Annotated in this window: 51 protein-coding genes, 4 pseudogenes and 1 riboswitch (1 of these 56 running past the window's edge); of the genes and pseudogenes, 18 read left to right on the forward strand and 37 right to left on the reverse strand. The window is 70.9% G+C overall.

Features of this window, described 5'->3' with window-relative positions; all coding sequences use genetic code 11:
• Positions 1–270: 270 nt before the first annotated feature.
• The 3 genes from J7I97_RS20640 to J7I97_RS20650 all read right to left on the reverse strand — a co-directional run bounded on the left by J7I97_RS20640 (position 271) and on the right by J7I97_RS20650 (position 6,014).
• On the reverse strand, positions 271–1,716 hold the full coding sequence (locus J7I97_RS20640; protein WP_214937022.1) for an aldehyde dehydrogenase family protein: 1,446 nt from the start codon (positions 1,714–1,716) through the stop codon (positions 271–273).
• Positions 1,717–1,941: 225 nt separating this feature from the next.
• Positions 1,942–3,522 carry a PucR family transcriptional regulator gene (locus tag J7I97_RS20645; protein WP_214937024.1) on the reverse strand — a complete coding sequence of 527 codons (1,581 nt, stop codon included), beginning with the start codon at positions 3,520–3,522 and terminating at the stop codon, positions 1,942–1,944.
• A gap of 119 nt (positions 3,523–3,641) precedes the next feature.
• The gene (locus J7I97_RS20650; RefSeq protein ID WP_214937026.1) at positions 3,642–6,014 is read right to left on the reverse strand and encodes an ATP/GTP-binding protein; all 2,373 of its coding nucleotides are present in this window, start codon (positions 6,012–6,014) and stop codon (positions 3,642–3,644) included.
• Positions 6,015–6,251: 237 nt separating this feature from the next.
• Here J7I97_RS20650 and gabT point away from each other — a divergent pair, with 237 nt between their 5' ends.
• A complete protein-coding gene (gene gabT, locus J7I97_RS20655) occupies positions 6,252–7,586 on the forward strand; it encodes a 4-aminobutyrate--2-oxoglutarate transaminase (protein WP_214937028.1) in 1,335 nt (444 codons plus the stop codon).
• 460 nt (positions 7,587–8,046) lie between these two features.
• Entirely contained in the window at positions 8,047–8,541 is a 495-nt protein-coding gene (locus tag J7I97_RS39945) for a phosphatase PAP2 family protein (RefSeq protein ID WP_308363103.1), read from the forward strand.
• 35 nt (positions 8,542–8,576) lie between these two features.
• Here the strand turns inward: J7I97_RS39945 and J7I97_RS20665 are convergent.
• From J7I97_RS20665 to J7I97_RS20695, 7 genes and pseudogenes are all read right to left on the reverse strand, one after another.
• Positions 8,577–9,152: pseudogene (locus tag J7I97_RS20665) on the reverse strand (chitinase); the annotation flags it as partial.
• Between the two features lie 291 nt (positions 9,153–9,443).
• Positions 9,444–10,862 (reverse strand): FAD-binding oxidoreductase, encoded by a 1,419-nt coding sequence (locus J7I97_RS20670; protein WP_214937032.1) that lies wholly within the window; start codon positions 10,860–10,862, stop codon positions 9,444–9,446.
• Between the two features lie 33 nt (positions 10,863–10,895).
• Positions 10,896–11,702 (reverse strand): ABC transporter permease, encoded by an 807-nt coding sequence (locus J7I97_RS20675; RefSeq protein ID WP_214937034.1) that lies wholly within the window; start codon positions 11,700–11,702, stop codon positions 10,896–10,898.
• Positions 11,702–12,631, reverse strand: a complete 930-nt coding sequence (locus J7I97_RS20680) for an ABC transporter permease (RefSeq protein WP_214937036.1) — start codon at positions 12,629–12,631, stop codon at positions 11,702–11,704. The genes J7I97_RS20675 and J7I97_RS20680 overlap by 1 nt, the downstream gene beginning before the upstream one ends.
• On the reverse strand, positions 12,628–13,797 hold the full coding sequence (locus J7I97_RS20685) for an ABC transporter ATP-binding protein (protein ID WP_214937038.1): 1,170 nt from the start codon (positions 13,795–13,797) through the stop codon (positions 12,628–12,630). The genes J7I97_RS20680 and J7I97_RS20685 overlap by 4 nt, the downstream gene beginning before the upstream one ends.
• An 83-nt stretch (positions 13,798–13,880) precedes the next feature.
• Positions 13,881–15,128, reverse strand: coding sequence for a spermidine/putrescine ABC transporter substrate-binding protein (locus J7I97_RS20690; protein ID WP_214937040.1), 1,248 nt, complete (start codon positions 15,126–15,128; stop codon positions 13,881–13,883).
• Between the two features lie 49 nt (positions 15,129–15,177).
• On the reverse strand, positions 15,178–16,707 hold the full coding sequence (locus J7I97_RS20695; RefSeq protein WP_214937116.1) for a gamma-aminobutyraldehyde dehydrogenase: 1,530 nt from the start codon (positions 16,705–16,707) through the stop codon (positions 15,178–15,180).
• A 182-nt stretch (positions 16,708–16,889) separates the two neighbouring features.
• Between J7I97_RS20695 and J7I97_RS20700 the strand changes: the two genes are divergently transcribed.
• The 3 genes from J7I97_RS20700 to J7I97_RS20710 all read left to right on the forward strand — a co-directional run bounded on the left by J7I97_RS20700 (position 16,890) and on the right by J7I97_RS20710 (position 20,115).
• Positions 16,890–17,453 carry an NADAR family protein gene (locus J7I97_RS20700; RefSeq protein ID WP_214937042.1) on the forward strand — a complete coding sequence of 188 codons (564 nt, stop codon included), beginning with the start codon at positions 16,890–16,892 and terminating at the stop codon, positions 17,451–17,453.
• 191 nt (positions 17,454–17,644) lie between these two features.
• Positions 17,645–18,058: an NUDIX domain-containing protein gene (locus J7I97_RS20705; protein WP_251049255.1), complete on the forward strand. Its 414-nt coding sequence runs from the start codon at positions 17,645–17,647 to the stop codon at positions 18,056–18,058.
• Between the two features lie 461 nt (positions 18,059–18,519).
• Entirely contained in the window at positions 18,520–20,115 is a 1,596-nt protein-coding gene (locus J7I97_RS20710) for a TROVE domain-containing protein (protein ID WP_214937044.1), read from the forward strand.
• A 7-nt stretch (positions 20,116–20,122) separates the two neighbouring features.
• Here J7I97_RS20710 and J7I97_RS20715 read toward each other — a convergent pair whose 3' ends face one another.
• Complete coding sequence (locus J7I97_RS20715; protein ID WP_214937047.1) at positions 20,123–20,833, reverse strand: DUF4190 domain-containing protein; 711 nt, start codon at positions 20,831–20,833, stop codon at positions 20,123–20,125.
• A 110-nt stretch (positions 20,834–20,943) separates the two neighbouring features.
• On the opposite strand from J7I97_RS20715, the gene J7I97_RS20720 reads away from it, so the two are divergent.
• The 4 genes and pseudogenes from J7I97_RS20720 (at position 20,944) to J7I97_RS20735 (ending at position 24,439) form a co-directional block, all read left to right on the forward strand.
• Entirely contained in the window at positions 20,944–21,969 is a 1,026-nt protein-coding gene (locus J7I97_RS20720) for an adenosine deaminase (protein WP_214937049.1), read from the forward strand.
• Positions 21,970–21,990: 21 nt separating this feature from the next.
• Positions 21,991–22,680, forward strand: a complete 690-nt coding sequence (locus J7I97_RS20725; RefSeq protein WP_214937051.1) for a glycerophosphodiester phosphodiesterase — start codon at positions 21,991–21,993, stop codon at positions 22,678–22,680.
• A gap of 98 nt (positions 22,681–22,778) precedes the next feature.
• Positions 22,779–23,609: pseudogene (locus J7I97_RS20730) on the forward strand (histidine kinase); the annotation flags it as partial.
• A gap of 20 nt (positions 23,610–23,629) precedes the next feature.
• Complete coding sequence (locus tag J7I97_RS20735) at positions 23,630–24,439, forward strand: serine hydrolase domain-containing protein (protein ID WP_308363094.1); 810 nt, start codon at positions 23,630–23,632, stop codon at positions 24,437–24,439.
• Between the two features lie 18 nt (positions 24,440–24,457).
• Here J7I97_RS20735 and J7I97_RS20740 read toward each other — a convergent pair whose 3' ends face one another.
• A complete protein-coding gene (locus J7I97_RS20740) occupies positions 24,458–24,814 on the reverse strand; it encodes a hypothetical protein (RefSeq protein ID WP_214937053.1) in 357 nt (118 codons plus the stop codon).
• Between J7I97_RS20740 and J7I97_RS20745 the strand changes: the two genes are divergently transcribed.
• Entirely contained in the window at positions 24,813–25,199 is a 387-nt protein-coding gene (locus J7I97_RS20745) for a nuclear transport factor 2 family protein (protein ID WP_214937055.1), read from the forward strand. The two genes, J7I97_RS20740 and J7I97_RS20745, sit on opposite strands and share 2 nt — an antisense overlap.
• Here the strand turns inward: J7I97_RS20745 and J7I97_RS20750 are convergent.
• From J7I97_RS20750 to J7I97_RS20760, 3 genes and pseudogenes are all read right to left on the reverse strand, one after another.
• Positions 25,132–25,635, reverse strand: a complete 504-nt coding sequence (locus J7I97_RS20750; RefSeq protein WP_214937058.1) for a hypothetical protein — start codon at positions 25,633–25,635, stop codon at positions 25,132–25,134. The genes J7I97_RS20745 and J7I97_RS20750 overlap by 68 nt on opposite strands.
• Positions 25,636–25,732: 97 nt before the next feature.
• Positions 25,733–26,326: pseudogene (locus J7I97_RS20755) on the reverse strand (extracellular solute-binding protein); the annotation flags it as partial.
• Between the two features lie 38 nt (positions 26,327–26,364).
• Positions 26,365–27,804 (reverse strand): gamma-aminobutyraldehyde dehydrogenase, encoded by a 1,440-nt coding sequence (locus J7I97_RS20760; protein ID WP_214937059.1) that lies wholly within the window; start codon positions 27,802–27,804, stop codon positions 26,365–26,367.
• A 169-nt stretch (positions 27,805–27,973) separates the two neighbouring features.
• Here J7I97_RS20760 and J7I97_RS20765 point away from each other — a divergent pair, with 169 nt between their 5' ends.
• The 7 genes from J7I97_RS20765 (at position 27,974) to J7I97_RS20795 (ending at position 35,264) form a co-directional block, all read left to right on the forward strand.
• Positions 27,974–28,477: an Lrp/AsnC family transcriptional regulator gene (locus J7I97_RS20765; protein ID WP_214937061.1), complete on the forward strand. Its 504-nt coding sequence runs from the start codon at positions 27,974–27,976 to the stop codon at positions 28,475–28,477.
• 3 nt (positions 28,478–28,480) lie between these two features.
• Positions 28,481–29,842 (forward strand): aspartate aminotransferase family protein, encoded by a 1,362-nt coding sequence (locus tag J7I97_RS20770; protein ID WP_214937064.1) that lies wholly within the window; start codon positions 28,481–28,483, stop codon positions 29,840–29,842.
• Positions 29,843–30,066: 224 nt separating this feature from the next.
• Complete coding sequence (locus J7I97_RS20775) at positions 30,067–30,903, forward strand: ABC transporter ATP-binding protein (protein WP_214937066.1); 837 nt, start codon at positions 30,067–30,069, stop codon at positions 30,901–30,903.
• Entirely contained in the window at positions 30,885–31,958 is a 1,074-nt protein-coding gene (locus J7I97_RS20780) for a hypothetical protein (protein ID WP_214937068.1), read from the forward strand. The genes J7I97_RS20775 and J7I97_RS20780 overlap by 19 nt, the downstream gene beginning before the upstream one ends.
• 26 nt (positions 31,959–31,984) lie before the next feature.
• Positions 31,985–33,076, forward strand: a complete 1,092-nt coding sequence (locus J7I97_RS20785) for an LOG family protein (RefSeq protein WP_214937070.1) — start codon at positions 31,985–31,987, stop codon at positions 33,074–33,076.
• Between the two features lie 100 nt (positions 33,077–33,176).
• Entirely contained in the window at positions 33,177–34,082 is a 906-nt protein-coding gene (locus J7I97_RS20790) for a hypothetical protein (RefSeq protein WP_214937072.1), read from the forward strand.
• 255 nt (positions 34,083–34,337) lie between these two features.
• Complete coding sequence (locus J7I97_RS20795) at positions 34,338–35,264, forward strand: DMT family transporter (protein ID WP_214937074.1); 927 nt, start codon at positions 34,338–34,340, stop codon at positions 35,262–35,264.
• On the opposite strand, the gene J7I97_RS20800 is transcribed toward J7I97_RS20795, so the two are convergent.
• From J7I97_RS20800 to rpsB, 9 genes are all read right to left on the reverse strand, one after another.
• A complete protein-coding gene (locus tag J7I97_RS20800) occupies positions 35,227–36,246 on the reverse strand; it encodes an ABC transporter ATP-binding protein (RefSeq protein ID WP_214937075.1) in 1,020 nt (339 codons plus the stop codon). The genes J7I97_RS20795 and J7I97_RS20800 overlap by 38 nt on opposite strands.
• Positions 36,246–37,856 (reverse strand): iron ABC transporter permease, encoded by a 1,611-nt coding sequence (locus tag J7I97_RS20805; protein WP_214937077.1) that lies wholly within the window; start codon positions 37,854–37,856, stop codon positions 36,246–36,248. Before J7I97_RS20805 ends, J7I97_RS20800 begins: the two co-directional genes overlap by 1 nt.
• Before the next feature lie 59 nt (positions 37,857–37,915).
• Positions 37,916–39,013, reverse strand: coding sequence for a thiamine ABC transporter substrate binding subunit (locus J7I97_RS20810; protein WP_214937079.1), 1,098 nt, complete (start codon positions 39,011–39,013; stop codon positions 37,916–37,918).
• 85 nt (positions 39,014–39,098) lie between these two features.
• Positions 39,099–39,208, reverse strand: a riboswitch (TPP riboswitch).
• Positions 39,209–39,276: 68 nt separating this feature from the next.
• Positions 39,277–40,389: a 23S rRNA (adenine(2503)-C(2))-methyltransferase RlmN gene (gene rlmN / locus J7I97_RS20815; protein WP_214937081.1), complete on the reverse strand. Its 1,113-nt coding sequence runs from the start codon at positions 40,387–40,389 to the stop codon at positions 39,277–39,279.
• Positions 40,390–40,582: 193 nt separating this feature from the next.
• Positions 40,583–41,659 (reverse strand): phosphatidate cytidylyltransferase, encoded by a 1,077-nt coding sequence (locus tag J7I97_RS20820; RefSeq protein WP_214937083.1) that lies wholly within the window; start codon positions 41,657–41,659, stop codon positions 40,583–40,585.
• On the reverse strand, positions 41,659–42,216 hold the full coding sequence (frr, locus tag J7I97_RS20825) for a ribosome recycling factor (protein WP_008737589.1): 558 nt from the start codon (positions 42,214–42,216) through the stop codon (positions 41,659–41,661). The genes J7I97_RS20820 and frr overlap by 1 nt, the downstream gene beginning before the upstream one ends.
• Before the next feature lie 85 nt (positions 42,217–42,301).
• A complete protein-coding gene (pyrH, locus tag J7I97_RS20830) occupies positions 42,302–43,081 on the reverse strand; it encodes a UMP kinase (RefSeq protein ID WP_214937085.1) in 780 nt (259 codons plus the stop codon).
• 162 nt (positions 43,082–43,243) lie between these two features.
• Positions 43,244–44,080: a translation elongation factor Ts gene (gene tsf, locus J7I97_RS20835; protein WP_214937087.1), complete on the reverse strand. Its 837-nt coding sequence runs from the start codon at positions 44,078–44,080 to the stop codon at positions 43,244–43,246.
• A gap of 135 nt (positions 44,081–44,215) precedes the next feature.
• Positions 44,216–45,151 carry a 30S ribosomal protein S2 gene (gene rpsB, locus J7I97_RS20840; protein ID WP_214937089.1) on the reverse strand — a complete coding sequence of 312 codons (936 nt, stop codon included), beginning with the start codon at positions 45,149–45,151 and terminating at the stop codon, positions 44,216–44,218.
• Positions 45,152–45,403: 252 nt separating this feature from the next.
• On the opposite strand from rpsB, the gene J7I97_RS20845 reads away from it, so the two are divergent.
• Positions 45,404–45,856, forward strand: coding sequence for a M23 family metallopeptidase (locus J7I97_RS20845; RefSeq protein ID WP_214937091.1), 453 nt, complete (start codon positions 45,404–45,406; stop codon positions 45,854–45,856).
• Here J7I97_RS20845 and J7I97_RS20850 read toward each other — a convergent pair.
• The 13 genes and pseudogenes from J7I97_RS20850 to trmD form a co-directional block, all read right to left on the reverse strand.
• A complete protein-coding gene (locus J7I97_RS20850) occupies positions 45,853–46,410 on the reverse strand; it encodes a TetR/AcrR family transcriptional regulator (RefSeq protein ID WP_214937124.1) in 558 nt (185 codons plus the stop codon). The genes J7I97_RS20845 and J7I97_RS20850 overlap by 4 nt on opposite strands.
• Positions 46,411–46,472: 62 nt before the next feature.
• A complete protein-coding gene (gene whiG, locus J7I97_RS20855; RefSeq protein WP_214937093.1) occupies positions 46,473–47,309 on the reverse strand; it encodes an RNA polymerase sigma factor WhiG in 837 nt (278 codons plus the stop codon).
• A 209-nt stretch (positions 47,310–47,518) separates the two neighbouring features.
• The gene (gene dprA / locus J7I97_RS20860) at positions 47,519–48,748 is read right to left on the reverse strand and encodes a DNA-processing protein DprA (RefSeq protein WP_214937095.1); all 1,230 of its coding nucleotides are present in this window, start codon (positions 48,746–48,748) and stop codon (positions 47,519–47,521) included.
• The gene (locus J7I97_RS20865; RefSeq protein WP_214937097.1) at positions 48,745–50,379 is read right to left on the reverse strand and encodes a YifB family Mg chelatase-like AAA ATPase; all 1,635 of its coding nucleotides are present in this window, start codon (positions 50,377–50,379) and stop codon (positions 48,745–48,747) included. The genes dprA and J7I97_RS20865 overlap by 4 nt, the downstream gene beginning before the upstream one ends.
• Positions 50,379–50,750: a YraN family protein gene (locus J7I97_RS20870; RefSeq protein ID WP_214937099.1), complete on the reverse strand. Its 372-nt coding sequence runs from the start codon at positions 50,748–50,750 to the stop codon at positions 50,379–50,381. The genes J7I97_RS20865 and J7I97_RS20870 overlap by 1 nt, the downstream gene beginning before the upstream one ends.
• A gap of 132 nt (positions 50,751–50,882) precedes the next feature.
• Entirely contained in the window at positions 50,883–51,191 is a 309-nt protein-coding gene (locus J7I97_RS20875) for a DUF2469 domain-containing protein (RefSeq protein ID WP_005311352.1), read from the reverse strand.
• A gap of 55 nt (positions 51,192–51,246) precedes the next feature.
• On the reverse strand, positions 51,247–51,753 hold the full coding sequence (locus tag J7I97_RS20880; protein ID WP_214937126.1) for an NUDIX hydrolase: 507 nt from the start codon (positions 51,751–51,753) through the stop codon (positions 51,247–51,249).
• Positions 51,754–51,778: 25 nt separating this feature from the next.
• Positions 51,779–52,585 carry a signal peptidase I gene (gene lepB, locus J7I97_RS20885; RefSeq protein ID WP_214937101.1) on the reverse strand — a complete coding sequence of 269 codons (807 nt, stop codon included), beginning with the start codon at positions 52,583–52,585 and terminating at the stop codon, positions 51,779–51,781.
• A 44-nt stretch (positions 52,586–52,629) separates the two neighbouring features.
• Positions 52,630–53,532: a signal peptidase I gene (gene lepB / locus J7I97_RS20890; RefSeq protein ID WP_214937128.1), complete on the reverse strand. Its 903-nt coding sequence runs from the start codon at positions 53,530–53,532 to the stop codon at positions 52,630–52,632.
• Positions 53,459–54,520, reverse strand: a pseudogene (gene lepB / locus J7I97_RS20895) (signal peptidase I); the annotation flags it as partial. The pseudogene lepB (J7I97_RS20895) and the gene lepB (J7I97_RS20890), both read right to left, overlap by 74 nt.
• A complete protein-coding gene (gene lepB / locus J7I97_RS20900; protein ID WP_214937104.1) occupies positions 54,513–55,265 on the reverse strand; it encodes a signal peptidase I in 753 nt (250 codons plus the stop codon). The gene lepB (J7I97_RS20900) and the pseudogene lepB (J7I97_RS20895), both read right to left, overlap by 8 nt.
• Before the next feature lie 44 nt (positions 55,266–55,309).
• A complete protein-coding gene (gene rplS / locus J7I97_RS20905; protein WP_214937107.1) occupies positions 55,310–55,660 on the reverse strand; it encodes a 50S ribosomal protein L19 in 351 nt (116 codons plus the stop codon).
• Between the two features lie 133 nt (positions 55,661–55,793).
• A protein-coding gene (gene trmD, locus J7I97_RS20910; protein WP_214937108.1) for a tRNA (guanosine(37)-N1)-methyltransferase TrmD crosses the window boundary here: on the reverse strand, positions 55,794–55,991 show its 3' portion. Its footprint extends 624 nt past the window's final position; only the last 198 of its 822 coding nucleotides appear in the window; the start codon falls outside the window, past its right edge; it ends in the stop codon at positions 55,794–55,796.

Below are 55,991 nucleotides of genomic sequence, written 5' to 3' on the forward strand. Positions count from 1 at the left end.
CTCTTAACTTCGTGGCATTGGTCGATCATCTGCCGGTGGCAGTACGACTCCGGCCGGCCCGCCCGCCTGTCCAGCCACGCCAGGACCGGCGCATTCCACGCGTGGCGCTTAGCCCCACGTGTTCCCACAACTCTTCAGAGACTGCCAAGATCTGGCCATTCCAGCAGGTCAACGCAGGGATAAGGAAGACGGCCGGAGCCCCCGCACAGTAGGCTCCGGCCGTCGGTCTTTGGGCCGTACGAGATCAGCTGAAACTGATCAGATTCAGATTCAGATGTCGAGGCCGGTCAGGACCAGCACTCGCTCGTACGTGTAGTCGTCCATCGCGTAGCGGACGCCCTCGCGGCCCACACCGGACTGCTTGACGCCGCCGTACGGCATCTGGTCGGCGCGGTAGGACGGCGCGTCGCCGACGATCACACCGCCGACCTCGAGCTCGCGGTGGGCGCGGAACGCGGTCTGGATGTTCCGCGTGAAGACGCCGGTCTGCAGGCCGAACTTCGAGTCGTTGACGGCGGCGAAGGCCTCGTCGGTGTTCTCGACCCGCTGGAGGGTCAGGACCGGCCCGAAGACCTCCTCGGTGGAGAGCTTGACGCCCTCGGGCACCTCGGCGACGACGGTGGGCTCGAAGGAGGCACCCTCGCGCTTGCCGCCCGTGAGCAGCTTGGCGCCAGCGGCCACGGCCTCGTCGACCCAGGCCTCGACACGCTTGGCGGCGTCCTCGGAGACGAGGGGGCCGACGTCGGTGGCGGAGTCGGAGGGGTCACCGGTGACCTGGCCCTGGACCTTCGCGACGACCTTCTCGACGAGGCGGTCGTAGACGGAGGCGTCGGCGATCACGCGCTGCACGGAGATGCAGGACTGGCCGGCCTGGTAGTTCGAGAAGGTCGCGATACGGGTCGCGGCCCAGTCGAGGTCGGCCTCGGAGGACCAGTCGTCCAGGACGACGGCCGCGGCGTTGCCGCCGAGCTCCAGGGTGCAGTGCTTGTGGGGCACCGACTGCTGGATGGCGTAGCCGACGGTGTCGGAACCGGTGAAGGAGATGACGGGCAGGCGCTCGTCCTTCACCAGGGCCGGCATCCGGTCGTTGGCGACCGGGAGGACGGACCAGGAACCGGCCGGCAGGTCGGTCTCGGCGAGCAGCTCGCCGAGAATCAGACCGGAGAGCGGGGTGGCCGGGGCCGGCTTCAGGATGATCGGCGCGCCGACGGCGATGGCGGGGGCCACCTTGTGGGCGCACAGGTTCAGCGGGAAGTTGAACGGCGCGATGCCGAGGACCGGTCCCTTGACGAAGCGGCGGACCAGGGCCAGACGGCCGACGCCACCGGCGTCGGTGTCGAGGCGCTGGGCCTCTCCGCCGTTGAAGCGGCGGGCCTCTTCGGCGGCGAAGCGGAACACGGACACCGCACGGCCGACCTCACCGCGGGCCCACTTGATGGGCTTGCCGTTCTCGGCGGAGATCAGCTGGGCGATCTCCTCGGTGCGCTCGACGAGCCGCTTGGACACGTGGTCCAGGGCGGCGGCCCGTACGTGGGCGGGGGTCGCGGAGAACTCCGCCGTCACGGCGTACGCCGCGGCCACGGCCTCTTCGACCTGCGCGTCGGTGGGCACGCTGACGGTGCCGACCGTTCGGCCGTCCCACGGGGAGTGGACGTCGAAGCTGTCCTCGCCGGTGGCCTGGCGGCCGGCGAGCCAGAAGGCGTGGGTGGAAGTCATGCGAATCCCGGCCCTTCGGATTGTGCGGTGGGTCCTTGTCCCCTCCACCGTAGGACTCCGTCGGCGATTCGGCGTTTGTCCGGGGTGGAGTACCTGCCATCCGGGCCGCGCCGGTTTGTCACTGTCGCGTTGGCCGGTCCCCGTACGTGTCCCCGTGCGTGTGCCTGTACGTATCCCTGTACGTGTCCCCGTACGCGCCTTCGGGTGCGCCTGCGGGTGCGCTCGCTACGCCGGGGCGGTCGTGGCCTTCAGGGCGAGCCACAGCTCCATGCGGACGTCCGGGTCGTCGAGGGAGCGGCCGAGGATCTCCTCGACCCGCTTCATGCGGTAGCGCAGCGTGTGCCGGTGTACGCCGAGATCGGCGGCCGCCGCGTCCCACTGGCCGTGGCGGGAGAGCCAGGCCTGGAGCGAGGCCACCAGGTCGCCGCGGCCGGTCGCGTCGTGCTCCCGCAGGGCTCGCAGCGTGCCGTCCGCGAAGGCCTTGACCGCGTCGTCCGCGAGCAGCGGCAGCACCGAGCCCGCCGCGAGGTCCTCGTGTTCCACCAGCGGCCGCCCCCGGCGCCGGGCCACGGCCAGGGCCTGGTCGGCCTGCTTGAAGGCGGCCGCCACTGTGGCCGGGCCGGCGGCCGCGGACAGGCCGATCACCAGCTCGTCCGGCTCCGGCCCGGTGGCCTCCCGCCCGCGCCGCGACTCCAGTGCCTCCGCGTGTTCCGCGCAGGCCTGTACGGCGGAACCCGCGTCGGTGGCCAGCACCACCAGCCGTCCCGCCTCCGGCACCACCAGCAACGTCTCCCCGGTACGGGCCGCCGCCGACTCCACCGCGTCGGCCAGCAGCGCCAGCCCCTCCGGCTGGGCCGTCCCCGGCAGCGCCGGCTCGGCCACGATGATCCGGAACGGCGCCTCCAGCAGGGCCCCGTACAGGTCCCCGGCCACGGCGCGGGCGTGCTCGGCCTCCCCGGCCAGCAGCATCCGGAGCACCGCCGCACCGAGCCGGGACTCCGCGTCGTGCAGGGACCGCGACCGCTCGGTGGTCAGGGTCAGCAGTGCGACGGCGGAGTGCACGGCGTACCGCTCGGCCGTGCCCAGCGGGGCGCCCGTACCCACGGCCAGCGCTCCGCGCGCCCTGCGCCCCGTCCCCAGCGACTGCAACTCGACCCGGTCCTCGGAACCACCCACCACCGCGCTCGCCGGCGCGGGCCGCTCCCGCAGCCGCTCCACGTCGGGGGTCAGCCGGGCGGCGCGCCGCGCGGCCCAGTCCGGGGCGGCCGCGACCACGGCGCCCGAGGTGTCGTAGAGGGCCGCCCAGCCGTGCACATGGGCCGCCAGCCTCGCCAGCAGCTCGGCGGGCCCGTCGGCGGACAACGCGGCGCGGGTCAGCTCCCGCTGCGCCTCGAAGCCGGCGGTGACCGCCCGGTACTGGTCCGCCGCGAGCGCCGCCGAGACGGCCTTGCTGATGGCCAGGAACGGAGTCCGCCGCGGCACCTCCAGCAGCGGCAGGTCCTCCGCCCGCGCGGCCTCGACGAGCGCCTCCGGGATCGCCTCGTAGTTGACCCCGACCGCGAACCCGAGCCCCACGACCCCGGCCGCGGCGAGGCGCCGAACGTACCGGCGCATCTCCTCGGGGTCCTCCGCGTCCAGCTTCATCGCGGTGACCAGCAGCAGCTCACCGCCCTCCATGTAGGGGACGGGGTCGGCGAGCTCACTGACGTGGGCCCAGCGCACGGGCGTGTCCAGGCGGCTCTCCCCCGCCCGGACGCTGAGTTTGAGCGCCGAGTGCTGGACGAGTGAGGCGAGGGTGAGCGGCATCGGATACCAGAGGCCTTAGCAGGAGGGGGAACGCGAGGATCCGCGCGGGGAGGGCGAGGGCAATTTCGCCGTGTCGTACGAACGACTCCCCTCGATTCTGCCACCTCGTACGGGTTCGCTCAGCCTGTTCCGGCCAACCGCACCAGAAGCGGAGCAGCCCGTTCCCCTCGTACCGACGTCAGCGACAGCACCGCGTACCCGGGCGGCACGGCGTGCGCCAGCTCGGACGCCGACCACCGCTCCCGTTCCACCTGCCGCACGGTCACCGCGTCCGTGGTCACGGCCTTGCCGGTGACCAGCTTGCGGAAGGCGTGGATGGCCCGGGTCAGCGGCTGGTCTGCGAAAACGGTACGGCTGGTGACGTCCCGCGCCTCCACCCATTCAGTGCCCCAGGCCTCGGCGAAGCGCTTGCCGTCCCAGGTGGTGACCCCGGAGAAGGCCATCCGGCAACCGACGGCGCCGAGCAGCGGGGTGCGCAGCGGCTCCGGTGCGTCGTCCAGTGTCCGCAGCGTCAGCAGTACCCCGGCGTTCGCCGAGCGCAGCCGCTGTACGCCGCGCACGGTCTCCGGGGTCAGCGTGTGCGAGGCGTCGTCGAAGGCGAGGAAGGCGAAGAGCGAACGGTCGGTGCGGGCCGCGGCGGAGGCGTTGAACTGGGCGAGCAGCAGCCTGGCCAGCATCCGGGAGGCGTCGGCGTGCCCGCGCTCGGGGAGGTCGATGCGGACGCGGAGCGGGTGTTCCAAGGCGCGCAGCGAGAACGGCCGCCCCTGCCCGGTGGTGTCGAAGAATCCAGCGAAGGCGGGCCGGTCGAGCAGCGCCAGCCGGTCGGCAAGGGCCGGGCCCGGGTCGCCGGGGGCGCCGTGCTGCCGCTCGCGGGCGTCGAGTTCGCGGATCATCGCCGATTGCCCGTCGTTCTCCAAGGCGGTACGCAGCTCACCCAGGGCCACGGGCATCTGCTCGAGCAGCTCTCGCAGCTCGGCCACGGCCGGGAAACGCCCGTACGCCGCCCGGAACGGCCCGAGCAGCTGGGCGAGAGCGGTCGCGGAGCGGCGGACGTCAATGCCGGAGATGTCCCCGATGAACGCGTCGGCGAGGAGGGTGGCCGCCTCGTCGGGGTCGGTGGTACCGCCGTAGAGGTCGAGGTCGTAGACAGACTCGGGGTCACCAACGCGCACCACGACGTCGTACGCGGCGTCGGGTCCGAGCTGGGACCCGGCCGATCCGACAGCGATGACGGCGGCCTGCCCGGCCAGTGCCTGGAGGGCCAGCGACTCGACGACGGGCCGTACGAGCCGGGCGGACTTGCCGGCGCCGGACGGGCCGACGGCGAGCAGCGATGTCCCGAGCACGTCGGGATCGAGCGCGAGGCGGGTCCCGCGCCTGGCGTACGGATTGCGCTCGCTGTCGTCCACCGTCCCGAGCAGCACCTGCCGGGCCAGCAGGTCATGCCGCGCGGCCCGCACGGGCAGGTCCCGCGCCCCGGACGGGTGCACACACGCCCCTGCGCCCTTGTCCCGCACGGCATCGGCGAAGGCCCGCATCCGCGAGGGATCCACCTGCACGGTCTCCCACGCCCGCCGGATGCGGGCATAGTCCACGTCGTTCATCCGCCCAGACCCCACCTCGCCCCCGAGCTGGTCGGCGACCTCCCCCATCCCTGCGGCCCTCACCTGCGGCCAGGCGGCGGGGTCGTCGGGAGAGCCGGGTGCGATGCGGGGCTGCCGGTGGTCCTGCTCCCTGCGTACCCCGCGGTCGGAAACAGTGGCGCGTCGGTGCAGGCCAAGCCAGAGGAAGACCAGGACGACGGCCGCATACTCGACGGTGGCCGCGCCGGTCACGAGGGACATCGCACGCTCCCTGCCTGCGCCCTCCAGCGGCAGCAGGGAGTTGACGAAGCTTCGCAGCGGCACCGCGTCTCGGGATACGAGCGCGAGGGTGACCAAGGCCCCGACCACTGCCAGAACCGCTTGGAGCAGTCGGCTCCGTGCGACGACCAGGCGCCGCCAAGCAGCTCTCCAGTTGCCGAGTCGGCCGAACCCGTAGAGCAGGCCGGCGACGACGAGCAATTCATACAGCTGCCGGGCGACATCACCGGCCGTCCCCAGCATCGGGTCCCGACCGAGCGGCGGCCACCAGTCGCTCGGGGTGACCAACCGAGGCGGGACCCGCCAGTACGGAATGTAATTGTTTCGCAGGAGCGACCAGACGAGTACGCAGGCGAGCAGCGAGATGACGGCGCCGCTGAGCAGGGCTCGCTCCGGGGTGACCGCCGGCTCTTCCTCTGCGCGGGGGAGATGTCCGGGACGCCATACTCCCGGTTCCGCAGTGGGCCTCGGCACTCGCAGCCAATCGGCGAGGGTCGGCCCACCGGTCGGGGCGTGCGCGGGCTTCGGGGGGAGTCCGTGTGGTTCCCCGACCGGCCGGGGGACGTGCCCGGTGCGCGGCGACCGCCTCTCGTGCGTGCCGTGCATACCCTGCGTGCCCTCGGTGTCCATGAACCCCTGCCCCCTGCCCGTGCCATGCCCCTGCGGCGCTCAATCTAGTGCCCGGCCAGGGCTCTGGGCCCGTACCCCGCCATGATCCACAAGACACACCCCCACCCCCTCCTATGGCCGTCACGGACAAGGACACGCGGGCACCACTCCCGAACGGAGCATGCAGTACCCCGTCCCCCGGGCCTAGCCTGCGGACAAAGACACAAGTGCGTCCGAAAACACCCCCAGGAGCCCCCTATGACCGCTGTCCCGCAGGAGCGCCGCATCGTCACCGCGATCCCCGGCCCCAAGTCGCAGGAGCTGCAGGCCCGCCGCCTCGAGACGGTGGCCGGCGGCGTGGGCTCCGTGCTCCCCGTCTTCACGGCCCGCGCGGGCGGCGGCATCATCGAGGACGTCGACGGCAACCGCCTCATCGACTTCGGTTCCGGCATCGCCGTGACCTCCGTCGGCGCCTCCGCCGAGGCCGTCGTGCGCCGCGCCTCCGCGCAGCTCGCCGACTTCACCCACACCTGTTTCATGGTCACGCCGTACGAGGGCTACGTCGAGGTCTGCGAGGCCCTCGCCGAGCTGACCCCGGGTGACCACGCCAAGAAGTCGGCCCTGTTCAACTCCGGCGCCGAGGCCGTCGAGAACGCCGTCAAGATCGCCCGTTCGTACACCAAGCGCCAGGCCGTCGTCGTCTTCGACCACGGCTACCACGGCCGTACGAACCTCACGATGGCCCTGACCTCGAAGAACATGCCCTACAAGCAGGGCTTCGGGCCGTTCGCCCCCGAGGTCTACCGCGTCCCGGTCGCCTACGGCTACCGCTGGCCCACCGGTGCCGAGAACTGCGGCCCCGAGGCCGCCGCCCAGGCGATCGACCAGATCAGCAAGCAGATCGGCGCCGACAACGTCGCCGCGATCATCATCGAGCCGGTCCTCGGCGAGGGCGGCTTCATCGAGCCGGCCAAGGGCTTCCTGCCGGCCATCGTGAAGTTCGCCAACGACAACGGCATCGTCTTCGTCGCCGACGAGATCCAGTCCGGCTTCTGCCGCACCGGCCAGTGGTTCGCGTGCGAGGACGAGGGCATCGTCCCCGACCTGATCACCACCGCCAAGGGCATCGCGGGCGGTCTGCCGCTCGCCGCCGTGACCGGCCGCGCCGAGATCATGGACTCCGCTCACGCGGGTGGCCTGGGCGGCACCTACGGCGGCAACCCGGTGGCGTGCGCCGGTGCGCTCGGCTCCATCGAGACCATGAAGGAGCTCGACCTCAACGCCGCGGCGAAGAAGATCGAGTCCCTCATGAAGGCCCGCCTGACGGCCATGCAGGAGAAGTACGAGATCATCGGCGACATCCGCGGCCGCGGCGCCATGATCGCGATCGAGCTCGTCAAGGACCCGGTCTCCAAGACCCCGTTCCCGGAGGCGGCCGGCGCGCTCGCCAAGGCCTGCCACGCCGAGGGCCTGCTCGTCCTCACCTGCGGTACGTACGGCAACGTGCTCCGCTTCCTCCCGCCGATCGTCATCGGCGAGGACCTGCTGAACGAGGGCCTGGACATCATCGAGGCCGCGTTCGCGGGCATCTGAGCCAGCGTCGGAGCGGGCGTCTCAGCGGGCGCCCGAGCGGGCGTATGCGCGAACATCCGAACATGGTGTCCAATCCCTACCGGCGGTAACGGTCGGGCACTGTGAAGAAGGTGTGGGGGGCCGATGGCGGGAGCGCGTTCCTGCTGTCGGTCCCCCTTTTGCTGGCGTACGGTTTCTGCAGATGAGTGAGACACCCCGTCTCCGGGCAACCGAGGGCGACACCAGTACCGGGCTTCCCCAGCGTCGTACTGGGCATGCGTTCGCGCACACTCCTCACCGATCGGACGGCCGTACGCCCCAAACCCCCCGGGGCGCACGGCAACCCGATCCGGGCGGCCGTCCCGGAACCATCCCCCCTGTTCCGGGACGGCCGGCCATCCTCTCCTCCGCCGCCGCTCTGGTCGGCCTGGCGCTGATCACCTGGCAGGTCCTCAGTTCGGGCCCCTTGCTGTCCCCGGACGTGCGCCTCAGCCGCGCGGTCGTCCGTACCGTTCCCGACGCGGTCACCGAACGCCTCGCCGACCTCGGCAACATCCCGGTCGCCGTCCCGGTCCTGGCCCTCGCGATGGCGTACTCCGCCTGGCGCTCCCGGCGTTGGGCTCCCGCCCTGACGGCCGGCCTCGCGATGGCGCTGGTTCCCGCGCTGATCGTCCCGCTGAAGGAATGGACCGCCCGCCCGGGCCCGCTGGAGCCCTGGGCCGCCGGGTACTACCCATCGGGCCACACAGCCACCTCGGCCGTCGCGTACATCGGCGCGGCCCTGCTCATCGGCCCGTACACCCGCCGCCCGTGGCCGATGGCCGCCGCCCTCGCTCTCACCGGGGCGACAGCGGTCGGCCTGATCCTGCGCGGCTTCCACTGGCCCCTGGACGTGCTGGCCAGCTGCTTCCTGTGCGTGCCGCTACTGCTGACCGTACGTCGGGCCTCGCCACGCGTTGTCAGACCCCCCGCCTAGAGTGACGCCGATCTCGAACCGGGACACGACACCCCCTAGCAGAAGTAGGCGTCGAAGTTCCTGGAGAACTCCCAGCCGCCGAAGCGGTCCCAGTTGACCGACCACGTCATCAGGCCGCGCAGGGCGGGCCAGGCGCCGTGGGGCTGGTAGGGGCCGCAGCCGGTGTTCTTCGTCAGGCAGTCCAGGGCCTTGTTCACCTCGGCGGGCGGGGTGTGGCCGTTGCCCGCGTTGACCGTGGCCGGGAGGCCGATCGCCACCTGGTCCGGGCGCAGCGGCGGGAAGACCCGTGCGGTGTTGCCCGCGACCGGGAATCCGGTGAGCAGCATGTCGGTCATGACGATGTGGAAGTCGGCGCCGCCCATGGAGTGGTACTGGTTGTCGAGGCCCATGATCGAGCCCGAGTTGTAGTCCTGGACGTGGAGCAGGGTGAGGTCGTCGCGCAGGGCGTGGATGACCGGGAGGTACGCGCCGGCGCGCGGGTCCTGGCCGCCCCAGGGGCCGGAGCCGTAGTACTGGTAGCCCAGTTGGACGAAGAAGGTCTCCGGGGCCATGGTCAGGAGGAAGTCCGGGCCGTACTTGGCCTTGAGGGTTTTCACGGCGGAGATCAGGTGCCGGCCGGCGGACAGCAGGGAGACCCCCAGGGGGTTGCGCTCCCACTCCCACCGGCAGGCGTCGGGATCCGGCGCCACCGACACCAGCCAGTCCACCGCCGTCTTGAACTCCGAGCCCCGCATCGCCCGGCCTCCGTTCCCTGTACCTAGGTGAAGGGTTCTCACCTGGGGAGGGCGGGGCCGGGCACGGGTGTGACGCGGGTTTCGTGGCTCCGTGGTGGTGAACCGGCTCGCGGGAGGTGACGCGGCGCGCGCCGGGCGCGCGGCCGACAGGTGCTAGGCCGACAGGTGCTAGCTGTCGAAGCCAAGGCCGACCCGGTCCAGGGCCTTCAGCCACAGGTTCCGGCGGCCGCCGCGGGCGTCCGCCCGGGCCAGCGACCACTTGGTCAGCGTGATCCCGGTCCAGGCGAACGGCTCCGGCGGGAACGGCATCGGCTTGGACTTCACCATCTCCAGCTCGGTCCGCTCGGTGCGTACGCCGTCCAGGAGGTCCAGCATCACGTCGGCACCGAAGCGGGTGGCACCGACCCCGAGTCCGGTGTAGCCGGCCGCGTAGGCGACCTTGCCGGAGTGCGCCGTGCCGAAGAAGGCGGAGAACCGCGAGCAGGTGTCGATCGCGCCGCCCCAGGCGTGGCTGAAGTTCACGCCCTCCAGCTGCGGGAACGCGGTGAAGAAGTGCTGCGCGAGCTTGAGGTACGTCTCGGGGCGGTGGTCGTACTCGGAGTCGAGCTTGCCGCGGTAGGGGTAGATGGCGTCGTAGCCGCCCCACAGGATGCGGTTCTCCGGGGTGATGCGGAAGTAGTGGAACTGGTTGGCGCTGTCGCCCAGGCCCTGGCGGTTGCTCCAGCCGATGGCCTTCAGCTGCTCGGCGGTCAGCGGCTCGGTCATCAGCGCGTAGTCGTACACCGGGACCGTGAACGGCCGGATCCGCTTGACCAGGGACGGAAAGATGTTGGTCCCGAGGGCCACCCGGCGGGCGAAGATCCGCCCGTACGGGGTGCGTACGGCCATCCCGGCCCCGGAGGCGGTGAGGGAGAGGCCGCGGGTGTTCTCGTAGATCCGCACGCCGAGGCCCAGGCAGGCCCGCTTCAAGCCCCAGGCGAGTTTGGCGGGGTTGAGCATGGCCACGCCGTCGGTGTCCCACAGGCCCGCGAGGAACGTCGGCGAGTCGACCTCGGCGCGCAGCTCCTCCCGGTCCAGCCAGCGCGAGCCGCCCGCCAGGCCCAGCTTCCCGGCGTCCTCGTACAGTTCGCGCAGCTCATCGACCTGGTGGGGCTCGGTGGCGACGTCGATCTCGCCGGTCCGCTCGAAGTCGCAGTCGATGCCGTAGCGGGCGACCGCAGCCTCGATCTCGTCGAGGTTGCGGGCGCCCAGCTCCTCCAGCTTGGCCAGCTCGCCGGGCCAGCGGGCCATGCCGTTGGCAAGGCCGTGGGTGAGGGAGGCGGCGCAGAAGCCGCCGTTTCGGCCGGAGGCGGCCCAGCCCGCCTCCTTGCTCTCGATCAGGACGACGTCCCGCGCGGGATCGCGCTCTTTGGCGATCAGCGCGGTCCACAGACCGCTGTACCCACCACCGATGACCAGCAGGTCGCAGGCCTCGTCGGAGGTCAGCGCCAGCTGCGCGGCGGGCTTGCCGGGGTCGTCCAGCCAGTACGAGACCGGCAGTGCTTCGGAAAGGGATTTCGCAACACTTCGCATGGCGACTGGGGCCATGTCTTCCAACTCCCTACAGAGTTACTGGGGGCGTTACTTGGGCTGTGCTTTCTTGCGTCGGCTGCCGACCATCTGGCCGGCGAGGACCACCAGCACCGCGATGACGAACATCGCCGTGCCGATGACGTTGATCTGCACAGGCGTACCGCGCTGGGCCGATCCCCACACGAACATGGGGAAGGTGACGGTGTTGCCCGAGTTGAAGTTGGTGATGATGAAGTCGTCGAACGAGAGTGCGAAGGAGAGCAGCGCACCCGCCGCGATACCGGGGGCCGCGATCGGCAGGGTGACCCGTACGAAGGTCTGCACCGGGCCCGCGTAGAGGTCGCGGGCGGCCTCCTCCAGCCGCGGGTCCATCGACAGGACGCGCGCCTTGACGGCGGCGACGACGAAGCTGAGGCAGAACATGACGTGGGCGATCAGGATCGTCCAGAAGCCCAGCTGGATGCCCATGTTCAGGAAGAGGGCGAGCAGCGAGGCCGCCATGACGATCTCGGGCATGGCCATCGGCAGGAAGATCAGCGAGTTGACCGCGCCGCGCGCCCGGAACCGGTAGCGGACGAGCGCGAAGGCGATGGCCGTGCCGAGGGCGGTCGCGCCGAGGGTGGCCCACGCGGCGATCTGGAGCGAGAGCGAGAGCGAGCCGCACATGTCGGCGACGCCGCAGGGGTCCTTCCACGCGTCGAGCGAGAACTCCTGCCAGGCGTAGTTGAACCGCCCGGTGGGGTTGTTGAAGGAGAAGACCGTGACGACGACGTTCGGCAGGATCATGTAGGCGAGCGTGACGAGGCCCGCGATCACGACGAGATTGCGCCGAAGCCAGGTGAGGGGCGTACGCATCAGACCAGGTCCTCCGTCCCCGCTCGGCGGATGTAGATGGTGACCATGATCAGCACGATGGCCATGAGGATGAAGGACAGCGCGGCCGCCGTCGGGTAGTCGAGGATCCGCAGGTACTGCGACTGGATGACGTTGCCGATCATGCGGGTGTCCGTGGAGCCCAGCAGCTCGGCGTTGACGTAGTCGCCGCTCGCCGGGATGAAGGTGAGGAGGGTCCCGGAGACCACCCCCGGCATGGAGAGCGGGAAGGTCACCTTCCGGAAGGTGGTGAAGGGCTTCGCGTAGAGGTCCCCGGCCGCCTCGTGGAGACGGGTGTCGATCCGCTCCAGCGAGGTGTAGAGCGGCAGGATCATGAAGGGGAGGAAGTTGTACGTCAGACCGCAGACCACCGCGAGCGGCGTGGCGAGCACCCGCTCCCCCTCGGTCATCCCGATCCAGCTGGTCACGTCCAGGATGTGCAGGGTGTTGAGGACCTCCACCACCGGGCCGCCGTCGGCCAGGATCGTCTTCCAGGCCAGCGTGCGGATCAGGAAGCTGGTGAAGAACGGCGCGATGACCAGCACCAGCAGCAGATTGCGCCAACGGCCCGCCTTGAAGGCGATCAGGTAGGCCAGCGGGTACCCGAGCAGCAGGCACAGCACGGTCGCGGTGCCGGCGTACAGCAGGGAGCGCAGGAACTGCGGGTAGTACTCGGTGAAGGCGTCCCAGTAGGTCTGGAAGTGCCAGGTGACGTCGAAGCCCTCTTCGAGGGAACCGGTCTGCACCGAGGTGGAGGCCTGGTAGACCATCGGCAGGACGAAGAACACCAGCAGCCACAGGATGCCGGGGAGCAGCAGCCAGTACGGGATCAGCCGCTTGCGCAGGGACGGCTTGTGGACCGGGGGTTCGGCGGGGGCGGGCGCCTGGGGCGGCGCGGCGGTGGTGGTCACGCGCTCTCCTCGACCGTCTCGATGCCCGCGTCGCCCATCGTCCCTGCAAGCATGGACTGGGCGGCGTCGAGGCCGAAGGTGTGCTCGGGGTTCCAGTGCAGGATGACCTCGGCGCCGGGGGTCAGGCGGGCGTCCCGCTCGATGTTCTGGGCGTACACCTCCAGCTCGGGGCAGACCGGGCTGTCGATGACGTACTGGGTGGAGACGCCGATGAAGGAGGAGTCGGCGATCCGGCCCGCGACCTTGTTCCGGCCGGCCGCGATGGTGTGCTCCTCGTCGGCGTGGACCAGGGAGATCTTCTCCGGGCGCACCCCGACCAGCAGCTTTCCGCCGGCGCGGGGTGTGGTCGAACATCGCGCGGCGGGCAGCCGGAGCTTCGTACCGGTGCTCGACACGGTGACGTCCGCCGAGCCCGCCTCCAGCACCTCGGCCTCGATGAGGTTCGAGGTCCCGAGGAAGTTGGCGACGAAGGTGGTGCTCGGGTTCTCGTACAGCTCGGCGGGGGCGCCCAGCTGCTCGACACGGCCGCCGTTCATCACGGCCACGGTGTCGGCCATGGTCATGGCCTCCTCCTGGTCGTGCGTGACGTGCACGAAGGTGATGCCGACCTCGGTCTGGATCCGCTTGAGCTCCAGTTGCATCTGGCGGCGCAGCTTGAGGTCGAGGGCGCCGAGCGGCTCGTCGAGGAGGAGTACCTGCGGGTGGTTGATGAGCGCGCGGGCGACGGCCACGCGCTGCTGCTGGCCGCCGGAGAGCTGGTGAGGCTTGCGCCGGGCGAACTGGCCGAGCTGGACCAGCTCCAGCATGTCGTCGACCTGCTTCTTGACGGACTTGATGCCGCGGCGGCGCAGCCCGAAGGCGATGTTCTCGGAGACGCTGAGGTGCGGGAACAGCGCGTAGCTCTGGAAGACGGTGTTGACCGGGCGCTTGTACGGGGGCAGGTCGGTGACCTCGCGGTCGCCGAGGCTGACGGTTCCGGTGGAGGGCTCCTCCAGGCCGGCGATCATGCGCAGGGTGGTGGTCTTGCCACAGCCGGAGGCGCCGAGCAGGGCGAAGAAGGAGCCCTGGGGGATGGTGAGGTCCAGCGGGTGCACGGCGGTGAAGGAGCCGTAGTGCTTGCTGATCCCGGAAAGGCGGACGTCGCCGCCCGCGGTCTTGTCAGTCATGGGTCGCGGCCTTCGGTGGTGGTGTCGGCGGAAGGGTGCGGTAGCGCGGGGGGTGCGGGTGCCGGTGGGGGCGGCGGGACCCGTCAGGCTCCGATGAGCTTGGCGAACTTCTCCTCGTACGCGGTCTCTTCCTCGCTGCTGAGGGAGCGGAAGGCATGGGCCTTGGCGGCCATCGCCTTGTCCGGCACGATCAGGGGGTTGTCCGCGAGCGCGGGGTCGATCTTGGCCAGCTCGTCCTTGACGCCCTCGACCGGGCAGACGTAGCTGATGTACGCGGCCAGTTGGGCGGCGACCGGGAGCTCGTAGTAGTAGTCGATGAGCTTCTCGGCGTTGGCCTTGTGCCGGGCGTGGGCGGGCACCAGCAGGTTGTCGCTGGAGGTGATGTAGCCGGGGGCCGGGACGGCGTACTTGATGTCCGGGTTGCCGGCCTGTAGCTGGATGATGTCGCCGGCCCAGGCCAGGCAGGCGGCGAGGTCGCCCTTGTCGAGGTCCGAGGTGTAGTCGTTGCCGGTGAAGCGGCGGATCTGCTTCGTGTCCACGCCCTTCTGGAGCCTGCCGATGGCCCCGTCGAAGTCGGCGGTGGTGAAGTTGGCCGGGTCCTTGCCCTGGTCGAGCAAGGTCATGCCGACGCTGTCGCGCATCTCGGTGAGGAAACCGACCCGGCCCTTGAGGGAGGGGTCGTCGAGCAGCTGGGTGACGGAGTCGACCTTCTTTCCGTCGGTGGCCTTGGAGTTGTAGGCGATGACGGTGTCGATGCCGGTCCAGGGGTAGCTGTACGAGCGGCCCGGGTCCCAGTCGGGGGTGCGGAACTGCGGGATCAGGTTGGCGTAGGCGTGCGGGAGGTGGGCGGGGTCCAGCTTCTGCGCCCAGCCGAGCCGGATGATGCGGGCGGCGAGCCAGTCGGTGACGACGATCAGGTCGCGGCCGGTGTCCTGGCCGGCGGCGAGCTGCGGGCGGATCTTGCCGAAGAACTCGACGTTGTCGTTGATGTCCTCGATGTACTTGACCTTGATTCCGGTCCGCTTCGTGAATTCCAGCAGCGTGGGGCGGGTCTTCTCGTCGTCGCTGATGTCCATGTACTCGGTCCAGTTGGAGAAGTTGATCTCCTTCTCCTGGGCCGAGTGGTCGTCGGAGGCCACCGCCGCCCCCTCCCGCTTGGCGGGCGGGATACCGCAGGCGGTGAGGGAGGACAGGCCGCCGAGGGTGAGCGCTCCGACTCCGGAGGCGCGCAGCAGCGAGCGGCGGGTGAGGGCGCCGCGGCCGCTGGTGAGGCTGCGCCGCATCGCGGCGAGTTGCGCCGCCGAGAGGCGGTCGGGCTCGAACTGCTCCATGCGCTGTGCCCTTTCGGGTTGAGTGGCCGCTGGTCGGGCGGCCGGGTGACTATCGGTCCCCGAAGATTGTGCGGTGCCAGTCCTTCGCGGCGACCGCGGTGTTGTCGTACATCACGTGCTTGACCTGCGTGTACTCCTCGAAGGAGTAGGCGCTCATGTCCTTTCCGAAGCCGCTCGCCTTGTAGCCTCCGTGCGGCATCTCGCTGATGATCGGAATGTGGTCGTTGACCCAGACGCAGCCCGCCTTGATCTCGCGGGTGGCGCGGTTCGCCCGGTAGACGTCGCGGCTCCAGGCGGAGGCGGCGAGTCCGTACGGGGTGTCGTTGGCCAGCGCGATGCCTTCGTCGTCGGTGTCGAAGGGCAGGACGACGAGGACCGGCCCGAAGATCTCGGACTGGACGACCTCGCTGTCCTGGGCCGCGTCCGTGATGAGGGTGGGCCGGTAGTACGCGCCTTCGGCGAGATCGCGTTCTCCTTCCCCGGCTCCCGGGATCTCGCCGCCGGTGACGACGGTCGCGTAGCCGCGGGCCCGTTCGACGAAGCCGGCGACCCGGTCGCGCTGGGCGTGCGAGACCAGCGGGCCGAGGTCGGTGGAGGACGCGAAGGGGTCGCCGAGCCGGACGGTCTCCATCAGCTCGGCCACGCGGGCGACGAAGGCGTCGTGCAGGGGGCGCTGGACGTAGGCGCGGGTCGCGGCCGTGCAGTCCTGGCCGGTGTTGATGAGGGAGGCGGCGACGGCGCCGTGCGCGGCGGCCTCCAGGTCGGCGTCGTCGAAGACGAGGAACGGTGCCTTGCCGCCGAGCTCCAGGTGGAGCCGCTTGACGGTGGCGGTGGCGATCTCGGCGACCCGCTTGCCGACCGCGGTGGAGCCGGTGAAGGAGGTCATGACTACGTCCGGGTGGCCGACCAGGTGCTCGCCCGCGTCCCGGCCGGCGCCGGTGACGATGTTGATCACGCCGTCGGGCAGGCCCGCGTCCTTCGCCGCCTGGGCGAACATCAGGGAGGTCAGCGGGGTGAGCTCGGCGGGCTTGAGGACGATGGTGTTGCCCGCGGCGATGGCCGGGAGGATCTTCCAGGCGGCCATCTGGAGCGGATAGTTCCAGGGCGCGATGGAACCGACGACCCCGATGGCCTCGCGCCGGACGTAAGAGGTGTGGTCGCCGGAGTACTCGGCGGCCGCCTGCCCCTGGAGGTGACGCGCGGCGCCCGCGAAGAAGGCGGTGTTGTCGATGGTCCCCGGTACGTCGAACTCCGTGGACAGCTTGATCGGCTTGCCGCACTGGAGGGACTCGGCGTACGCGAAGTCCTCCGCCTGCTCGGCCAGTACGGCGGCCAGCCGGTGCAGCGCGTCCGAGCGGTCGCCGGGGGTGGCGCCCGACCAGGCCGGGAAGGCCCGTTTGGCGGCGGCGACGGCCGCGTCGACGTCCGCCGTGCTCGCCAGTTCGTACGTGAGCACCTCGTCGCCGGTGGCGGGGTCGACGACGGTGTGCGACCGTCCTGAGGTGCCGGACCTGAACTGCCCGTCGATGTACTGCGCGCCGTCTGCGAAGCGGTCCTTAACCTGGAAGCGGTTACCCATCACGCTCTCACGCTCTCCGTAGCTACAGCTCGAATTGAGTGCCGATCCTGACAGAGGTGTTCCCCTCCGCCAAGGGATTCCGTTGTTGCCTTTTGATTACGCGACGGAATCGGTCGACCATGTGTCGAGGCACACCCCAAATCCCGTACGAACTGTCAGTGGCGGGTGTCAGACTCGCGTGCATGGAGATGATCGACAAACTGATCGGGCAGGTCAGCCGTGGTGAGCGGGTGAAGTTCCTGCCCTTCTGGGGGCACCGGCCGAGGCCCGACGGGACCCTCGGACCGAGCTGTATGAGCCAGTGGTGGCCGTCCCCTTTCACCGTGGGTGACGTCCGTTATGACACGGCTGAGCACTGGATGATGGCCGGCAAGGCCCGGCTGTTCGGGGACTCGGACGCGGAGCGCGCCGCGCTGGAGGCGAAGACCCCGGCGGAGGCGAAGAAGGCCGGGCGGCTGGTGCGCGGTTTCGACGACGCGGTCTGGGAGCGGGAGCGCTACGCGCTGGTCGTGGAGGGCAGCGTGCACAAGTTCGGCTCCGATCCGGCGCTCCGCGCGTACCTGCTGGGCACCGGGGACCGGGTGCTGGTGGAGGCGAGCCCGCTGGACCGCATCTGGGGCATCGGCCTGACGGCCGATGACGAGGGCGCGCTGGACCCGGCCCGCTGGCGCGGGCTGAACCTGCTGGGCTTCGCGCTGATGGAGGCCCGAGCCCGCCTGCGGGCGTCGCAGGCGGGCACGGCGTGACGGAGGGCCGCTCAGCGGGGGGCCGCTCAGCGGGGGGCCCTGTGACGGAGGGCCGCCCAGCGGAGGGCCCAGTCGCTGAGAGCCGCCCAGCGGAGGGCCGCGTGAGTGAGGGCCCAGTCGCGGAGGGCCCAGTCGCGGAGAGCCCAGTCGCTGCGGGCCGGATGCCGGATGGCCGGTCGGCGGAGGGCCGGATGCCGGACCGGCGCCGGGTCGCCGCGGTGATCATCCGGGACGGCTGCGTGCTCATGGTCCGAGAGCGCGGCAGGGGGCCCGCCGGCCGGCACGACGGGCCGGAGTACTGGACCCTGCCCGGCGGCGGGGTCGAGGCCGGGGAGCGGCTTGAGGACGCCGTCCGGCGCGAGGTGGCCGAGGAGGTGGGCCTGCGCGCCCTGGACGTGCGGTACGCGTACGACGCGCCGTACCCCTCGGGCTGGACCTCCTGCTTCCGCGTGGATGTCGCCCCCGGCGAGCCCCGGCTGGGTGTGGACGAGGGCCTGCGCTGCGACTGTCCCCGGATGGTCGGGCTCGTCTGGGTACCGCTGCCGCGCAGTCCTGCCCGGGACGCCGTCATGGTGCCGACGCTGCTCACGGCAGCGGAGGACTGAGCCGGGAAAACCCGTCGCGGCGGCCGCCCGGCTCCGCATAAGGTCGTGAACGTCCAGGTGCGAAGGCGAGACCTACTTCCACTCTTAATGGGGAGGTCGCGGGTTCGAGTCCCGTCGCCGGTTCAGGCCGGTGTAGCTCAGTTGGCAGAGCACCACGTGGTTTCGCCGCCTCGATCTCTGGACACCTACGTCACGCACCTCCCGGTGCGCGGGCTGCGGCTCCTTCTTTTGCAGAGAAACCCAAGCCGCCGCCACCTTGATCTCGGGAGGCCCGCGTGCGGGATGCCCGGTGCGCAGGCAACGGTTACTTCCGGATCAACGGGTCGCGGGTTCGAGTCCCGCCCGGCTTCGGCCGGTAGCTCAGTTGGTAGAGCAGTCGACATAGTCCGTCGCCGACTCCGATCTCGGGCATTCCGCACGTCACGCCTCCTCCCTTTTCTGTTGAATTCGGGGGGATTCACATGGCTCGTTTCAACCTGCGGTCGTCCAAGTCCGCGACAGCCGCGCCCACTTCACCGGCCTCGCCCGTGCGGTCCACCGGCCGCCGCGCCGCCAACCACCACGGCAGCCCCGGCTACGTCCGCGATCCGCGCTCGGAGCTGTTCCTGCTCGCCGTCGCCAACTTCGTGACGCAGCGCACCGCTTACGAGGGCGCACAGGACCGCGACGACCGTTTCGCCGCGCTCGTGCGCACGCTCGCCGTCGAAGACCCGGCGTGGACCGCCGGCCTGCTCGGCTGGCTCCGGGGCGACGGCAACATGCGTACCGCCTCGCTCGTCGGCGCCGCCGAGTACGTCAAGGCACGGCTCGACGCCGGGGTGACCGAGGGGCCGTCGAACCGCCAGGTCGTGGACTCCGTACTGCGCCGCGCGGACGAGCCCGGTGAGCTGCTGGCCTACTGGACGGCGACGTACGGGCGCAACGTGCCCAAGCCCGTCAAGCGCGGTATCGCAGACGCCGTACGCCGGCTCTACTCCGGCAGCTCATTGCTGAAGTACGACACCGCGTCCAAGGGTTTCCGCTTCGGCGACGTGCTCAACCTCGTGCACGCCTCCCCCGACCCGGCCAAGGCCTGGCAGGGCGAGCTGTTCCGGTACGCCCTCGACCGCCGGCACAGCCCGGAGACGGCCGAGGCGCCGGCCGGGAACCGCACCCTGGCGGCCCACCGGGAGCTCATGGAGCTGCCCGTGGACAAGCGCCGGGCCGTGGTCACCGCGCCGGACGGCGCCGACCGGCTCGCCGCGGCGGGCATGACCTGGGAGGCTCTCGCCGGGTGGCTCCAGGGCCCGATGGACGCGGCCGCCTGGGAGGCAGTCATCCCGTCCATGGGCCCCATGGCGCTGCTGCGGAACCTGCGCAACTTCGACCAGGCCGGAGTCTCGGACCTCGTGGCCTCGCGGGTCGCGGCGAAGCTCTCCGACCCGGAGGTCGTCGCCCGGTCCCGGCAGTTCCCCTTCCGCTACCTCGCCGCCTACCAGCACGCCCCGTCGCTGCGCTGGGCATACCCGCTGGAGCTGGCGCTCGGCCACTCGCTGGGATCCGTACCGGCGCTGTCCGGCCGGACGCTGATCCTCGTCGACCGGTCCGGGTCCATGTGGACCCGGCTGTCGGACCGCTCGGAGCTCAACCGGGCCGACGCGGCGGCGATCTTCGGTACCGCGCTGGCGATGCGGGCCGAGCAGGCGGACCTGGTGCAGTTCGGCACCACCAGCAAGGCCGTCGCGTACCAGCGCGGCGAGTCCGTGCTGAGGGTGCTGAAGGAGTTCGAGGACCTCGGCGGCACCTACACCGCCGAGGCCGTGCGAGCGCACTACCGGGGACACGACCGGGTCCTGATCGTCACGGACGAGCAGGCCACGTACCACTACGGCGGCGACCCGACGGCCCTGGTCCCGGACACGGTCCCGGTGTACACCTGGAACCTGGCCGGATACCGGGTGGGCCACGCGCCCGCCGGCTCCGCGAACCGGCACACCTTCGGCGGGCTCACCGATGCGGCGTTCCGCATGGTCTCCCTGATCGAGAGCGGCCAGAACGCCGACTGGCCGTGGCAGTGACTTTCCGTCAGATTCTTTCGTGGACCTGCGTGTTCGAGTACGGGCTGTCGTAGTCGGGGTCGGAGTCTATGTCCCCGAGGTCGGCCAGCAGGCCGAACATCATGACCAGAACGACGAGCCCGCCCAGCACGATGCCCACCGCGCCGAGGATGAGGCCGGCCAGCGCCATACCGCCGTTGGTCGCCTCGCCCCGGTTCGCCTTGCCGCGGCCCAGGGCGCCGAAGACGACCGCCCCGATGCCCAGCGCGACCGAGAAGAAGCTGGCGATGCAGCCGACGACGGAGAGGATGCCGAGGACGAGCGCGGTGACACCGAAGCCGTTGCTCGGCTGGGCGCCGTAGGGCTGGTACGCGGCGGAGCCCGGGTAACCCTGGTAGCCGGGGTAGGCCGGATAGCCGTACCCGGCGGCGGCCTGCGGCCCGCCACCGGGGTAGCCGTAACCGCTCTGGTCGTGCTGGGCCTGGTACCCGTAGCTCGCAGGCGAAGGTCCCGGTGTCTGAGGCTGCGCGGCGGGCGGCGGTATCTCGGCCCCCGGCATCCCGGCGATCGTCTGCTGATCGTGCACGGAAGGCCCGGAGGAATCGGAAGGCCCAGCCGGCGCGGGCGCCCCGGACGGAGCCCCCGACATACCCGGCGTGCCCTGCTGCTTCCCCAGATCGACCGCCGGCCGCTCCGGCGGCGCCCAGGGGTCTCGCGGCTCGGGGCTGTGGTCGGTCATGCGGCGCCCCCCTCTCGTACAGCCATGCTAAGCGCTGCCACCGACAGTCCCGGGGCCTGCCTACGATGAAGCCCGATCCGTCCGCACAGCGTTCCCCCGGAGGCCCTCTCATGCCCGACCTGCACCCCTTCATCGCGGGGCTGCCCAAGGCTGAACTCCACGTCCACCACGTCGGCTCGGCATCACCGCGCATCGTGGCCGAACTCGCCTCCCGACACCCGGACTCGAAGGTGCCCACCGACCCCGAGGCCCTCGCCGACTACTTCACCTTCACCGACTTCGCGCACTTCATCGAGGTCTACCTGTCGGTCGTCGACCTGATCCGCACCCCCGACGACGTACGCACCCTCACCTTCGAGGTCGCGCGCGACATGGCCCGGCAGAACATCCGCTACGCCGAGCTGACCATCACCCCGTTCTCCTCCACCCGCCGCGGCATCGAGGAGAAGGCCTTCATGGAGGCCATCGAGGACGCCCGCAAGGCCGCCGAGGCCGAGCTCGGCGTCATCCTGCGCTGGTGCTTCGACATCCCCGGCGAGGCCGGCCTGGAGGCCGCCGCCGAGACCGCGCGCCTCGCCGTCGATCTGCGCCCCGAGGGCCTGGTCTCCTTCGGCCTCGGCGGCCCCGAGATCGGTGTCCCGCGCCCGCAGTTCAAGCCCTACTTCGACCAGGCCCGGGCCGCCGGCCTGCACAGCGTGCCGCACGCCGGCGAGACCACCGGCCCGGAGACCGTCTGGGACGCGATCCGCGAGCTGGGGGCCGAGCGCATCGGCCACGGCACCAGCGCCACCCAGGACCCCGAGCTCCTCGCGTACCTCGTCGAGCACCGGATCGCGCTGGAGGTCTGCCCGACCTCCAACATCGCCACCCGCGCGGTGACCGACCTCGACCGGCACCCGGTCAAGGAGATGGTCGCGGCGGGCGTGCTCGTCACCATCAACAGCGACGACCCGCCGATGTTCGGCTCCGACCTCAACAACGAGTACGCGGTCGCCGCCCGGCTCCTCGACCTCGACGAGCGCGGGCTGGCACAACTGGCGAAGAACGCCGTCGAGGCCTCCTTCCTGGACGCGGCCGGCAAGACGAAGCTGAACGCGGAGATCGACACGTACACCGACACGTGGCTGGCCTCCTGACGCCTGCGCAGAATAGGGGCCATGCGCACCTTGACTGCCGTCGGCCACCGCGGCGATCCCTACCGTGTCCGTGAGAACACCCTGTCTTCGATCCGCTCCGCCTTCACGCGCGGGGCGGACGCGGTCGAGATCGACGTACGGCTGACCCGCGACGGGGTGCCGGTCCTGCTCCACGACGAGAAGCTCCAGCGGCTGTGGGGCCATGACGTACGGCTCGACGCCGTCACGGCCCCGCAGCTGAAGGAGCTGGCGGAGGGCGGGATCCCGACGCTGCGCGAGGCCCTGGCGGCCGCCGGCGCGGGCCGGGTGATGATCGACTTGCCGGGCGCCACGTTCGAGGGTGTACGGACCGTCGTCGACCTGGTCCGCGAATGCGGGGCGCGCGAGCGTACGTACTACTGCGCGGGCCCGGCCACCATGCTGGCCGTGCGCGCCGCCGACCCGGGTGCGGAGATCGCGCTGACCTGGACCACCCTGTCCCCGCCGCGCCGGGTGCTGATCGACGCGGTGGCCCCGGCCTGGCTCAACTACCGGTTCGGGCTGGTCAGCCGGGAGCTGGTGGACGCCCTGCACCGGGACGGCCTGCTGGTGTCGGCCTGGACGGCGGACACCAAGCGGACGATGCGCGGCCTCATCGCCGCCGGGGTGGACTCCGTCACCACGAACCGGGTGGACGCGCTGGCCGCCGTACGGACCGAGCTCGGGCGGTGATACGCGCCTGGGGGGAGCGGATCCGGGAGCGGATCCGGCGCGCCGATCCGCGGTGGCGGGACCTGGGGCTGACGCTGCTGGTGCAGCTGGCGGTGACCATGCCGTTCGTGGTGCCCCGGGCGGCCGACCTGCCGCCCGTGACCTGGGCCTCGTACGGGATGACCACGCTCGCCGTGCTGCCGCTGGTGTGGCGGCGGCGGGCGCCGGTGGCCGTACTGGCCGCCATTCTGATCGTGGGCGGTGTGTACAAGGTCGCGCTGGACGGTCCGGGCCAGCCGTTGCCGTATGCGGGGCTCATCGCCTTCTACACGGTGGCCCTTCAGTGCACCGTTCGGGTCCGCGTGAGTGTGGGGCTCGCCTCGGTGGCGGCGGTCGCGCTGTCGGTGGGGTGGGAGACGGGGACGGCGCGGGAGCTGCTGTTCACGCTGTTCGTCTCCGCGGCGGCCTACGCCCTGGGGCGGCTCCAGCACACGCGGCAGGCCTATACGGAGGCCATCGAGGCCCGGGCCGCCGAGCTGGAGCGGGCGAACCGGATCGAGGCGGAGCAGGCGGCGGCGCGCGAACGGGCCCGGATAGCCCGGGAGATGCACGACATCCTGTCGCATGCGGTCAGCATCATGATCGTGCAGGCGGAGGCCGGTCCGGTGGCCGTACGCCGGGCTCCCGAGCGGGCGGAGGCGGCCTTCGACGCGATCGCCGAGACGGGGCGGGACGCGATGGCGCAGCTGCGGACGATGCTGGGGGTGCTGCGCACGGACCGCCCGGACGAGGTCGCGCCGCGTCGGCCCCAGCCCGGGATCGAGGAGCTGGCGGGGCTGCTGGAGCGGGTGCGGGGCAGCGGGCTGGAGGTGTCGTACGAGCGGACGGGCGCGGTGCGCGGGCTGCCGGCGGCGCTGGAGGCGACGGTGCACCGCGTGCCGCCGAGGGCAAGCTCGATCTGAACAGGCCGGTGCAGGAGTATCTGCCGGGGACCTTCCCCGATGCGTTCGCGCCCGTCACGGTGCGCGAGCTGCTGAACCACACGAGCGGCATCCAGGCGGCCGACGGACCGGGCGACGCGTTCGAGGCGCAGTGGGAGCACCGTTTCGATGTGACCGATCCGCGCGAACAGATCGCCAACGCCGTGGCAAAGGGGCCGGAGTTCGAGCCGGGCACGGCGCAGCACTACCTGAACATCAACTACACCGTGCTCGGTGTGCTCATAGAGAAGGTGACGGGTACGAGCTACGAGGCCTCGGTCGCCCGGCGGATCCTTCAGCCCCTGGGCCTGCGCCAGACGTCCTTCCCCGGGCGGACGCAGACGCGGATCCAGGGCCCGTACAACCACGGCTACCAGGCGGTGCCGCGGCCGGACGGGTCGAGGGCACTGCGCGATGTCTCCGTGTGGAACAGCTCGGACCGTTGGGCGGCCGGTGACATCATCTCGACCACGGCGGATCTGGAGCGCTTCACCGTGGCCCTGTTCAGCGGCCGGATCGTGCCGAAGGCGCAGCTGGAGGAGATGTTCACGGTTCCGGAGGTGAAGGACTTCGCCTCCGGGAAGGACGCCACACTGACCGCGGGCATGTCCAGGATAGTCCTGCCGGACGGCACGGTCGCCTGGGGCAAGTCGGGTGGCCGGCACGGCTACAACACCGCGATAGGCGCGACCCGCGACCTCTCCCGCACCTTGGTCTACTCCGTCAACTCCACGAACGCCAAGGGGCAGGACATGAACCCGGTGGCCCTCGGGATCGTCATGGCGGCCTTCGCCAAGTAACCGGCCTGGATGATTGATTCAGCGTGGCCGCAGCCCGTCGAAGACCACCTTGAAGATCAGCTCCCGGGGTACCGGATCAGCTCCGAGTTGCTCCAGTGCCCTGGTGGTGCCGGCCAGGAGGGCGATGAGCTCTGGCAGGCCCAGCTCCGGGCGGACCGCACCGGCCTGTTGTGCCCCGGCCAGCAGCTCGGTCAGCCGGGTCTGGATCTCCATGGTCGGCTCCTGCAAGGACGCATGTGCGTCCACCCCGGCTGCGCCGAGCGCCTGGGTGAACTCGTTCTTGCCCGCGGACTGTTCCACTACCAGGCGGAAGCAGGCGAAGAAGGCCTCGGTGGGCCCCGCCTCGGCGGCCACCTGCGCGGTCTGGGCTGCCATGGTCTCCAGCCTGCGCACCATCACGGCCTCCAGCAGCGCCTCCTTGGTCGGGAAGTGCCGGAAGAGCGAGCTGAACCCGGCGAACGTAGTCGTCCGGGAAGCCGACGACGCGGAGGTGGTCGTCGCCGAGTTCGACTACCGCGTGCACCACCGGGTGACCAATCGGACTTTCGAGGCCGCCAACATCCAGGTGCTGCGGGTCCGCGACGGCCTGATCGTCAGCAGTCGGGACTTCCACGACCACCTGGCCCTCGTCATGGCCGGCGGCGGCCTGCCCGAACTGGTAGCGGCACTGGAAGGCAAATGGCCCCAGTCATCTAGGCCGGGGTGGAGACAGGGTTCGGAGCGGGGGCGGTGGACCCCTGCAGCGTCTCCAGGCGCTTGATCATGCGGCGCAGGACCAGCAGGGGGATCACGCCGAAGACACCGAATGACATGTCGATGACCGACCACCAGAAGGGGATGCCCCGGATGGGGCCGCAGATCAGGGCCAGCGGAATGACTCCGGCGCAGGCGATCATGCCCGCCTCGATGATCCAGATGTTGCGTACGGGGTCGCGGTGGACCCCGTAGAAGAAGACGGCGATCACCAGGTGGGCGAAGGCGAGCCAGTCGGTGCCGTAGAGGAGGAAGGGGTAGTCCGCGTCGGCCTGGTTCAGGCCGTCCCCCACCCGCCGCAGCCATGTGTGGGACACCAGGGAGTTGGCCCAGTGGAGCTCACTGACCAGGGGGAAGGCCGTGAGCCCACTGAGCACCAGACAGACGATGAACAGGGCCAGCCAGGCACGGATCCGCCGCTGAAGGGCGCTTCTCTCGCTCATGGAAGGAAGCCTACGCCGAATTCTGAACACGTTCAGACCACTTCCTGAACCCGTTCAGTTCTTGTGGCCGGACCGTGATCACCAACCGGCGGCGTTCTCAGAGTCCGACGATGGAGTTCCAGCGCTTGGCGAAGGACTGGCGTTCGGCCGAGGAGTCCCGGGCCACGACGAGCCTCTTGCGCATGTCGCCGTCGGGGAAGATCAGCGGGTTCTCGGCCAGCTCGGCGGTCTCCTTGTCGTCGGAGGCGGCGAGGACCTCGCGGGCGGCCGGCACGGGGCAGACGTAGTTGACGGAGGCGGCGAGATCGGCGGCCACCTCCGGGTCGTAGTAGTAGTCGATCAGGGCCTCGGCATTGGCCTTGTGCCGGGCGAGGTTGGGGACCAGCAGACTCTCCGCCCAGAGCTCAGCGCCCTCCTCGGGGACCACGAACTCGATATCCGGGTTGTGGTCCTTGACGGACTTGATCTCCCGGCCCAGGGCCTTGCGGTTGTAGGCGATGCCGGTGATCCCCGACTGCCAGGGCACGGTGTGCAGGCGCCCCTCGTCGAAGGCGGGGGACCGAAGCTGCGGGTCGAGGTGGGCGGCCACGTTGGACTGGGCCGAGCGGTCCATCTTCTGGGCCCAGCCCAGGCGGACGAAGAGGCAGGCAATAGACATGTTGTCTACTGCCCGCCCCGTCAGAACTCTGTTGCGATCAGAACTCTGTTGTGATCAGAACTCTGTTGTGATCAGCCGTCGAGCGACGTCATGACGTGCTTGATGCGGGTGTAGTCCTCGAAGCCGTAGGCGGAGAGGTCCTTGCCGTAGCCGGACTTCTTGAAGCCGCCGTGGGGCATCTCGGCGACGAGCGGGATGTGGGTGTTGATCCACACGCAGCCGAAGTCGAGGTTCTTGGACATGCGCATCGCGCGGCCGTGGTCCTTGGTCCACACCGAGGAGGCGAGGGCGAACTCGACGCCGTTCGCGTACTCCAGGGCCTGGGACTCGTCCGTGAAGGACTGGACGGTGATGACGGGGCCGAAGACCTCGTTCTGGATGATCTCGTCATCCTGCTTCAGGCCGGAGACCACGGTCGGGGCGTAGAAGTAGCCCTTCTCGCCGACCTGGTGGCCGCCCGCCTCGACCTTGGCATGGGCGGGGAGCCGCTCGATGAAACCCGCGACCTGCTTGAGCTGGTTCGGGTTGTTCAGCGGGCCGTACAGCACGTCCTCGTCGTCCGGCTGGCCGGTCTTGGTGTCGGCGGCGGCCTTGGCGAGCGCGGCCACGAACTCGTCGTGGATCGACTCGTGCACGAGCACGCGGGTGGCCGCGGTGCAGTCCTGGCCGGCGTTGAAGTAGCCGGCGACGGCGATGTCCTCGACCGCCTTGGCGATGTCGGCGTCCTGGAAGACCACGACCGGGGCCTTGCCGCCCAGCTCCAGGTGGACGCGCTTGACGTCCTTGGAGGCGCTCTCGGCGACCTGCATGCCCGCGCGCACCGAGCCGGTGATGGAGGCCATCGCCGGGGTGGAGTGCTCGACCATGGCCTTGCCGGTCTCGCGGTCGCCGCATACGACGTTGAAGACGCCCTTGGGCAGGATCGAGTCGATGATCTCGGCCATCAGGACCGTGGAGGCCGGGGTGGTGTCCGAGGGCTTGAGCACCACGGTGTTGCCCGCGGCGATCGCCGGGGCGAACTTCCACACGGCCATCATCATCGGGTAGTTCCACGGCGCCACCTGGGCGCAGACGCCGACGGGCTCACGGCGGATGATCGAGGTCATCCCCTCCATGTACTCGCCGGCCGAGCGGCCTTCGAGCAGGCGGGCCGCGCCCGCGAAGAAGCGGATCTGGTCCACCATCGGCGGCAGCTCCTCGCTGGCCGTGAGGCCCAGCGGCTTGCCGGTGTTCTCCGACTCGGCGGCGACGAGCTCGTCCGCGCGCGCCTCGAAGGCGTCCGCGATCTTCAGCAGGGCCTTCTGCCGGTTCGAGGGCGTGGTGTCGCGCCAGCCCGGGAAGGCGGCGGCGGCCGCGGCCATGGCCGCGTCCACGTCGGCCTGGCCCGACAGCGGAGCGGTGGCGTACACCTCGCCGGTGGCCGGGTTGACCACCTCGGTGGTCCGCCCGTCGGCGGCGGCCTTGAACTCCCCGCCGATGTAGTTGCGCAGACGACGCAGTTCGGTGGTCACTACAGCCACTCTCCTGATCACATGTCCAATGATTGAGACGATTCCCAAGCCTAGCCCCTCGGCGGACGCTTTCGACAGGGGCAGACGCCATGAACTACGAAATCAGTGAGATCAGAGTCTTCAAACAACGGATTTCATCGATTCCGTCTTGCGGAACAGACGACTCCTCGTGCACAGTGAGGGTGTGGTCAGTCGAAGCGCAGATTCCAGGAACAGACAACCGTCCCCTTCGGTCGATGCTGTGTCCCTGGCGATCATCGAGCAACTGCAGGAGGACGGTCGCCGTCCCTACGCAGCGATCGGCAAGGCCGTAGGCCTGTCGGAGGCAGCCGTGCGCCAGCGCGTGCAGAAGCTGCTCGACCAGGGCGTCATGCAGATCGTCGCCGTCACCGACCCGCTCACCGTGGGCCTGCGGCGCCAGGCGATGGTCGGTATCAACGTCGAGGGAGACCTCGACCCCGTGGCCGACGCGTTGACCGCGATGGCCGAGTGCGAGTACGTGGTGATGACCGCGGGCTCGTTCGACCTGATGGTGGAAATCGTCTGCGAGGACGACGACCACCTACTCGAAACGATCAACAAGAAGATCCGCGCGCTCCCCGGCGTGCGATCCACCGAAAGCTTCGTTTACCTGAAGCTGAAGAAGCAGACCTACATGTGGGGAACTCGATAGCCCGTGAGCCAGGACCTCTCCAAGACCGCGTACGACCACCTGTGGATGCACTTCACCCGCATGTCGTCGTACGAGAACTCGCCCGTCCCCACCATCGTGCGGGGTGAAGGCACCTACATCTTCGACGACAAGGGCAAGCGCTACCTGGACGGTCTCGCCGGACTGTTCGTGGTCAACGCCGGTCACGGCCGCAAGGAACTGGCCGAGGTCGCCTACAAGCAGGCGCAGGAACTCGCGTTCTTCCCCATCTGGTCGTACGCGCACCCCAAGGCCGTGGAGCTCGCCGAGCGCCTCGCCCACTATGCCCCGGGCGACCTGAACAAGGTCTTCTTCACCACCGGTGGCGGCGAGGCCGTCGAGACCGCGTGGAAGCTCGCCAAGCAGTACTTCAAGCTCCAGGGCAAGCACACCAAGTACAAGGTCATCTCGCGCGCGGTCGCCTACCACGGCACCCCGCAGGGCGCCCTGTCGATCACCGGTCTGCCGGCCCTGAAGGCCCCCTTCGAGCCGCTGGTCCCCGGCGCGCACAAGGTGCCGAACACCAACATCTACCGCGCCCCGATCTACGGCGACGACCCCGAGGCCTTCGGCCGCTGGTGCGCCGACCAGATCGAGCAGGAGATCCTGTTCGAGGGCGCCGACACCGTCGCCGCCGTCTTCCTGGAGCCGGTGCAGAACGCCGGCGGCTGCTTCCCGCCGCCGCCCGGGTACTTCCAGCGGGTCCGCGAGATCTGCGACGAGTACGACGTGCTGCTCGTCTCCGACGAGACGATCTGCGCCTTCGGCCGCCTGGGCACGATGTTCGCCTGTGACAAGTTCGACTACGTCCCGGACATGATCACCTGCGCCAAGGGCATGACCTCGGGCTACTCCCCGATCGGTGCCTGCATCATCTCGGACCGCCTCGCGGAGCCGTTCTACAAGGGTGACAACACCTTCCTGCACGGCTACACCTTCGGCGGACACCCGGTGTCCTCGGCGGTGGCGCTCGCCAACCTCGACATCTTCGACAAGGAAGGCCTCAACCAGCACGTGCTGGACAACGAGGGCGCCTTCCTCTCGACGCTGCAGAAGCTGCACGACCTGCCGATCGTCGGCGACGTCCGCGGCAACGGCTACTTCTACGGCATCGAGCTCGTCAAGGACAAGAACACCAAGGAGTCCTTCACGGACGAGGAGACGGAGCGCGTGCTCTACGGCTTCCTCTCCAAGGCGCTCTTCGACAACGGCCTGTACTGCCGGGCCGACGACCGAGGCGACCCGGTCATCCAGCTGGCCCCGCCGCTGACCGCGGACCAGGGCACCTTCGACGAGATCGAGGGGATCCTGCGCTCGGTGCTCACCGAGGCGTGGACCAAGCTCTAAAGCTGTGCCCAGCAGTGGAACCCAGCAGTAAATGCTGTGCCCAGCCGCTGGAGCCCAGCAGTAAATAGGGCGAACCACACGGCCCGGATCCCCCGTTCGAGTGAGAACGCGGGGGTCCGGGCCGTGTGCTGTCACCATCCAAGACGTTCATCTCTTTACATCTCAGTGCGGCGCCAGTGACTTCAGCGGGCTCCGCTTCGTTCCCCCGGACGGAGGTGTACGCCATGGTGGCTCCACCGGACAATGCCCCGCCTGACAATGACGTCCTCTGGGCACGGTCCCTTCATTACTCCCACAGCGGTTCGCCCGGCCTCATCGGGGTCTCGGTCGGCGTCCGCCAAGGCGAGATCCTGGCCCTGACCGGCCCGCGCGGCAGCGGCAAGACCACCCTGCTGCGCTGTCTGTACGGGCAGCTGGTTCCCGACCAGGGCGAGGTCTGGTTCAACAGCGTGCCCGTGCACACCATGGGTGCCGTGGCCCGCCAACGGCTGCGCCGCGACCGGTTCGGCTGGATCGGCCCCGAGCCCCAGCTGCTGCCCGAGCTCAAGGTGTGGGAGAACGCCGCGCTGCCTCTGCTGATCGCCGGCGCCCCGCATCGCGCCGCCAAACGCGCCGCCTGCGAATGGCTGGACCGGCTCGACATCGGCGGCTTCGCCCGCAAGCGCCCCGGCGCCCTCAGCCGGGCCGAGTCCCAGCGGGTCACCCTGGCCCGGGCCCTCGTCAACGAGCCCGCGGTGATCTTCGCCGACGAGCCCACCGCCCCGCTGCACCGGGCCGAGCGCTCCCTGCTGCTCCGTACGCTGACCACGGCGGCCCGCTCGCACGGAATCACCGTGCTCTTCGCCACCCACGACGAGGAGACCGCGGCCGCCGCCGACCGCCGGGTCGCCCTGGTGGACGGCCGCCCGGCCGGCGCCGCCGCGGCGACCGCCGCCGCTCCTTCCGCGTCGGCCGCTTCCGCCGCGTCGTCATCGGCGCCCGCTACCGCTGCGTCGGCCTCCGCTTCCTCCGCCTCCGCCGAGAACCTGGAGGACCAGGCCGCGTGCTCGCTCTCCGCCTAGTCCGCGGCTCCCGGCCGCTGGTCCAGCTGCGCCGACTGCTCGTCGCGGCCGCCTCGGCCGGGGCCGGGTTCCTGCTGCTGTACGTCCTCGCGGGGGCCACGGCCCGCCCCGGCGGATCGTTCCCGCAGCTGCTGTGGGCCCTGATCCCGCTCGCCGTCACCGTGCAGTTCGCCGTCGCCGTGGCCCGGACCGACCCGGCGGCCCGGCCCCGGGAGGGGATGGACGCCGCCGGGCTGGGCCCTGTTCGGCTCACCCTGGTCGGAGCGATCTCCACCGCCGTCGCGTGCACCCTGGGCAGCTCCCTGGCCCTGGCCGCCTTCCTGCATCTACGGGGGGACCTCGCCGGGCTGCCCTTCGACGGAGCCGGGGCCGGGCTGCTGCACGCCGACCGGCCGCTGCCCGTGGCGGCCGCCCTCACCCTGCTGGCCCTGATCCCGATGGCCGCCTCCGCCGCCACCGCCCTCGCCCTGCGCCCGCACACTCCCCTGGCCCCGCAGACCGGACTGCCCTGGGGCATCGCCATCACCGCCTGCGGGCTCGCCGTGGAAGCGGCTGCGGGGCGGAGCAGCGCCGGGATGGCCGCCGGCTGGTCGCTGACCGCGGTCGGGCTCGCCCTCGCCGGGCCCGGGCTGGCCTACGCCGGCGGGACCCTGATCCAGGCCGTCCGCCCCGGGGCGCTGCGGCTGCTGGCCGGGCGGGCCCTCCAGGAGGAGGCACCCCGGCTGGGCCGGCCCCTCGGGGCGCTGTGCGCGGTCGGTGCCGGCGCCGTCACCGCCTGGGCCCTGCGCGACCGGGGCGGGCTGCACGTTCCGCTGGGCCCGCTGACCGGGCCCGCCGCCGCGCTGGTGGTGCTGTGCGCGGCTGCGACTCTGCTCACATCGGCGGTGGAGGTCCGGCAGGCCCGCGCCGCCACCCGCGAGACCCTGCTCGGCCTTGGCACACCTGGCACGGTGCTCCGTACAGCCGCGACCCTGCGGGCCACCGCCCTGGTGGTCGTATGCGTACCGCTCAGCTGGGGTGTGGCACAGCTGACGTCGCTGGCCCTGACCCGCTGACGCGGGCAGCCCTTAGGGTGGGCCGAATGGTCAACGCAGACATCGAGATCGAGACGCTCGCCGAATTCGACCAGGTCGTGGCCCGCGGCTCGCTCAGCGGCTACCGGATCCAGTCGGTCAACCTGCTGGAGCGGACCTTCGCGCTGCTGTCCGCCGACACCTCGGCGGCCGTGTTCCTGGGCTGCGCGATGGAGCCCGACGCCTCGGTGAAGGTGCGCGCCGACGGCGCACTGGTCTTCCCGCCGGTCCCCGACCTGCCGTTCAACCCGTACCGCAGCCTGCTGTACACGGCCGACGAGCTGTTCACGGGACTGCCCGCCGGCTACGAGGCCACCCCGGACGCCCAGGCGTACGCCTGGTTCCAGGAGACCAAGGCCGATGGCGACGTCTTCTCCTCGATGCTCCGGTCCGTCCACGACGACGCCATCTCCGACGCCCTCGACGAGCACCTCGCCGGTGCCCGCGTGGTGGGCGTCATGGGCGGCCACGCCATGGCCCGCGGCGGCACCGAGTACCGCGGCGCGGCGGAACTCGGCCGGACACTGACGCGGTCCGGGCTGACCGTGGCCACCGGCGGCGGCCCCGGCGCGATGGAGGCGGCGAACCTCGGCGCCTACCTGGCCCCGGCGGCGGACGAGGCCCTCGGGGAGGCGCTGGAGCTGCTGGCCAAGGCCCCGTCCTTCGCCCCCTCGGTGTCCGACTGGGCGCGGGCGGCCTTCGCGGTACGGGAGCGCTGGCCCGCCGGTGGTGACTCGGTGGGCATCCCGACCTGGTTCTACGGGCACGAGCCGCCGAACGCGTTCGGGGGCCACATCGCCAAGTACTTCGCGAACGCCACCCGGGAGGACGGGCTGCTGGCCCGGTCCAATGCGGGCGTGGTGTTCCTGCCGGGCGCGGCGGGCACCGTGCAGGAGATCTTCGACAACGCGACCCCGAACTACTACGAGTCGCGCGGGGAGCCGACCCCGATGGTCCTGGTGGACCGTACGCACTGGACGGAGCACCTGCCGGCCTGGCCGCTGCTCCAGGCGCTGGCGCGCGGCCGGGGCATGGAGTCCCGGATCGCGCTGGTCGACTCGGTGGGCGAGGTGCCGGCGGCGCTCGCGGCCATGCGCTGAGCCCGCCCGCAATCGGCACGGCCCGGGAAGCAACTTCCCGGGCCGTTCTCACGTCTGGCAGATGTAACGCAAAACCTGCCAGAAGCGAACGGAGCCCTTGGTGCTCATAGGCCTGCTGACCGCTGTCGCGGCGTCCATCTGCTACGGCACGGGATCCGTCCTCCAAGCCGTGGGCTCCCGCCGGGCCGCCCGTATGTCGCCGGCCGACGCCGGGGTGACCCAGCACGGCGGACCGAACCTGTCCTCCACGGCCAAGGCGGCGATGACCTGGGAGTTCATCCTCGGCACGATCCTGGACTTCGTCGGCTTCGCCCTCGGCGCCCTCGCGGCGCGGCTGCTCCCGCTCTTCCTCTCCCAGACGGTGATCAGCGCCAACCTGGTGATCACCGCGGTGCTGAGCGTGAAGATGCTGGGCATCCGGCTGACCCGCAAGGAGTGGACGTCCATCGGGGTCGTCTGCACGGCGCTGGTGCTGCTGGCCACGGCCGCGGGCCACGAGGGCGGGCACCACGCCCCGATGTCCACCCACTGGTGGCTGCTCGCGGTGACGCTCCTGATCATCGTGGGCGGCACGGTGGCGACCCGGTTCCTGGGCGCCCGGGCGGCGATCATGGCGGGCCTGCTGTCCGGCCTGGCCTTCGGCGCGCTCGGCGTCGGCGTCCGCATCCTCGACGGTGTCGAGCCGTTCGACCTAGGCGCCCTGCTGGCCGACCCGGCCCTCTACGCCATTCTGGTGGCGGGCGTCGGCGGCATGTACCTGCACACCGTCGCCCTCCAGATCGGCTCGGTGAACGGTGCGACGGCGGCCCTGGTCGTAGGCGAGACGGTGCTCCCGGGCGCGATCGGCGTGCTGTGGCTCGGCGACGCGTCCCGCCCGGGCCTGGCCTGGCTGGCCGTGCTCGGCTTCGTCCTGGCGGTGACCGGCGCGGTGGCGGTCGCCTGGTACGGCAACCACGACGGGGCCGACGCCCCGACGGAAACCCCGGCCCCGGTGCCGGTTCGCTGAGGCGCGGGCCCGGCCTTCGCTGAAGCGCGGGCCCGGCCTTCGCTGAAACGCGGGCCCGGCCTTCGCTGAAACGCGGGCCCGGCCTTCGCTGAAACGCGGGCCCGGCCTTCGCTGAAGCGCGGGCCGGCCTTCCCGGGTACGTGCTCCGGCCGGGCCGCCCGGGCGCCAGCGCAGACCCAGACGCAGGCGCGCACAAGATCAGGCGGCGCCACCCAGACGCAGGCGCGGCTCTTCCGGGCGGCCTACCGTGGAGTGATGGACCAACGTCGCGACCGGGTGGCGCCCGCTTGTTTCGTGGCGGGCTCCGTACTGGCCGGGGGGAACGCCGTCGGGATCAGGCTCTGCGTCCGCGAGCTCGACTCGCTCTGGGGCGCCGCCCTCCGCTTCGGCGCCGCGGCGGTCGTTCTGTTCGCGGTGATGGCCGTCTTGCGGCTGCCGTGGCCGCGGGGGAAGGCGCTCGGCGGCGCGGTGGCGTTCGGGCTGCTGAACTTCGGGGTCACCTTCGCGCTCACGTACTACGCCCTGGTGGAGATCCACGCGGGTCTGGGGCAGACCATGCTCGCGCTGGTCCCGCTCGTCACCTTGATGCTCTCGGTCCTGCAAGGGCAGGAACGATTCCGCGCCACGGCGGTCGCCGGCACGCTGCTCGCCGTCGCCGGGGTCGCGGTGATCTCCCAGGCGACCCTGCGCGGGTCGGTGCCCCTGCTGTCCTTCCTGGCCCTGCTCGGCAGCGTGCTCTCGTTCGCACAGGCGGCCGTGATGGTACAGCGGCTGCCGAGGGTTCACCCGGTGGCCATGAACGCGGTGGGGATGGCGGCCGGGGCCGTCGCCCTGTTCGCCGGATCCCTCATCGCGGGCTACCGCTGGGTGCTCCCGGAGCGCGCCACGACCTGGTGGGCGCTCGCGTACCTGGTCGTGGCGGGCTCGGTGCTCACCTTCGTGTTCTACCTGCTGGTGATCCAGCACTGGGGCGCGTCCCGGGCCGCGTACGCGTTCGTCGTGGTTCCCGTCGTCGCCATCATGGCCTCCGCCTGGCTCGACGACGAACCGCTCACCGCCGCACTGCTGCTGGGGACCCCGCTGATCCTCGCCGGGGTCTACCTGGGAGCCCTGCGCCGGACCCGCCCCGCTCCGCGGGCGCCGGTCAGCCCGCCGGGAGGACGACCACCTCGGACGGGGTGAACGACACCGCGACCCGGTCGCCCACCGACGGGGCCCCGGCCAGCCCGCACTCGGCCTCCAGCACCGGCCCCGCCTCCGGCCGCAGCAGCAACGCCACATGCGTCCCCCGGAAGGTCCGCGCCTCCACCACGCAGGCCAGCCCCTCCCCGAGGACCACCCCGGCGGGCCGGACCAGCAGCCGCTGCTCCCCCTCCGGGGACCCGGCCGGCACCGGAACCTTGCCCCACGGCGTATCGGCGGCACCGCCGGACACCACCGTCGGCACCACGTTCTCGAACCCGAGGAACCGCGCCACGAACTCCGACGCCGGCCGCCGCCACACCTCCAGCGGCGTGCCCGCCTGCGCGATCCGCCCGTCCCGCATCACCACCACCCGGTCGGCCAGCGCGAACGCCTCCCCCTGATCGTGCGTGACCGCCAGCACCGTCGTGCCCAGCCGGGAGAACAGCCCCTGGAGCTCCACCACCAGCCGCTCCCGCAGCCCCCGGTCCAGCTGCCCCAGAGGTTCGTCCAGCATCAGCAGCCGCGGCGACGGCGCCAGCGCCCGGGCCAGCGCCACCCGCTGCTGCTCACCGCCCGACAGCGAGGCCACCGCGCGGCCCTGGGCGCCGGGAAGCCCGACCAGCTCCAGCAACTCCGCGACCTGGGCCTCGTACGCCCCCCGCCCGGCGCCGCGCATCCGCAGCCCGAAGGCGACATTCCCGCCGACGTCCCGGTGCGGGAACAGCTGGTGGTCCTGGAACATCAGGCCCACGCCCCGCCGGTGCACCGGCACCCCGGCCTGATCGGCGCCCCCGAGGAGCACCCGCCCGCCCGAGACCTGCTGGAGCCCGGCCACCACCCGCAGCAGGGTGGACTTCCCGCTTCCGCTCGGCCCGAGCACGCACACGATCTCGTGCTCGGCGACCTCCAGGTCCACGGCGTCCACGACCGCACGCTCCCCGAAGCGGACCGACACATCCTCCAGTCGCAGCAGCGTCATCAGAACTCTCCCGAGGTCTTGTCGGGTCGCAGCCGCTCCAGCACCAGCAGGGACACCGCGCACACCAGCATCAGAATCGTGCTCAGGGCCATCGCCTGCCCGTAGTTCATCTCCCCGGCCCGCCCCAGCAGCCGTGCCACGGCCACCGGTAGCGTCGGCTGATCCGGCCGGGCGATGAAGACGGTCGCGCCGAACTCCCCCAGCGAGACCGCGAAGGCGAACCCGGCGGCGATCAGCAACGCCCGGCGCACCAACGGCAGGTCCACCTCCCGCCACGCCCGCAGCGGCGACGCGCCGAGCACCGCGGCCGCCTCCCGGAGCCGTGCGTCCACGGCGCGCAGCACCGGCAGCATGCTCCGTACGACGAACGGCACGCCCACCAGCGCCTGCGCCAGCGGCACCAGGATCCACGAGGTCCGCAGGTCCAGCGGCGGCTCGTCCAGGGTGATCAGGAACCCGAAGCCCACGGTCACCGCCGACACCCCCAGCGGGAGCATCAGCAGCGCGTCGAACCCACGCACGAAGCGGCCCCCGCGCCGGGTCAGCGCCGCGGCCGCCAGGCCCCCGATGAGCAGGGCGATCGCGGTGGCGGCGAGCGCGTACTGCAGGGAGTTCCAGATCGCCTCAAGCGGCGGCACGAGGAAGGTCCCGCCGCTCGCGTCCTGGAGCGCCTCGTAGAAGCCGAACCCGTACCCGCCGGGCGCATCGAAGGACCGTTCCACCAGCACACCCAGCGGCAGCACGATCAGCAGCGCCACCGTCAGCATCATCGCGCCCAGCAGCGACCGCTGCGCCCAGCCGCGCGGCGGGTGCGCCGTACGCCCCGGGTCCACCAGCCGCAGCGCGGTCTCCCGCCTGCGCACGGTCCGGGAGTGCACGGCTAGGACGGCGCCGATCGCCACGAATTGCACCATCGTCAGTACGGCGGCCGTCGGCAGGTCCAGGAGCTGCGCGGTCTGCCGGTAGACCTCCACCTCCAGGGTGGAGTACGAGGGCCCGCCGAGGATCTGCACGACGCCGAAGGAGCTGAAGGTGAACAGGAACACCATCAGCGAGGCGGCGGCCACGGCCGGCGCCAGCGCGGGCAGCGTCACCCGCCGCCAGGCCGCGAACCGGCCCGCGCCCAGCACCCGGGCGGCCTCCTCCTGGCGCGGGTCCAGCTGTGCCCAGAGCCCGCCGACCGTCCGTACGACGACGGCGTAGTTGAAGAACACGTGCGCGAGCAGGATCGCCCACACGGTGGTGTCGAGACGGATCCCCCATACCTCGTCGAGCAGCCCGTTCCGCCCGACCAGGGCCAGGAAGGCGGTGCCGACGACCACGGTCGGCAGCACGAACGGAACGGTGACCACCGCCCGCAGCAGCTGCTTGCCGGGGAATTCGAAGCGCGCGAAGACATACGCGCCGGGGAGCGCGATCAGCAGCGTGAGCGCCGTCGACGCGAGCGCCTGCCAGGTGGTGAACCACAGCACGTCGGCGATGTCGGGCCGGGCCAGTACCTCGCCGATCCGGCCGAACTGCCAGCCGGAGTCGGTCTTGAGCCCGCGCCCGACGATCGCGGCGACGGGATAGGCGAAGAACAGCCCGAAGAAGGCGAGCGGGACGGCCATCAGGCTCAGCCTGACGGCCGTGGCCCGCGCGCCCTCCTTCGGGGCACTGCTCTCCCGTACTACTTCACGACGAGCGAGGACCATGCCTTGACCCACTGGTCACGGTTCTTGGCGATGGCGTCGGGAGCGACCGTCTCCGGCTTCTCGATGACCACACCGTGCTTCGTGAACAGCTCCGGCAGCTTCGCGTCCTTGGTCACCGGGTTCACGAACATCTGGAGGGGCATGTCCTCCTGGAACTTCTTGCTGATCAGGAAGTCGATGAGGGCCTTGCCGCCCTCCTCGTTCTTCGCGCCCTTCAGCAGACCCGCGAACTCGACCTGACGGAAGCAGGTGCCGGTGGAGACACCCGTCGGGGCCTCGGCCGGCTGCGGCTCGCCGTACAGCACCTCGACGGGCGGGCTGGAGGCGTAGGAGACGACCAGCGGGCGGTCGCCCTTGGCCTTCTTGCCGCCCGCGGAGCCGGAGAAGCGCTCGTTGTACGCCTGCTCCCAGCCGTCGACGACCTCGACGCCGTTCGCCTTGAGCTTGCTCCAGTAGTCCTTCCAGCCATCGTCCCCGTACTTGCCGACGGAGGCGAGGAGGAAGCCGAGGCCGGGCGAGGAGGTCGCGGCGTTCTCGGTGACCAGCAGGTTCTTGTACTCCGGCTTGATCAGGTCGTCCAGCGTCTGCGGCGGGGCGATCTTCTTGTCGGCGAAGTAGGCCTTGTCGTAGTTGACGCAGATGTCGCCGGAGTCGATCGGGGTGACCCGGTGCTCCTTGTCCAGCACGTACTCGGGCTTCACCTCGCCCAGCCCCTTGGCCTCGTACGGCGTGAAGATGCCGTTGTCGAGGGCGCGGGAGAGCAGGGTGTTGTCGACACCGAAGAAGACGTCGCCGCGCGGCGAGCCCTTGGTGAGGATCTCCTGGTTCAGGGCGGCGCCGGCGTCGCCGGACTTCAGCACCTTCACGGTGTAGCCGCTCTGCTGCTCGAACTCCTTGAGGACCGCTTCGGTCACGTTGAAAGAGTCGTGTGAGACGAGCGTGATGGTCTTGGACTTGGGGGCGTCGCTCGCGCCCGCCGACTTGTCCTTGGCGTCCCCGCCGCAGGCGCTGAGCGTCGTGACGCCGAGCGCGGCCACGAGCGCGGCGCCCGCGATCTTCCTGGTGGTGCTCACTGGTGAATTCCTCCTGGGATGTCCAGGAGAAGACGCGGCCCTGCCCGGCGCTCTGTTCGAGCGGACGCCAGGCAGGGCGCTACAGCTTGAGTGATGACCGAACTTCCTACCCCGAATGACCGGGGCGAGGTTCAGAGGGTCTGCGGATGACGGTTACCGCACTCTCAGCGCTGTGGCGCTCCCCTGTCGGAATATGCATTGGTTCGGCCACAGGGTACCCCGCGGCCGAACCAAGGCGATGAAGCGCCGATGAAGCGCGAAATCTAGCGCTCCGAGGCCGCCAGCTGCCCGCACGCGCCGTCGATCTCCTGGCCGCGGGTGTCCCGTACGGTCACCGGCACGCCGTGCCGGGCGATGGCCTCCACGAAGGCCTTCTCGTCCTCGGGCCGCGAGGCGGTCCACTTGGAGCCCGGGGTCGGGTTCAGCGGGATGAGGTTGACGTGCACGCGCTTGCCCTTGAGCAGCTTGCCGAGCAGGTCACCGCGCCAGGCGTGGTCGTTGATGTCGCGGATCAGGGCGTACTCGATGGAGATCCGGCGGCCGGACTTGTCCGCGTACTCCCAGGCCGCGTCCAGCACCTCGCGCACGTTCCACCGGGTGTTGACGGGCACCAGGGTGTCGCGCAGCTCGTCGTCCGGCGCGTGCAGCGAGACGGCGAGGCGGCACTTGAAGCCCTCGTCGGCGAAGCGCAGCATCGCCGGGACCAGACCGACGGTCGAGACGGTGATACCGCGCTGCGACAGGCCGAGACCGTCGGGCTCGGGGTCGGTGAGGCGGCGGATGGCGCCGACGACGCGGTTGTAGTTGGCCAGCGGCTCGCCCATGCCCATGAAGACGATGTTGGACAGCCGGGCGGGGCCGCCGGGGACCTCGCCGTCGCGCAGGGCGCGCATGCCGTCCACGATCTGGTGCACGATCTCGGCGGTGGACAGGTTCCGGTCGAGGCCGGCCTGCCCGGTGGCGCAGAACGGGCAGTTCATGCCGCATCCGGCCTGCGAGGAGATGCACATGGTGACCCGGTCGGGGTAGCGCATCAGCACGGACTCGACGAGCGTGCCGTCGTGCAGTTTCCACAGGGTCTTGCGGGTGGTGTCGTTGTCGCACGAGATGTGCCGGACGACGTTCATCAGGTCCGGCAGCAGCTCCTGCTGGAGCTTCTCGCGGGAGCCCGCCGGGATGTCCGTCCACTCGGCCGGGTCGTGCGCGTACCGCGCGAAGTAGTGCTGCGAGAGCTGCTTGGCCCGGAACGGCTTCTCACCGATCGCGGCGACCGCCTCGCGGCGCTCGGCCGGCGTCAGGTCGGCGAGGTGCCGGGGCGGCTTCTTCGCTCCACGAGGGGCGACGAAAGTGAGCTCTCCCGGAACAGGGCGGGCCATGGCAGGTACTCCTTGTAAGACGAAAGGCGCGCCGCAGAAGCAGCACGCCTTTCAAGAGTAACCGCCCGGACTCACCCGAAACCGTCTCCGATACGTCGTCCCAGCTCAGCGGGGTCCGGGCGATGAACCGCCCGTGGCCCGGCAGCCGAGGGGGCACGTTTCCGAGAGGGCACGTTTCCGGAGAAGGCAGGTGTCAGCCCGTGCCCACGAACGCGGCCAGCAGCAGCCACACCACCGGGGCCGTCGGCAGCAGGGAGTCGAGCCGGTCCATGATGCCGCCGTGTCCCGGCAGCAGCGTGCCCATGTCCTTGATGCCGAGGTCACGCTTGATCATCGACTCGCCCAGGTCGCCCAGAGTGGCGCTGACCGCGACCGCGAGACCCAGCAGCAGGCCCTGCCACCAGGCACCGTCGTCGATCAGGAACTCCATGCACAGCGCGCCCGCCGCCATCGCGAAGGCCACCGCGCCGAACAGGCCCTCGCGGGTCTTGCCGGGGCTGATGCGCGGCGCGAGCTTGGTCTTGCCGAAGCGCCAGCCCACCGCGTAGGCCCCGGTGTCGCTGACCACGGTCAGGACCAGGAAGGTGACCACCCGCTGCGGCCCGTCGTCGGCGGTGAGCAGCATCGCCACGAAGGTCGCCAGGAAGGGCACGTAGAACGCCGCGAAGACACCCGCCGTGACGTCCTTGAGGTAGTCCTCGGGCGGTTCGGTCATCCGCCAGACCAGCACGGCCAGCGCGGTCAGGGCCATGGCGACCCAGGCGCCCTCGGCCCCCCGGATGTACCCGGCGATGACCATCGCCGCGCCGCCGACCGCGAGCGGTACCAGCGGCGCCTTGATGCCCTTCTTCTCCTGAAGCCGGGAGGTGAGCTCCCACAGGCCCACGACGACCGCGACGACGATGACGCCGACGAACACCGCCTTGACGACGAACAGCGAGGCGAAGATCACCGCCCCGAGGCCGACGCCGACGCCTATGGCGGCACGCAGATCCCGCCCCGCGCGCTTCTTCGGCGGCGGCGACGAGGGGTTCTGCGATGCCTGCGAAGGCGGGGGCGGGGGGCTGGGCATGGGCTCCTGCGGCGGCGTCTCGTCGCGGAAGAGGGGACCGCCGTCCGAGGCGGCCCCCCGATCGCGTGCTTCCCGGTCGTCGAAGTCACGGCCGGCGGCATCGGGCACGATGGGCATGGGCCGAGTGTGCGGGCCCACCTGCGCATCGTATGCGGGACCCGCCGGAACCGGCTCCGGCTGCCAGGAAGAGTCGTTCATCAGACTTCGAGGAGCTCGGCTTCCTTGTGCTTGAGCAGCTCGTCCACCTGCGCGACGTACTTCGCGGTGGTGTCGTCGAGCTCCTTCTCAGCGCGGCGCACCTCGTCCTCGCCGGCTTCCTTGTCCTTGACGAGCTTGTCGAGGGCGTCCTTGGCCTTGCGGCGGACGGCGCGGATCGAGACCTTGGAGTCCTCGGCCTTGGTGCGCGCGACCTTGATGTACTCCTTGCGGCGGTCCTGCGTCAGCTCGGGGAAGGTCACCCGGATGATGCGGCCGTCGTTGCTCGGGTTGACACCGAGATCGGAGTCGCGGATGGCCTGCTCGATGTTGCGCAGCGCGGACGCGTCGAAGGGCGTCACGATGGCCATGCGCGGCTCGGGAACCGCGAACGAGGCGAGCTGGTTGATGGGCGTGATGGCGCCGTAGTAGTCCGCCACGATCTTGTTGAACATCGCCGGGTGCGCACGGCCGGTGCGGATCGCGGCGAAGTCCTCCTTCGCGACGACGACGGCCTTCTCCATCTTCTCCTCGGCCTCGAGGAGGATTTCTTCGATCACCACGTGCTCCTGCATGTCAGATATGGATGGTTCAGGCGGGCGGGGCGAACCGGGCCCGGCAGGGCCGGGTCCGGCAGCGGACTGCTCAGGCCCGGGTTCCCTGGTCGCTCACGAGCGTGCCGATCTTCTCACCCTTGACGGCGCGGGCGATATTGCCCTCGGCGAGCAGCTCGAAGACGAGGATCGGCAGCTTGTTGTCCCGGCACAGCGTGATGGCGGTGGCGTCGGCGACCTTGAGGTCGCGGGACAGCACCTCGCTGTACTCCAGCGCGTCGAACTTCACCGCGTCCGGATTCTTCTTCGGGTCGGAGTCGTAGACCCCGTCGACGCCGTTCTTGCCCATGAGCAGGGCCTCGGCGTCGATCTCCAGGGCACGCTGGGCGGCCGTGGTGTCGGTGGAGAAGTACGGCATGCCCATGCCGGCGCCGAAGATGACGACGCGACCCTTCTCCAGGTGGCGCACAGCGCGCAGCGGGATGTACGGCTCCGCGACCTGACCCATGGTGATGGCGGTCTGGACACGGCTGTCGATGCCTTCCTTCTCCAGGAAGTCCTGGAGAGCGAGGCAGTTCATGACGGTGCCGAGCATGCCCATGTAGTCGGACCGGGCGCGGTCCATACCGCGCTGCTGCAGCTCGGCGCCGCGGAAGAAGTTGCCGCCGCCGATGACGATCGCGATCTCCGCGCCGTCGCGGACCACGGCCGCGATCTCGCGGGCGATGGCGTGCACGACGTCGGGGTCGACACCCAGCCCGCCGCCGCCGGAGAAGGCTTCGCCCGACAGCTTCAGCATGAAGCGGCGGCCCTTCTTCTCGTGGTCGCTCTTGTCGTCGGAAGCGGTGTGGTGGGCCACGCCCTGATTCATGGAGATCTCCTCGTGCACATACGAAGAAGGCCATTGCCGGTGGGTCCTCGCGGTTCCCTCTACGGCAATGGCCTCCTCGTCAGATCTGCGGTCGCCCTGCGCGTGCGCGGACGACTGCTTCAGACCCTACCGGGGTCCGGTGTCCGTCGCGTACGGACGGATTCAGATGCCGACCTTGATGCGCGAGAAGCGCGTCAGGGTGACACCGGCCTCGTCCAGAACCTTCTGGACGGACTTCTTGGCGTCCAGGGCGTACGCCTGGCCAAGGAGCGTGTTGTCCTTGAAGAAACCGTTGACGCGACCCTCGACGATCTTCGGGAGCGCGGCCTCGGGCTTGCCCTCGGCGCGGGTGACCTCTTCGGCCACGCGACGCTCGGACTCGACGACGTCGGCCGGGACGTCGTCCTTGGAGAGCCACTTCGGCGCGAACGCGGCGATGTGCTGCGCAATGCCGCGGGCGACCTCGGCGTTCTCCTTGTCGAGCTCGACGAGGACACCGATCTGGAACGGCAGGTCGGGCATGGTGCGGTGCATGTACGCCGCGACGTAACCGCCGGTGAACTGCGCGAAGCGGTCCAGGACGATCTTCTCGCCGAGGTTGGCGTTGGCCTCGTCGACGAAAGCGGTGACGGTCTTGCCGGGCTCGATCTCGGACGCGAGGAGCGCCTCGATGTCGGCCGGGGAGGTGGCGGCGATGTGCGCGGCCAGCTGGTTGGCGACGGCCTGGAACTTGTCGCCCTTGGCGACGAAGTCCGTCTCGCACTTCAGCTCGACGAGGACACCGGAGGTGTTGTCGTCGGAGATGAGGGAGACGACGGCACCGTTCTCGGCAGAACGGCCCTCGCGCTTGGCGACGCCCTTCTGACCCTTGATACGGAGCGCCTCGACGGCCTTGTCGACGTCACCGTCGGAGTCGACCAGCGCGTTCTTGCAGTCCAGCATGCCGGCGCCGGTGAGCTCGCGGAGCTTCTTGACGTCAGCGGCGGTGTAGTTCGCCATGAGTCTGTGATTCTCTCTCGAAGTCGTAGATCTACGGGTGAACGGCGGAGGAGGCGCGCTTTTGGCGCGGCTCCCCCGCCGTCATCGTCCGTGCTGTGAGTGCCCGGCGCGTGAACGCCGGGCGCTCTCAGTGGGTCAGGCCTGCTCGGCGTCGGCGGCCGGGGCCTCGACGACAGCCTCGGCCTCGGCGGCCTCGGCGGCGGGGACCTCGGCGGCGGGGACCTCGACGGCCTCGGCGGCGGGGGCCTCGACAGCGGCCTCGGCCGGAGCGGCCTCAGCGTCGTCGGCCTTCTTGTCGCCCTCGAGCAGGTCGCGCTCCCACTCGGCGAGCGGCTCGGCGGCGGCCTTCTCGCCCGGCTTCGAGTCGCCGGTCGCAGCGCCGGAGCGGGCGATGAGGCCCTCGGCGACGGCGTCGGCGATCACGCGGGTGAGCAGGGTGACGGAGCGGATCGCGTCGTCGTTGCCCGGGATCTTGTAGTCGACCTCGTCGGGGTCACAGTTGGTGTCGAGGATCGCGACGACCGGGATGTGGAGCTTGCGCGCCTCACCGACGGCGATGTGCTCCTTCTTGGTGTCGACGATCCAGACGGCGCTGGGGACCTTCGACATCTCGCGGATACCACCGAGGGTCTTCTCCAGCTTGGTCTTCTCGCGGGAGAGGACCAGGAGCTCCTTCTTGGTGAGACCCGAGGCAGCGACGTCCTCGAAGTCGATCGCCTCAAGCTCCTTCAGACGCTGAAGGCGCTTGTAGACGGTGGAGAAGTTGGTGAGCATGCCACCCAGCCAGCGCTGGTTGACGTACGGCATACCAACGCGCGTCGCCTGCTCGGCGATGGCCTCCTGGGCCTGCTTCTTGGTACCGACGAACATGATGGAGCCACCGTGCGCGACGGTCTCCTTCACGAACTCGTAGGCGCGGTCGATGTACGACAGCGACTGGAGCAGGTCGATGATGTAGATGCCGTTGCGCTCCGTGAAGATGAAGCGCTTCATCTTCGGGTTCCAGCGGCGGGTCTGGTGACCGAAGTGGACGCCGCTTTCCAGCAGCTCCCGCATCGTTACGACGGCCATGGCCATCTCCTTGGTTTCTCGGTTTTGGTTCCTGACGCCCCACCGCGCCCTGCCCCCGACGAGGGGACCGAGAGACGCTTTCACGTGGCCTGACCGGCCGGTGCTGGGGCGTGCGAAGTCGACCCGGTGACCCGGATCGCCACAAGAAGTGTACGGGACCCAGCGGTATGCCGGGTGACGCGCCTGTCCACACGCCTTCGGCTGTCCACAGGCGGGGGCGCCGCCCGGCGCGTTCGCAGCACGCTGGGCCTCATGACAACACTGCTGCTCAGCCTGCTACTGGCGCTGGCCGCCAGCGTCCCCGGAGTCCGCCCGCTGCCTGCGCCGCTGTCCGTGGTCCGCTGGTGGGACCCCCCGCCGACGCCCTACGCGGCCGGCCACCGCGGCGTGGACCTGGCCGCCCCGGTCGGCGCCGAGCTCCGCGCGGTCGGCGCCGGCCGGGTCCACTTCGCCGGCCAGGTGGCGGGGCGCGGGGTCCTCTCGCTCACGCTCCCCGGGGGCCTGCGCACGACGTACGAGCCGGTACGCCCACTGGTCGCCGAGGGCGAGACGGTCACGGCGGGCCAACCGGTGGCGGTCCTGACGGAGGGCTCCCACTGCCCCGCCCCCTGCCTGCACTGGGGCCTCCTGGCGGGCGACACCTACCTGAACCCCCTGACCCTCGCCCCGCCCCCCACCCCGAGACTCCTGCCACTGGCGCCCTAGCCCCGCACGCCCCGCAGGGCCATGGCCACGGCGGCTTCCGTCACGACCTCGGGAGGCTCGGCCGCGCCCAGCTCAATCCGCCGGACCGCAGCATCGACAACCCCCTGCAACAGCATCGCGGCAAGCCGTGGCTCCTCCTGCCCGAGGGACCCCAGCGCCTCCACGATCATCGCCACCAGCCCCCCGTGGGCGGCGCGGATCTTCTCGCGCGCCCCGGCGTCCAGCTCACTGGCCGAGATCGCCACCACCGCCCGGTGCCGCCTGTCTCCCACCAGCCCCAGCTGGCTCCGCACATACGCCTCGATCTTCGCCTCGGGCGTCTGCGCCTCCTCCAGGGCCGCCTCGATCTCGGCGGCCCAGACGGGGAAGTCCACCACACACAGCTCTTCGACCACGGCCGCGCGGGATCGGAAGTACTCGTACACGGAGGACCGGGCGAGCCCGGTCCGCTCCGCGAGGGCGGGGAAGGTCAGGGCCTCCGTACCGCCTTCGGACAGCAGGGAACGCGCGGCGTCCAACAGGGCGCCGCGCTGCATCGACCGGTGCTCGGCCACAGAGGCCGCTCGAATCCTGGGCACACGTCCACTCTACGGAGGTCCCGAAAGGCCGACACGGGTCATCGCCCGACATCCGCCAGCTTCGCCCGTAGTTGCAGGACCGACTTGGTGTGGATCTGGCTGACGCGGCTCTCGGTGACGCCCAGGACGTTGCCGATTTCGGCCAGGGTGAGGCCCTCGTAGTAGTAGAGCGTGACCACCGTCTTCTCCCGCTCCGGCAGGGTGTTGATGGCCCGCGCCAGCAGCCGGCGCAACTCGCGGTCCTCGGCCACCTCCACCGGGTTGTCGGCGGCGGTGTCCTCCAGGGTGTCCATCAAGGAGAGGCGGTCCCCGCCCTCCCCGCCCGCGTGCAGCAGCTCATCCAGGGCGACTACGTTGGCCAGCGACAACTGGCTGAAGACCGTGTGGAGTTCCTCCACTGCGATCCCCATCTCACGGGCGACCTCGGTCTCCGTCGGCGTGCGCCGCAGCTGGGCCTCCAGCGTGGCGTAGGCCCGTTCCACGGCCCGCGCCTTCTGCCGGACGGAACGCGGAATCCAGTCCAGCGCGCGCAGTTCGTCGATCATCGCGCCCCGGATCCGGGTGATCGCGTATGTCTCGAACTTGATGGACCGGTCGATGTCGAACTTCTCGATGGCGTCGATGAGCCCGAAGACGCCGGAGGAGACGAAGTCGGCCTGTTCCACATTGGGCGGAAGGCCCACGCTGACCCGGCCGGCCACGTACTTCACCAGGGGCGAGTAGTGCAGGATCAGCTGCTGCCGGAGCCGCTCGTCACCCGATTCCTTGTACGAGCGCCAGAGCACCTCCAGGGACGAGGGCGCGGTGGACCGCACGCTGCCGCGGGCAGCGGGGGACAGCGCAGCGCGGTCAGACCCTGGGGTGTGCTGGGGCATGCTTCGCCTTTGCCGGAGCCGGATTCCTTGGGAGCGTAGCGTGACGGAAGTGTCGCGGTGCGCGAAGAGTACGGGATCGCGCGGGGCCGCAGGGGCGCCCCGACTCGCGCGGGCGACCCGGGACCGGCGCCTCGCGCACGGTCCCGGCGACTGCCATCGGGAAGACCGCGTCTCTCATCGGCTTCACTCTTTCACCGGAACGCCCCAGGTCAACCACCGCCTCGCCGGGTGGCGCGGGTTTGTGTGCCTGGTCCAGGCGTTCGCGTGGTCAACTGCCAGCCGTCGCCCTGCCGTTCGACGAACCCCAGAGAGTGAAGTTCGTACAGTCTGCCGATGACTTCATCGGTGTCGGTGGCCGCGGCGAGCGTCACCTCGTCCACGTTCACGAGGCGGCCGGCGGGGAGGGCTTCGAGCACCCGGACGGTTGCCGGGTCGAGCAGATCGCGGGCGAGGACCGGGCCGCGCCGCTCGGGCGCCAAGTCGCCCATACCCCCGACCAGTTCGATCACCTCCGCGGCATCCGTGACGAGCTGTGCCTCGCCCCGCAGCAGTTCGTGCACCCCGGCCGAGAGCCCGCTGGTGGCGGGGCCGGGGACGCCCATCGTGAGCCGCCCCAGCGCTTGCGCCCGGCGGGCGGTCACCAGGGAGCCGCTGCGGTGGGCCGCCTCCACCACCACGGTCCCCCGGGTGAGGGCGGCGATGACGCGGTTGCGCAGCACGAACCGGCTGGGGGTGGGATGGCTGCCGGGCGGCAGCTCCCCCAGGACCAGCCCCTGGCCGGCGATCCTGCCGAGCAGCCCGGCATGTCCGCGGGGGTAGTCGACGTCCACCCCGCAGGCGAGCACGGCGGCCGTGGCGCCGCCCGAGGCCAGGGCCCCTCTGTGCGCGGCGCCGTCGATTCCGTACGCCGCCCCGGAGACCACCACCCAGCCGCGCTCGGCGAGCCCGCCGGCCAGCGTCTGGGCCATGTGCGCCCCGTACGGCGTGCAGGCCCGCGCCCCGACCACGGCGACCGAGCGCAGCGCCCAGGTCCGCAGGTTGGGGCGCCCCCGGAGCCACAGGCCGATGGGGCGTGCGTCGCCCAGGTCGTCCAGTTGAGTCGGCCACTCCGCCGCCCCGGGGCAGACGAACCGGCCACCCGAAGCGGCGGCCGCAGCCAGATCCCGCCGCGGATCGGCCAAGGCGGCCCGCCTCCGGTACCCGCAGAGCCGCTCGGGCCCCACCCCGGTCAGCGCTCCCATTTCCGTTTCCGGCCCGGTCAGCAGCCGTATCAGCCCAACGCCACCGAATGCCCGGAGCCAACGCCCGCCATGCTCCTCCCCCGGCTCCAACACCCGAGTCAACGCGGCCCGGGCCAGCACCTCCAACTCCGGCCCCGGCCCCGGCTCCGGCTCCGGCTCCCGGTCCGGCTGCGGCCCCAGACCCTTGGCGGCGCTCATGGCCCCGCTCCCGTGGCCAGGGTCGCGCCGCGGGCGATACCGGTGCGGAGCTCCAGGGCGACGGCCACGTCCAGGGCGTCCGGGCGGTCGCGGCCTCGCAGGTCGGCGACGGTCCAGGCGACCCGCAGGACTCTGTCCAGCCCACGGGCGGTGAGCAGGCCCCGCTCCAGGTCCCGCTCGGCCTGGGCCAGTGCTCCGGGGCCTGCGGGCCAGCGGGTGCGGAGCTCGTGCCCGGGCACCTCGGAGTTGAGGCGCCACGGGGTGCCCGCGAGCCGGGTGGCGGCCCGGTCCCTGGCTTCCCGGACCCGGCCGGCGACCACCATGGTGCTCTCCCCGCGGCCGCCCCGGCCGAGCAGATCGGAGCGGGTGACCGGCTCGACCTCGATCCGCAGGTCCACCCGGTCGAGCAGTGGCCCCGACAGCCGTGCCTGGTAACGCCGGATCACCGAGGCCGGGCATTCGCAGCCGGCCCCGTGCAGGGTGTGCCGCCCGCACGGGCACGGATTCGCCGCGAGCAGCATCAGGAATCGGGCCGGCAGCCGGATCACCCCCGCGGCCCGGGCGATGACCACGTGTCCCGATTCGAGTGGCTGCCGTAGCGCGTCCAGGGCCTTGGTGCTGAACTCGGCGGCCTCGTCCAGGAAGAGCACGCCCCTGTGGGCCAGGGAGACCGCCCCCGGCCTGGGCACTCCCGCACCGCCCCCGACCAGGGACTGCATGGTCGCCGAGTGGTGCGGGGCGCAGTACGGGGGCCTGCCGACCAGCGGTTCGCCGGGCGGGAGGATTCCCGCGACCGAGTGGACGGCCGTGACCTCCAGGGAGTCCTGTCGGGTGAGCGGCGGCAGGATCCAGGGCAGCCGCTCGGCCAGCATCGTCTTCCCGGCGCCCGGGGGCCCGCTGAGGAAGAGGTGGTGTCCCCCGGAGGCGGCCACTTCCAGGGCCCTCCGGGCGCCGTGCTGCCCGGCGACGTCGGCGAGGTCGGGGAAATCCGGGGCCTCCCCCTCCCCGCCCGTACCCCGGGCGAGCCCCGTGCCGAGTCCGGCGCCGGGCACGACCAGGCCGGCCAGCATCGGATCCGGCCGCCCAGGCGGGCCCGGCGGATCCTCCTCGGGCACCACGCCGTCCGTCAGCACCGCGATCAGCTGCCGAAGGCTGCGCACGCCGAGCACCGAGACGTCGGGGACGAGCGCGGCCTCGCCGGCGCACTGCTGGGGGACGACGACCTGCCGGTATCCGGCCTCGGCCGCGGCGAGGACCGCCGGCAGGATGCCGCGGACGGGGCGCACCCGGCCGTCCAGGCCGAGCTCCCCGATCAGCACCAGATCGGCGATCGCGCCGGGGTCGACCACCTCGGCGGCGCCGAGCACGGCCGCGGCCACGGCCAGGTCGAACCCGGCTCCGGACTTCGGTACGGAGGCCGGGCTGAGCCCGACCGTGAGTTTCTTCTGCGGCCAGGCCGCGCCGGAGTTCACGACGGCGGCCCGGACCCGGTCGCGGCTCTCGACCAGGGTCTTGTCGGGCAGCCCCACCAGAGTGAAGGCCGCGACCCCCGGTTCCAGGTCGGCCTGGACCTCCACCACCACACCGTCGACGCCCACCAGGGCCACCGAGCAGGCTCGCGCGAACCCCATCAGGCCACCCCCCTGACGTGTTCCACCACAGGCGCACCGCGCCGGGGCAGCAGGACTCCCACGAGGTCGATACGCACCCCGCCCGGCGGCGGTCCCCCGTGGTCGGCGAGCCAGCGCCCGGCGAGCCTCCGCAGCCGCGCGGCCTTGCCGGGCCGGACCGCGGCCATGGGGTGCTCGAAGTCCCCCTCCCGCCGGGTCTTCACCTCGCACACGACGAGGGCGTCCCCGTCCCGCGCGACGATGTCGATCTCCCCGCCACGGCACCGCCAGTTCCGCGCGATCACGGTCATCCCGGCCTCGGCCAGCCGCCTCGCCGCCAGTTCCTCGCCGTACCGCCCCAATGCCTGCTGTGCCACGCCCTTCGCGTTCATCCGGCACCACCTCCGGCACCGACAATCCCGCGTCCCCGCCGACCCTGTGGATCTTGGTGGACAGTCAGGGCGTTGTGGACAACCCCGTCACCCACACGAGGGACAGCCCCACCCCTGAGGCGTCCGCCGGGCTCAGCTGCCCGGCAGTTCGAGGTCGCTCTTGTTGAGCTCCTCGATGTTCACGTCCTTGAAGGTCAGCACCCGTACCTGCTTGACGAAGCGGGCCGGCCGGTACATGTCCCAGACCCAGGCGTCGGCCATCGAGACCTCGAAGAACACCTCTCCCTGGACCGAATGCACCTGCATCTCGTAGTCGTTGGTGAGGTAGAAACGACGTTCGGTCTCGATCACATACTTGAACAGCCCGACGACGTCGCGGTACTCCCGATAGAGCTTCAGCTCCATCTCGGTCTCGTACTTCTCGAGGTCCTCGGCACTCATGGCATGTTCCCCTTCAGCCGTGCGTCCCCCTATTGTGCGCCAGGCCCCCGTGCCCCTAAACGATTTCCGGGGCCAGGACCACCGGCACACCCGGAGGGCCGTCGTCGAGCAGCGTCCGCAGCAGCTCGGCGAGTCTGGTCGGGTACACCGTCTCATGGGCCGCGAGAAGTTCCTCGGAGGTCCACCACCTGGCCCCGGTGACGCTGCGCCGCTCCAGCTCCGTCAGCCCGCCCGTCGCGGTCGCGGTCTGTCCGGTCCGGGCGAGGAAGTACCACTCGTCCTGTTCCCAGCGCCGCCCGTCGAAGGGGAAGGAGCAGTACCGGTGCCACAGCACCGGCCCCAGCTCCACCTCCGTGATACCGGTCTCCTCGGCGAGCTCCCGCAGCGCGGCCTGCTCCCGGCTCTCGGCGCCCTCCAGGCCGCCGCCGGGGGTGAACCACCAGGTGTCGGCCGGGTCCTCGGGCTCGAAGCCGTGCAGCAGCAGAATCCGGTCCTCGGGATCCAGCAGGATCACCCGCGCCACCTTCCTCGGCCCCACACCGCCGGCCAGGTCACCGGACACCGGCCCGCCCGCGCCGCCGGCCCGGTCAGCTGACACCGGCCTGCTCCCGCCGCCGCCCGCGCCCCAGAACCCGTGCGAGCGGCCCGTATGCGGCCCCCAACACCACCAGGGCGGCCCCGGCCACGACCGCGGCCACCTGGAGCCGCAGCGGCCCGGGCCGGGAGATGCCGCCGGGGAAGGCGGCGTAGGTCTGCGGGCGCTTCACCGCGTGCATCGAGGGCCACGCCAGGGCGTCCACCCGGGCGCTGACGGCCGATCGAGCCACCGTCCCCTGCCCGGCCTCCTGAAGGTGCGCACGGGAGTCCAGCGAGGCCCCGCGCCGGTCACCCAGCAGGAAGAGATTGCCCTCGGGCACCGTCACCTCGAACGGGGTGTCGGAGGCCACCCCGAAGGACGACCCCGAAGTCCCCGACGGCCCAGCCCCGCCGTTCTTGGGGTGCTCGATGTACGGCTCGTCCAGCTCCTTGCCGTTCACGGTCAGCCGACCGCCCTGGCCGCAGCACTTCACGGTGTCGCCGCCGATGCCGACGACCCGCTTGACCATGGGCGAGTCACTCCACATGGAATCAGTAAAGATGACCACGTCCCCGCGGCGCACCTCACCACCGTCGATCCGCTCGGCCAGCACGCGGTCCCCGGGATTCACCGTCGGCATCATCGAGTCGGTCGGCACGGTGTACGGCTGGTACACGACCGCCCCCCAGACGAAGCCGCCCAGGAACAGCACAAAGCCGATGGCCACGGCCAGCCCGGACAGCACGCTGCCGAGCCCGCCGCGGCCATTCTTGCCACCACGTATGCCCTGTGTACCGCTTGCCTGCGTTCCGCCCATTTGCAGCGCCCCCACATTCGGAGATCGTCGACCTGGGCGGCACCCTACCCGGCGGTACGCCCCCGGGTCAGCCTCCGCCTGCGCCACAGTACGAGCGGCACCGCGCCGGTGAACCCCAGCGCGGCCGGTCCGAGCCCGACCGGGGCCAGCCCCGACGCCCCGAGACCCAGTGCGGCCGCGGCGGCCTGGGTGCCGATGCCCGGCTGGTCGAAGGTGTCGGGGATGGGGAGGGTCGCCCAGCGGGTGACCGGCCACGCGACCACGACGGCCCGCCCGACGACCTTGTCGACCGGAACGAAGCCCTGGGTGGAGTCCTGCATGTGGTAGCGGGAGTCCTGGGAGTTCTGCCGGTGGTCGCCCATCACCCAGATCTTGCCCTTGGGCACGGTGATCGGGCCGAACGGGGCGTCGTCGCACGGGGTGTTGCCGGGGAAGATGTACGGCTCGTCCAGCTCCTTGCCGTTGACGACGACCGGTCCCCCCTTCTTGCATTCCACCGTGTCCCCGCCGATGGCGATGGTCCGCTTGATCAGGTCCTTCTCGTCCGCGGACGGCATCAGGCCGATCTTGCTGAGGATCTGCTGCGCGAAATTCGGCTCCGGGGTGGGCTCCCCGGCCAGCCACTCCGCGGGGTCGTGGAAGACCACGACCTCACCGCGCTCGGGCTCCGAGCCGAACCACGGCGTCAGCTTGTCCACGAGCACCCGGTCACCGCGCTGCAGGGTGTTCTGCATCGAGTCGGACGGGATCGAGAACGCCTGCACCAGGAAGGTCTTGATCAGCAGGGCCAGCAGCAGGGCGATACCGACCAGGAGCGGGAGCTCCTTCCAGAACGAGCGGTGCGGGCGCGCCGCGGCGCCACCCTTCTCGGTCTCGGTCTCGCCCTCGACGGCATCGTCCGGCCGCTCCTCGCCCTCGTCGCGTCCGGATCGTGCGCCTACCGCCACATCCCCCACATCCACTCCTTCATTGGAATCGCCGCCCGCGCCGGATTCGGACACAGGTCCTCCCCTCCCTAACGAGCGGGAGTTCCCTAAGGCTCGGGAGACCCAGGACACACTATGCGAACGGTGCGCCCCGGCCGCGCCGCCCGGGCCCGCGCCGCCCGCGCCGCGCCTGATCGGGCACCATGCGGAACGTGGCGGGGGTGTCGAGCTTGCGCCAGTGACCGAACGGCCATGCGATCACCACGGCCTCCCCGACGACGCCGTGCTCGTCGATAGTGCCCTCGAAGGCCTCGTCGAGGTGGAAGCGGGAGTCGGCCGAATTCGCCCGGTGGTCGCCCATCACGAAGAGCCGCCCCGCGGGCACCGTCACCTCGAAGCGGATGTCCGAGGGGGAGTTGCCGGGGTTCACGTACGGCTCATCGAGCGGCGACCCGTTGACCGTGACCCTGCCTCTGCCGTCACAGCAGGCGACGGTGTCCCCGCCGACGCCGATGACCCGCTTGATCAGATCCTGCTCGTCGGCGGAGGGCAGCAGCCCGATGAACGTGAGGGCCTGCTTGATCTGCTTGACGCCGACCGGGTCCTGGGCGGGGCGGGCGGCCTCGCCCTTGAGCCAGCCGCCGGGGTCCTTGAACACGACGACGTCGCCCCGCTCGACCTCGGAGCCGAACCACGGAGTCAGCTTGTCGACCAGCACCCGGTCGCCGATCCGGATCGTCTGCTCCATCGAGCCGGACGGAATGAAGAAGGCCTGCACGAGGAAGGTCTTGAGGACCAGTGCTATGCACAGCGCCACCGCCACCAGCAGCGGGACCTCGCCCGCCCGGCGGGTGCGCCGGCGCCGCCGGACCCGGCGAGCCAGTCGGCGCCGCTCGGCCCGGCCGCCTTCCGCCACAGGGGGCTGGGGCTTGGAGCGGGGCCGAGGCTGCGGCTCGGGCTCCGGTTCGGGTTCCCGGCCGCCCCATCTCGGGCGGCCCCGGCTACCCATGCCCGCCGCCGACCGCCCCGGGCCCGGACCCCGGCGCCGTGCCCGTCGAACCCCAGCGCGAGACCGGCCAGCCGATCCAGTCGGCCCGCCCGATGACCTTGTCCACCGGCACCATCCCCCCGCCCGGCTCCCCCAGGTGGTCCCGGGAATCCCGGGACTGGGAACGATGATCGCCCATGACCCACAGGGTCCCAAGGGGTACGACGATGCGGAAGGGCACCTTCGAGGGCGAGTCACCGGGATACAGGTACGGCTCGTCGACCGCGACCCCGTTGACCTCGATCCGCCCGCCCGCGTCGCAGCACACCACGTCGTCGCCGCCCACGCCCACGACCCGCTTCACGAAGTCGGTGTCGGACGGCTCCGCGAGCCCGAGGGCCGAGGCCGCGCCGTGCAGGGCCTCGCCGACCGGATTGCCGTCGGCGCCTTCCCGTACGAAGGACCCGGTGCCGTCGAAGACCACCACGTCCCCGCGCTGCGGCTGATCGCCGAAACGGTACGCCAGCTTGTTCACCAGCACCCGGTCGCCGACCTCGAGCGTCGGCTCCATCGACCGGCTGGGGATCAGGAAGGGCTGCACCACGAAGTTGCTGAGCAGAAGCAGGAACACGGTGCAGAGCACGCCGAGGACTCCGGCCCGCCGCCACGTCAGCCCGGGCCACGCCGGAAACGCAAAACGCGGCCGCCCCTCCCCCTGTCCGGGAGAGGAGTGGCCGCGCTGTGTGAGCTCTGCTTCGGTGTCCATCGGGGGCGAGCCTATCCGGCCACCCCCGGGATCCGGAGAGGAGATCAGCGGTCGCGCTTCTCCTTGATCTTCGCGGCCTTGCCGCGGAGCTCACGGAGGAAGTACAGCTTGGCGCGACGCACGTCACCGCGGGTGACGAGCTCGATCTTCTCGAAGATCGGGGAGTGAACCGGGAAGGTACGCTCCACGCCGACGCTGAAGGAGACCTTGCGGACGGTGAAGGTCTCGGAGACGCCAGAGCCCTGGCGACGGATGACAACGCCCTTGAACTGCTGGATACGGGAGCGGTTGCCCTCGATCACGCGGACGTGGACGTTGACGGTGTCACCCGGGCGGAAGGCCGGGACGTCCGAGCGGAGCGCGGCGGCGTTGACGCCATCGAGCAGGTGAGACATGTTGTTCGTCTGCTTTCTTCGCACGACGCCACAGGCCGCCGGTGCGGATTTCCGTAGAGAATTCGGGAGCTGCGACACTCGGCGGACGACGATCCCCCTGTGGCAGGGGCGTACGCGAGCACACAGCAGCCGCCTATTCTTCCACGGCCTCCGGCCTACGCCAAAATCGGCCGTCGGCGGTGGGCCGCCAGCCCAGGATGTTCAAGATCTCCCGGTCCTTCTTGTCGAAGGCGGAAGCCTCGCAGCGCTCGATCAGGTCGGGGCGGTTCCGGGCGGTCCGGCGGAAGGCCTCGTCCCGGCGCCAGCGGGCGATCTTCCCGTGGTGGCCGCT

This window comes from Streptomyces sp. ISL-87 (assembly GCF_018614095.1).
Taxonomy (GTDB): domain Bacteria; phylum Actinomycetota; class Actinomycetes; order Streptomycetales; family Streptomycetaceae; genus Streptomyces.

What these genes read in the sequence shown, in the direction of transcription:
- lepB (WP_214937104.1), bottom strand. Translation starts at nt 55,265, where the DNA reads ATGGACACCGAAGCAGAGCTCACACAGCGCGGCCACTCCTCTCCCGGA.
- pyrH (WP_214937085.1), bottom strand. Translation starts at nt 43,081, where the DNA reads ATGAATCAGGGCGTGGCCCACCACACCGCTTCCGACGACAAGAGCGAC.
- J7I97_RS20800 (WP_214937075.1), bottom strand. Translation starts at nt 36,246, where the DNA reads ATGACGCTGCTGCGACTGGAGGATGTGTCGGTCCGCTTCGGGGAGCGT.
- J7I97_RS20705 (WP_251049255.1), top strand. Translation starts at nt 17,645, where the DNA reads ATGCCGGACCGGCGCCGGGTCGCCGCGGTGATCATCCGGGACGGCTGC.
- J7I97_RS20775 (WP_214937066.1), top strand. Translation starts at nt 30,067, where the DNA reads ATGGTGGCTCCACCGGACAATGCCCCGCCTGACAATGACGTCCTCTGG.
- J7I97_RS20845 (WP_214937091.1), top strand. Translation starts at nt 45,404, where the DNA reads ATGACAACACTGCTGCTCAGCCTGCTACTGGCGCTGGCCGCCAGCGTC.
- J7I97_RS20805 (WP_214937077.1), bottom strand. Translation starts at nt 37,856, where the DNA reads ATGGCCGTCCCGCTCGCCTTCTTCGGGCTGTTCTTCGCCTATCCCGTC.
- J7I97_RS20670 (WP_214937032.1), bottom strand. Translation starts at nt 10,862, where the DNA reads ATGGCCCCAGTCGCCATGCGAAGTGTTGCGAAATCCCTTTCCGAAGCA.
- J7I97_RS20750 (WP_214937058.1), bottom strand. Translation starts at nt 25,635, where the DNA reads ATGAGCGAGAGAAGCGCCCTTCAGCGGCGGATCCGTGCCTGGCTGGCC.
- J7I97_RS20700 (WP_214937042.1), top strand. Translation starts at nt 16,890, where the DNA reads ATGGAGATGATCGACAAACTGATCGGGCAGGTCAGCCGTGGTGAGCGG.
- J7I97_RS20715 (WP_214937047.1), bottom strand. Translation starts at nt 20,833, where the DNA reads ATGACCGACCACAGCCCCGAGCCGCGAGACCCCTGGGCGCCGCCGGAG.
- J7I97_RS20820 (WP_214937083.1), bottom strand. Translation starts at nt 41,659, where the DNA reads ATGAACGACTCTTCCTGGCAGCCGGAGCCGGTTCCGGCGGGTCCCGCA.
- rplS (WP_214937107.1), bottom strand. Translation starts at nt 55,660, where the DNA reads ATGTCTCACCTGCTCGATGGCGTCAACGCCGCCGCGCTCCGCTCGGAC.
- J7I97_RS20795 (WP_214937074.1), top strand. Translation starts at nt 34,338, where the DNA reads ATGGACCAACGTCGCGACCGGGTGGCGCCCGCTTGTTTCGTGGCGGGC.
- J7I97_RS20785 (WP_214937070.1), top strand. Translation starts at nt 31,985, where the DNA reads ATGGTCAACGCAGACATCGAGATCGAGACGCTCGCCGAATTCGACCAG.
- J7I97_RS20690 (WP_214937040.1), bottom strand. Translation starts at nt 15,128, where the DNA reads ATGGAGCAGTTCGAGCCCGACCGCCTCTCGGCGGCGCAACTCGCCGCG.
- whiG (WP_214937093.1), bottom strand. Translation starts at nt 47,309, where the DNA reads ATGCCCCAGCACACCCCAGGGTCTGACCGCGCTGCGCTGTCCCCCGCT.
- J7I97_RS20720 (WP_214937049.1), top strand. Translation starts at nt 20,944, where the DNA reads ATGCCCGACCTGCACCCCTTCATCGCGGGGCTGCCCAAGGCTGAACTC.
- dprA (WP_214937095.1), bottom strand. Translation starts at nt 48,748, where the DNA reads ATGAGCGCCGCCAAGGGTCTGGGGCCGCAGCCGGACCGGGAGCCGGAG.
- J7I97_RS20875 (WP_005311352.1), bottom strand. Translation starts at nt 51,191, where the DNA reads ATGAGTGCCGAGGACCTCGAGAAGTACGAGACCGAGATGGAGCTGAAG.
- J7I97_RS20745 (WP_214937055.1), top strand. Translation starts at nt 24,813, where the DNA reads ATGGTCTCCAGCCTGCGCACCATCACGGCCTCCAGCAGCGCCTCCTTG.
- rpsB (WP_214937089.1), bottom strand. Translation starts at nt 45,151, where the DNA reads ATGGCCGTCGTAACGATGCGGGAGCTGCTGGAAAGCGGCGTCCACTTC.
- J7I97_RS20695 (WP_214937116.1), bottom strand. Translation starts at nt 16,707, where the DNA reads ATGGGTAACCGCTTCCAGGTTAAGGACCGCTTCGCAGACGGCGCGCAG.
- tsf (WP_214937087.1), bottom strand. Translation starts at nt 44,080, where the DNA reads ATGGCGAACTACACCGCCGCTGACGTCAAGAAGCTCCGCGAGCTCACC.
- J7I97_RS20675 (WP_214937034.1), bottom strand. Translation starts at nt 11,702, where the DNA reads ATGCGTACGCCCCTCACCTGGCTTCGGCGCAATCTCGTCGTGATCGCG.
- J7I97_RS20870 (WP_214937099.1), bottom strand. Translation starts at nt 50,750, where the DNA reads ATGAACGCGAAGGGCGTGGCACAGCAGGCATTGGGGCGGTACGGCGAG.
- rlmN (WP_214937081.1), bottom strand. Translation starts at nt 40,389, where the DNA reads ATGGCCCGCCCTGTTCCGGGAGAGCTCACTTTCGTCGCCCCTCGTGGA.
- J7I97_RS20740 (WP_214937053.1), bottom strand. Translation starts at nt 24,814, where the DNA reads ATGGCAGCCCAGACCGCGCAGGTGGCCGCCGAGGCGGGGCCCACCGAG.
- J7I97_RS20865 (WP_214937097.1), bottom strand. Translation starts at nt 50,379, where the DNA reads ATGGGGTTCGCGCGAGCCTGCTCGGTGGCCCTGGTGGGCGTCGACGGT.
- J7I97_RS20640 (WP_214937022.1), bottom strand. Translation starts at nt 1,716, where the DNA reads ATGACTTCCACCCACGCCTTCTGGCTCGCCGGCCGCCAGGCCACCGGC.
- J7I97_RS20645 (WP_214937024.1), bottom strand. Translation starts at nt 3,522, where the DNA reads ATGCCGCTCACCCTCGCCTCACTCGTCCAGCACTCGGCGCTCAAACTC.
- J7I97_RS20685 (WP_214937038.1), bottom strand. Translation starts at nt 13,797, where the DNA reads ATGACTGACAAGACCGCGGGCGGCGACGTCCGCCTTTCCGGGATCAGC.
- gabT (WP_214937028.1), top strand. Translation starts at nt 6,252, where the DNA reads ATGACCGCTGTCCCGCAGGAGCGCCGCATCGTCACCGCGATCCCCGGC.
- J7I97_RS20710 (WP_214937044.1), top strand. Translation starts at nt 18,520, where the DNA reads ATGGCTCGTTTCAACCTGCGGTCGTCCAAGTCCGCGACAGCCGCGCCC.
- J7I97_RS20725 (WP_214937051.1), top strand. Translation starts at nt 21,991, where the DNA reads ATGCGCACCTTGACTGCCGTCGGCCACCGCGGCGATCCCTACCGTGTC.
- J7I97_RS20650 (WP_214937026.1), bottom strand. Translation starts at nt 6,014, where the DNA reads ATGGACACCGAGGGCACGCAGGGTATGCACGGCACGCACGAGAGGCGG.
- lepB (WP_214937101.1), bottom strand. Translation starts at nt 52,585, where the DNA reads ATGGGCGGAACGCAGGCAAGCGGTACACAGGGCATACGTGGTGGCAAG.